This window comes from Raoultella sp., from assembly GCF_039594335.1.
GTDB lineage: Bacteria > Pseudomonadota > Gammaproteobacteria > Enterobacterales > Enterobacteriaceae > Klebsiella.
Genome location: NZ_JBCNNS010000008.1, coordinates 1 through 57,671 on the forward strand (window position 1 = coordinate 1; position 57,671 = coordinate 57,671).

Annotated in this window: 48 protein-coding genes and 1 riboswitch (1 of these 49 running past the window's edge); of the genes, 24 read left to right on the forward strand and 24 right to left on the reverse strand. The window is 57.5% G+C overall.

Annotated elements, in window-relative coordinates; translation table 11 throughout:
• From ACZAHD_RS02360 to ACZAHD_RS02375, 4 genes are all read left to right on the forward strand, one after another.
• A partial coding sequence (locus tag ACZAHD_RS02360; protein ID WP_462455357.1) for a sensor histidine kinase occupies window positions 1-1,611 on the forward strand: 1,611 nt, incomplete at its 5' end.
• Window positions 1,608-2,303, forward strand: coding sequence for a response regulator transcription factor (locus ACZAHD_RS02365; protein WP_462455358.1), 696 nt, complete (start codon window positions 1,608-1,610; stop codon window positions 2,301-2,303). The genes ACZAHD_RS02360 and ACZAHD_RS02365, both read left to right, overlap by 4 nt.
• A gap of 415 nt (window positions 2,304-2,718) precedes the next feature.
• The gene (locus tag ACZAHD_RS02370) at window positions 2,719-2,856 is read left to right on the forward strand and encodes a small membrane protein (protein WP_462455359.1); all 138 of its coding nucleotides are present in this window, start codon (window positions 2,719-2,721) and stop codon (window positions 2,854-2,856) included.
• 152 nt (window positions 2,857-3,008) lie between these two features.
• Complete coding sequence (locus ACZAHD_RS02375; protein ID WP_462455406.1) at window positions 3,009-3,626, forward strand: helix-turn-helix transcriptional regulator; 618 nt, start codon at window positions 3,009-3,011, stop codon at window positions 3,624-3,626.
• Window positions 3,627-3,931: 305 nt separating this feature from the next.
• Here ACZAHD_RS02375 and ACZAHD_RS02380 read toward each other — a convergent pair whose 3' ends face one another.
• The 7 genes from ACZAHD_RS02380 to ACZAHD_RS02410 all read right to left on the reverse strand — a co-directional run bounded on the left by ACZAHD_RS02380 (window position 3,932) and on the right by ACZAHD_RS02410 (window position 11,640).
• Entirely contained in the window at window positions 3,932-5,200 is a 1,269-nt protein-coding gene (locus ACZAHD_RS02380; protein ID WP_462455360.1) for a dicarboxylate/amino acid:cation symporter, read from the reverse strand.
• A gap of 254 nt (window positions 5,201-5,454) precedes the next feature.
• On the reverse strand, window positions 5,455-6,969 hold the full coding sequence (locus tag ACZAHD_RS02385) for an ABC transporter substrate-binding protein (protein WP_462455361.1): 1,515 nt from the start codon (window positions 6,967-6,969) through the stop codon (window positions 5,455-5,457).
• Window positions 6,950-7,984 (reverse strand): ABC transporter ATP-binding protein, encoded by a 1,035-nt coding sequence (locus ACZAHD_RS02390; RefSeq protein ID WP_462455362.1) that lies wholly within the window; start codon window positions 7,982-7,984, stop codon window positions 6,950-6,952. Before ACZAHD_RS02390 ends, ACZAHD_RS02385 begins: the two co-directional genes overlap by 20 nt.
• The gene (locus ACZAHD_RS02395; protein WP_462455363.1) at window positions 7,984-8,964 is read right to left on the reverse strand and encodes an ABC transporter ATP-binding protein; all 981 of its coding nucleotides are present in this window, start codon (window positions 8,962-8,964) and stop codon (window positions 7,984-7,986) included. Before ACZAHD_RS02395 ends, ACZAHD_RS02390 begins: the two co-directional genes overlap by 1 nt.
• Window positions 8,961-9,806: an ABC transporter permease gene (locus ACZAHD_RS02400; RefSeq protein WP_462455364.1), complete on the reverse strand. Its 846-nt coding sequence runs from the start codon at window positions 9,804-9,806 to the stop codon at window positions 8,961-8,963. The genes ACZAHD_RS02395 and ACZAHD_RS02400 overlap by 4 nt, the downstream gene beginning before the upstream one ends.
• Window positions 9,803-10,741 carry an ABC transporter permease gene (locus ACZAHD_RS02405; protein WP_462455365.1) on the reverse strand — a complete coding sequence of 313 codons (939 nt, stop codon included), beginning with the start codon at window positions 10,739-10,741 and terminating at the stop codon, window positions 9,803-9,805. Before ACZAHD_RS02405 ends, ACZAHD_RS02400 begins: the two co-directional genes overlap by 4 nt.
• The gene (locus ACZAHD_RS02410; RefSeq protein ID WP_462455366.1) at window positions 10,741-11,640 is read right to left on the reverse strand and encodes a proline iminopeptidase-family hydrolase; all 900 of its coding nucleotides are present in this window, start codon (window positions 11,638-11,640) and stop codon (window positions 10,741-10,743) included. Before ACZAHD_RS02410 ends, ACZAHD_RS02405 begins: the two co-directional genes overlap by 1 nt.
• A 202-nt stretch (window positions 11,641-11,842) precedes the next feature.
• Here ACZAHD_RS02410 and ACZAHD_RS02415 point away from each other — a divergent pair, with 202 nt between their 5' ends.
• On the forward strand, window positions 11,843-12,598 hold the full coding sequence (locus ACZAHD_RS02415) for a helix-turn-helix transcriptional regulator (RefSeq protein ID WP_462455367.1): 756 nt from the start codon (window positions 11,843-11,845) through the stop codon (window positions 12,596-12,598).
• Between the two features lie 81 nt (window positions 12,599-12,679).
• Window positions 12,680-13,588, forward strand: coding sequence for a proline iminopeptidase-family hydrolase (locus ACZAHD_RS02420; protein ID WP_462455368.1), 909 nt, complete (start codon window positions 12,680-12,682; stop codon window positions 13,586-13,588).
• Between the two features lie 8 nt (window positions 13,589-13,596).
• Here the strand turns inward: ACZAHD_RS02420 and ACZAHD_RS02425 are convergent, their stop codons facing one another.
• A complete protein-coding gene (locus ACZAHD_RS02425) occupies window positions 13,597-14,715 on the reverse strand; it encodes a succinylglutamate desuccinylase/aspartoacylase family protein (protein ID WP_462455369.1) in 1,119 nt (372 codons plus the stop codon).
• A 14-nt stretch (window positions 14,716-14,729) separates the two neighbouring features.
• Between ACZAHD_RS02425 and ACZAHD_RS02430 the strand changes: the two genes are divergently transcribed.
• Entirely contained in the window at window positions 14,730-15,185 is a 456-nt protein-coding gene (locus tag ACZAHD_RS02430; protein ID WP_462455370.1) for an Lrp/AsnC family transcriptional regulator, read from the forward strand.
• Here the strand turns inward: ACZAHD_RS02430 and ACZAHD_RS02435 are convergent, their stop codons facing one another.
• From ACZAHD_RS02435 to ACZAHD_RS02455, 5 genes are all read right to left on the reverse strand, one after another.
• Window positions 15,186-15,911 carry an ABC transporter permease gene (locus ACZAHD_RS02435; protein ID WP_462455371.1) on the reverse strand — a complete coding sequence of 242 codons (726 nt, stop codon included), beginning with the start codon at window positions 15,909-15,911 and terminating at the stop codon, window positions 15,186-15,188.
• The gene (locus tag ACZAHD_RS02440) at window positions 15,908-16,600 is read right to left on the reverse strand and encodes an ABC transporter permease (RefSeq protein WP_462455372.1); all 693 of its coding nucleotides are present in this window, start codon (window positions 16,598-16,600) and stop codon (window positions 15,908-15,910) included. The genes ACZAHD_RS02435 and ACZAHD_RS02440 overlap by 4 nt, the downstream gene beginning before the upstream one ends.
• Before the next feature lie 64 nt (window positions 16,601-16,664).
• The gene (locus tag ACZAHD_RS02445) at window positions 16,665-17,438 is read right to left on the reverse strand and encodes an ABC transporter substrate-binding protein (RefSeq protein ID WP_462455373.1); all 774 of its coding nucleotides are present in this window, start codon (window positions 17,436-17,438) and stop codon (window positions 16,665-16,667) included.
• Between the two features lie 29 nt (window positions 17,439-17,467).
• Window positions 17,468-18,229, reverse strand: coding sequence for a dimethylarginine dimethylaminohydrolase family protein (locus tag ACZAHD_RS02450; RefSeq protein ID WP_462455374.1), 762 nt, complete (start codon window positions 18,227-18,229; stop codon window positions 17,468-17,470).
• A 188-nt stretch (window positions 18,230-18,417) separates the two neighbouring features.
• Complete coding sequence (locus ACZAHD_RS02455) at window positions 18,418-19,956, reverse strand: EAL domain-containing protein (protein ID WP_462455375.1); 1,539 nt, start codon at window positions 19,954-19,956, stop codon at window positions 18,418-18,420.
• 347 nt (window positions 19,957-20,303) lie between these two features.
• On the opposite strand from ACZAHD_RS02455, the gene ACZAHD_RS02460 reads away from it, so the two are divergent.
• The 8 genes from ACZAHD_RS02460 to yegS all read left to right on the forward strand — a co-directional run bounded on the left by ACZAHD_RS02460 (window position 20,304) and on the right by yegS (window position 34,085).
• Window positions 20,304-21,551, forward strand: coding sequence for an MdtA/MuxA family multidrug efflux RND transporter periplasmic adaptor subunit (locus tag ACZAHD_RS02460; protein WP_462455376.1), 1,248 nt, complete (start codon window positions 20,304-20,306; stop codon window positions 21,549-21,551).
• Entirely contained in the window at window positions 21,551-24,673 is a 3,123-nt protein-coding gene (locus ACZAHD_RS02465) for an MdtB/MuxB family multidrug efflux RND transporter permease subunit (RefSeq protein WP_462455377.1), read from the forward strand. Before ACZAHD_RS02460 ends, ACZAHD_RS02465 begins: the two co-directional genes overlap by 1 nt.
• The gene (gene mdtC / locus ACZAHD_RS02470) at window positions 24,674-27,751 is read left to right on the forward strand and encodes a multidrug efflux RND transporter permease subunit MdtC (protein ID WP_462455378.1); all 3,078 of its coding nucleotides are present in this window, start codon (window positions 24,674-24,676) and stop codon (window positions 27,749-27,751) included.
• Between the two features lies 1 nt (window position 27,752).
• Window positions 27,753-29,168, forward strand: coding sequence for a multidrug transporter subunit MdtD (mdtD, locus tag ACZAHD_RS02475; protein ID WP_462455379.1), 1,416 nt, complete (start codon window positions 27,753-27,755; stop codon window positions 29,166-29,168).
• Window positions 29,165-30,655 carry an envelope stress sensor histidine kinase BaeS gene (gene baeS / locus ACZAHD_RS02480; RefSeq protein WP_462455380.1) on the forward strand — a complete coding sequence of 497 codons (1,491 nt, stop codon included), beginning with the start codon at window positions 29,165-29,167 and terminating at the stop codon, window positions 30,653-30,655. The genes mdtD and baeS overlap by 4 nt, the downstream gene beginning before the upstream one ends.
• Window positions 30,652-31,374 carry an envelope stress response regulator BaeR gene (baeR, locus tag ACZAHD_RS02485; RefSeq protein ID WP_462455381.1) on the forward strand — a complete coding sequence of 241 codons (723 nt, stop codon included), beginning with the start codon at window positions 30,652-30,654 and terminating at the stop codon, window positions 31,372-31,374. Before baeS ends, baeR begins: the two co-directional genes overlap by 4 nt.
• A 171-nt stretch (window positions 31,375-31,545) precedes the next feature.
• A complete protein-coding gene (trhP, locus tag ACZAHD_RS02490) occupies window positions 31,546-32,907 on the forward strand; it encodes a prephenate-dependent tRNA uridine(34) hydroxylase TrhP (protein ID WP_462455407.1) in 1,362 nt (453 codons plus the stop codon).
• Between the two features lie 284 nt (window positions 32,908-33,191).
• A complete protein-coding gene (yegS, locus tag ACZAHD_RS02495; RefSeq protein ID WP_462455382.1) occupies window positions 33,192-34,085 on the forward strand; it encodes a lipid kinase YegS in 894 nt (297 codons plus the stop codon).
• An 85-nt stretch (window positions 34,086-34,170) separates the two neighbouring features.
• Here the strand turns inward: yegS and ACZAHD_RS02500 are convergent, their stop codons facing one another.
• The 4 genes from ACZAHD_RS02500 to dalD form a co-directional block, all read right to left on the reverse strand.
• The gene (locus tag ACZAHD_RS02500; protein WP_462455383.1) at window positions 34,171-34,833 is read right to left on the reverse strand and encodes an HAD family hydrolase; all 663 of its coding nucleotides are present in this window, start codon (window positions 34,831-34,833) and stop codon (window positions 34,171-34,173) included.
• 52 nt (window positions 34,834-34,885) lie between these two features.
• Window positions 34,886-36,163: an RbtT/DalT/CsbX family MFS transporter gene (locus tag ACZAHD_RS02505; RefSeq protein ID WP_462455384.1), complete on the reverse strand. Its 1,278-nt coding sequence runs from the start codon at window positions 36,161-36,163 to the stop codon at window positions 34,886-34,888.
• Between the two features lie 68 nt (window positions 36,164-36,231).
• Window positions 36,232-37,695 carry a xylulokinase gene (gene xylB, locus ACZAHD_RS02510; RefSeq protein WP_462455385.1) on the reverse strand — a complete coding sequence of 488 codons (1,464 nt, stop codon included), beginning with the start codon at window positions 37,693-37,695 and terminating at the stop codon, window positions 36,232-36,234.
• 9 nt (window positions 37,696-37,704) lie between these two features.
• Window positions 37,705-39,072 (reverse strand): D-arabinitol 4-dehydrogenase, encoded by a 1,368-nt coding sequence (gene dalD, locus ACZAHD_RS02515; RefSeq protein ID WP_462455386.1) that lies wholly within the window; start codon window positions 39,070-39,072, stop codon window positions 37,705-37,707.
• A 277-nt stretch (window positions 39,073-39,349) separates the two neighbouring features.
• Here dalD and ACZAHD_RS02520 point away from each other — a divergent pair, with 277 nt between their 5' ends.
• A complete protein-coding gene (locus ACZAHD_RS02520; protein ID WP_462455408.1) occupies window positions 39,350-40,291 on the forward strand; it encodes a sugar-binding transcriptional regulator in 942 nt (313 codons plus the stop codon).
• Between the two features lie 32 nt (window positions 40,292-40,323).
• Here the strand turns inward: ACZAHD_RS02520 and ACZAHD_RS02525 are convergent, their stop codons facing one another.
• Window positions 40,324-41,334, reverse strand: a complete 1,011-nt coding sequence (locus ACZAHD_RS02525) for a LacI family DNA-binding transcriptional regulator (RefSeq protein ID WP_462455387.1) — start codon at window positions 41,332-41,334, stop codon at window positions 40,324-40,326.
• 267 nt (window positions 41,335-41,601) lie between these two features.
• Between ACZAHD_RS02525 and ACZAHD_RS02530 the strand changes: the two genes are divergently transcribed.
• Together ACZAHD_RS02530 and ACZAHD_RS02535 are read left to right on the forward strand one after the other, a co-directional pair.
• Entirely contained in the window at window positions 41,602-42,351 is a 750-nt protein-coding gene (locus ACZAHD_RS02530) for an SDR family oxidoreductase (RefSeq protein WP_462455388.1), read from the forward strand.
• Between the two features lie 32 nt (window positions 42,352-42,383).
• The gene (locus tag ACZAHD_RS02535; protein WP_462455389.1) at window positions 42,384-43,991 is read left to right on the forward strand and encodes an FGGY-family carbohydrate kinase; all 1,608 of its coding nucleotides are present in this window, start codon (window positions 42,384-42,386) and stop codon (window positions 43,989-43,991) included.
• A 326-nt stretch (window positions 43,992-44,317) separates the two neighbouring features.
• Here the strand turns inward: ACZAHD_RS02535 and fbaB are convergent, their stop codons facing one another.
• Complete coding sequence (gene fbaB / locus ACZAHD_RS02540) at window positions 44,318-45,370, reverse strand: class I fructose-bisphosphate aldolase (RefSeq protein WP_462455390.1); 1,053 nt, start codon at window positions 45,368-45,370, stop codon at window positions 44,318-44,320.
• 247 nt (window positions 45,371-45,617) lie between these two features.
• Here fbaB and ACZAHD_RS02545 point away from each other — a divergent pair, with 247 nt between their 5' ends.
• Genes ACZAHD_RS02545 through ACZAHD_RS02555 form a run of 3 tightly spaced genes read left to right on the forward strand, consistent with a single transcriptional unit; the run spans window position 45,618 to window position 48,858 of the window.
• Window positions 45,618-46,895: a nucleoside permease gene (locus ACZAHD_RS02545; protein ID WP_462455391.1), complete on the forward strand. Its 1,278-nt coding sequence runs from the start codon at window positions 45,618-45,620 to the stop codon at window positions 46,893-46,895.
• Window positions 46,892-47,896: an ADP-ribosylglycohydrolase family protein gene (locus ACZAHD_RS02550; protein WP_462455392.1), complete on the forward strand. Its 1,005-nt coding sequence runs from the start codon at window positions 46,892-46,894 to the stop codon at window positions 47,894-47,896. Before ACZAHD_RS02545 ends, ACZAHD_RS02550 begins: the two co-directional genes overlap by 4 nt.
• Window positions 47,893-48,858, forward strand: coding sequence for a PfkB family carbohydrate kinase (locus ACZAHD_RS02555; RefSeq protein ID WP_462455393.1), 966 nt, complete (start codon window positions 47,893-47,895; stop codon window positions 48,856-48,858). Before ACZAHD_RS02550 ends, ACZAHD_RS02555 begins: the two co-directional genes overlap by 4 nt.
• On the opposite strand, the gene ACZAHD_RS02560 is transcribed toward ACZAHD_RS02555, so the two are convergent.
• The 4 genes from ACZAHD_RS02560 to ACZAHD_RS02575 all read right to left on the reverse strand — a co-directional run bounded on the left by ACZAHD_RS02560 (window position 48,832) and on the right by ACZAHD_RS02575 (window position 52,880).
• Window positions 48,832-49,578 (reverse strand): GntR family transcriptional regulator, encoded by a 747-nt coding sequence (locus tag ACZAHD_RS02560; protein ID WP_462455394.1) that lies wholly within the window; start codon window positions 49,576-49,578, stop codon window positions 48,832-48,834. The genes ACZAHD_RS02555 and ACZAHD_RS02560 overlap by 27 nt on opposite strands.
• Before the next feature lie 41 nt (window positions 49,579-49,619).
• Window positions 49,620-50,420 (reverse strand): bifunctional hydroxymethylpyrimidine kinase/phosphomethylpyrimidine kinase, encoded by an 801-nt coding sequence (gene thiD / locus ACZAHD_RS02565; RefSeq protein ID WP_462455395.1) that lies wholly within the window; start codon window positions 50,418-50,420, stop codon window positions 49,620-49,622.
• Entirely contained in the window at window positions 50,417-51,193 is a 777-nt protein-coding gene (thiM, locus tag ACZAHD_RS02570; protein ID WP_462455396.1) for a hydroxyethylthiazole kinase, read from the reverse strand. Before thiM ends, thiD begins: the two co-directional genes overlap by 4 nt.
• A gap of 34 nt (window positions 51,194-51,227) precedes the next feature.
• A riboswitch (TPP riboswitch) is annotated at window positions 51,228-51,324 on the reverse strand.
• A gap of 206 nt (window positions 51,325-51,530) precedes the next feature.
• Complete coding sequence (locus ACZAHD_RS02575) at window positions 51,531-52,880, reverse strand: glycoside hydrolase family 28 protein (protein WP_462455397.1); 1,350 nt, start codon at window positions 52,878-52,880, stop codon at window positions 51,531-51,533.
• A 493-nt stretch (window positions 52,881-53,373) separates the two neighbouring features.
• On the opposite strand from ACZAHD_RS02575, the gene ACZAHD_RS02580 reads away from it, so the two are divergent.
• Entirely contained in the window at window positions 53,374-53,796 is a 423-nt protein-coding gene (locus ACZAHD_RS02580; protein WP_462455398.1) for a universal stress protein, read from the forward strand.
• On the opposite strand, the gene ACZAHD_RS02585 is transcribed toward ACZAHD_RS02580, so the two are convergent.
• The gene (locus ACZAHD_RS02585; protein WP_462455399.1) at window positions 53,753-54,721 is read right to left on the reverse strand and encodes a LysR family transcriptional regulator; all 969 of its coding nucleotides are present in this window, start codon (window positions 54,719-54,721) and stop codon (window positions 53,753-53,755) included. The genes ACZAHD_RS02580 and ACZAHD_RS02585 overlap by 44 nt on opposite strands.
• Window positions 54,722-54,845: 124 nt before the next feature.
• Between ACZAHD_RS02585 and ACZAHD_RS02590 the strand changes: the two genes are divergently transcribed.
• Window positions 54,846-56,657 carry an adenine deaminase gene (locus tag ACZAHD_RS02590; protein ID WP_462455400.1) on the forward strand — a complete coding sequence of 604 codons (1,812 nt, stop codon included), beginning with the start codon at window positions 54,846-54,848 and terminating at the stop codon, window positions 56,655-56,657.
• 2 nt (window positions 56,658-56,659) lie between these two features.
• Window positions 56,660-57,671, forward strand: partial view of an NCS2 family permease gene (locus ACZAHD_RS02595; RefSeq protein WP_462455401.1) — the 5' portion only. It continues 332 nt past the right edge of the window; the window shows 1,012 of its 1,344 coding nt (coding positions 1-1,012); the start codon lies at window positions 56,660-56,662; its stop codon lies beyond the right edge, outside the window.

Below are 57,671 nucleotides of genomic sequence, written 5' to 3' on the forward strand. Positions count from 1 at the left end.
GCGACAGGTGGGCCATGGGTGAAAAAAGAGTTTGGCGATCGTTCATCGGCCAGAGAGAGCGATCTCAACTACCGCGAAAGCATCCTGATTTTACCGCCGCCTCCAGTTGCCACAGGTTACGAAGTGGTGTTCCGCATTCAGAGCAGCAGCACCCTGCTCCTGCTGAGCACGCTCTCTTCGCCGCAGGAGTTTACCCAGTCCGCGACCCGGGATAGCGCATTCTGGAGTTTTTACTTTGGCCTGGCGGTGATTGCCAGCGGCGTCGCTCTGTGGCTCGCCGTTTTATTGCGCCGCCGTTTACTGTGGGGGATCTGCTTATTTTCCCTCAACTATCCGCTGGTGGCTGCTCTGCACGGCTACCCGGAATGGTTTTTCGGCAATGCCGCTCTCCCGATCCAGGACGCGATGATCAGTTATCTGTCGCTGCTCAGTTACGCGACAGCGCTGTGGCTGCATAGCGAGGTTTTTGATCTTAAGAACAATATGCCGCGCTTACATCGGCTACTCGTCGCGGCAATCGGTTTGAACATTCTCCTCCTCGCTAGCATTCCACTGGGCTTTTACGGACTGTCCATGCAAATTGAGGCAGGGATATTCTTTGTCGCCGCTCCCGTCCTGCTGGTGACCTCGTGGGCACTCTGGCGACGAAAAGCCATTGACTGGAATACCTTCCTGTTGGGGTTGCTCCCGCCGGCGTATGTTGTTTCCACCGCGCTGGCGCTGTTATCCATTCATGGCATCATTCCCTTTCACAACGCGATTTACTCCATCTGGCAGTACGCACTGATTGTGCATATCATCGCCGTTCTGATCATTGCGGTTCTGCGCATCCGTGCTGAAAACCGCAGACTGGTCCAGAAACAGCAGTTGGCGCGAGAGTTACAAATTGAGCGCGAAGCAAACTTTCAGCAGCGGCAGTTTATGGGGATGGTGGCGCACGAATTCAGAACACCGCTCTCGGTTATCCAGGCGGCGCTGGAGAACCTACGCTTATACTCCCCGGAACCGGCGCAACGCCCACGCCTGGACCGCATGCAGCGCGCCACCACCCGTCTGGTGCAGTTAACCGATAATTGCCTGGCCGATGCTCGTCTCTCCTCCCGAGCGCTACATGTGGATAAGCAAGATTCGGAGCTGCTGTCGGTGATTAATATGGCGGCGACGGTGGTTGAATTCTCGTTTAATCACTATCTCAGCGTGACGTTAGCGGGAAAGCGCGTGACCCCAGAGACCCGCTCTCCCGTCCTCTTTATCGACAGCGGACTGCTCTGTATTGCTTTTGCCAACCTGCTCGATAATGCGGTGAAGTATTCCCCGTCGGGGGAGATTGCTATTGATATTCGCCAGGCGTCGGACCTCTGCGAAATACGCATCCGCGACCAGGGACCAGGCATTGCCGATGACCAGGTTGAGCCCATTTTTGAGCGCTACCAGCGAGGGGCATCCTGCGGCGCAACCCCGGCCGGAACCGGTCTTGGCCTGTTCGTCGCCCGGCAAATCGTCCGCGCGCACGGCGGAGAACTGCGGTTGACGAAAAACAGCACTGCGGGATGCGAATTTGCGCTCACGCTTCCCCTGGACGTCCCACCACAGCAGAAGGGTAAATCATGACATTACGCGTGGCGATCATTGAAGATAGCGCCGATCTCCTCGATGAACTGCTGGCCTTCCTGCGTTTTCGCGGCTTCAGCGCATGGGGCGTACACAGCGCGGAAGCATTCTGGCGGCAGTTGCATCGCGATCCGGTGGACATTGTGCTGGTTGATATTGGCTTGCCCGGCGAAGACGGCTTCAGCGTCCTGGAGTATCTGCATGAGATTGGCGAGTACGGGCTGATCGTCATGACCGCCAGAGGGCATGAGCAGGATAAACTTCAGGCGTTCAATCTGGGCGCTGATTTCTATCTCATCAAGCCGGTGAATTTTTCCGTTCTGGCGGAGACCATTGATTCACTGGGCGCCCGGCTTACGCAGCAAAACTCCAGTTCCCCTGTTGCGGCCCCCGTAACCGAGGAACTCGCCTCTTCCTCCTGGATACTGCAACCGGAAAGCCTGTTGGCGCCTTCCGGCATAACGCTGCCGCTGACGCAGCAAGAGCACCGGCTGATGGCGCGCTTAATGCACAACCCAAGTGAAGTCTGTCGCAAAGTTGATCTGCACGCATATCTTTTCCCCGATGAAGTTGAGGCGGAGTTGCACCGCATTGATGTGGTTATCAGCCGACTGCGCAACAAAGCGCGGCTACACGGTATGACGTTGCCCATCCGGGCCATTTTTGGCAAAGGCCTGGCGTTTATTCCTTGAGGTTCCTCGTTGTCGTCGTGTGAACGGCTGGATGCCTTCTCTACCAGGTTTATTATCTATAAGTTATTCATTTCGCTGTTTTTGTTAATTTTTCTCATTTTTTGAGAGAAATGAGAGAAATGAGACTGACAGTAGATTAAGAATTTTCTTACATTGGCCTCATACCGCAAATGTAGCGACCGAAATTAGCCATGCTATGGGAGGGGAACGCGCCAGCCCTTCTGTACTAGCCACCTTGCGGACAGGCGGGGTTTAACTCTGTCAGGATTTCGTTCAAAGCGACGAGCTGCGCGAATATTCTACGCGCAGACGCCGCGAGGACAGCAGCTTCACGCTGAATAACACCATAATAATATTGGCTTTCACGCTGATGCGTATTTTTCACAGTATAAAACTGAGTTAAGGATTATTCACTATGGCTTTGCAAACGTGGCTGGCTTTATTGCTATGCCTGTTTTTCTTCGGCATTTCCGTTTATAGCTTTATTTCTTACATAAAAGACAGGAAAAAACAGAAACTCCCCTTCGTCGACCGAAAAATGCGAAGGAAATAATTATGGCAGACCTTCTGCCTCTCCCGTCGTGTTGATGAAGGATCATTTTCCGTTCATCAAATACGCTATTCCCGATTCACGGCAATTGCCGTAAACGCCAGAAAGGTTACTCGCAGCATGGTATTATGTTGATGCAGCCGGAAAGTCACGCCATGAGAAAAATAAGCATCGCGATTATCAGCCGAAACACCTTCCTCAGGGCGTCGCTAATGGCAATTGTCAACGATCTCACCCGGACCCGCGACGACCTGACCATCGGGTTTAGCGGTCACTCAAGCGAATTGTCCGCTGCGGACATTATCATCGCTGAGATTCTCCCGGGTGAGATTCATCTTTGTAATACCAGTATAAAAAACCGTAAACAAAACAGTTCGGTTATTATTTTGCATAGCTATGATGAGCTGCCGGAAAAGACGCGGATCGTCAACTGTCTGAAAGACGTCACCTTCGTTCATGTCCGAGCGATCAATATTGACAGTCTGCGTGAAATTATTGATAAGGCGCTAAAGAAGAATGACCAGCCGGAATCAAAACGGGCGATCGATTCGGCATCAATATGCGCCAACTGTCCACACAAAAGTCTGTCGCCTTCGCAGATCGTCGTAGCCCATGGTCTGATGAATGGCTTTGATATTGGTAAAATTTCCGCACTTCACCAGATTAGCCCCAAGACCGTTATTTATCATAAAAACCAGATCATGGAAAAATATGGACTGAATAATCATTATGACTTCTTTCAGTTCATTAGCGTGTTAAAAGAGCGTGGCTAAGATCAATTAGCGTGCCATGGCAACAGCATAAAACCGTGAAAATTAGGAATTCAACGGGTTGCTCAGGTTGTCCGTTCTGAAAAAAAGCTTGCCACCGGGAAATCACTTCTCCTTCACCGCAGTTAACCGGTAAAATTGTCTGACACCCGGGTATAAAGATACTACCGCGCATTTTTGTACCATGAAAATAATACGTTAATCGCGGGTGAGATCACTTCGTCACATTGCCCCTTGCGTGCCTGTTGGGGGCCTCTTTTTCCGCAACACACGGCTAAATACGCCCCCGCGAAGAGGGCGTTGAATTATCAGGCCTGCACCTGCTGAGGTTCCGCTTCCGGCACCTCTTCCTGTAACAGCCCCTCGTTTTTCGACAACATCGCCGTAGCAATCCCATTGCCCAGCACATTGATCGCCGAACGGCCCATATCGAGGAAATGGTCGATTCCCATCAGCAACAAAATTCCGGCGACGGGAATATTGAAACTCGGGATCGTTGCGGCAAGGACCACCAGCGCGGAACGGGGAACCCCGGCAATCCCTTTTGAAGCCAGCATCAGCGTCAGCATCATCACGGTAATTTCGCTAAAACTCAGCTGGATATTGTACGCCTGGGCAATAAACATCGAGGCAAACGAGCAGTAGACCATCGACCCCACCAGGTTAAAGGAGTAGCCAATAGGCAGCACGAAAGAGACGATGTTGCGCGAGCAGCCAAAACTGACCAGCCGCTCCAGCGTCTTCGGATACGCCGCTTCAGAGCTACTGGTGGTGAAGGCCACCAGCACCGGATCTTTGAGCATGTTGAGCAGGCGGAAAACCTCTTTTTTGAGCACCATATAGCCCACCGCCAGCAACACTGCGCTGGTAATCAGCACCGCAACATAGTAGCCGCCGATAAAAGAGGCATAGTTAAGCAAAATGCCCATCCCCTGCGAGGCGATAACCGACGAGATCGCGGCAAAAATAGCCAATGGAGCCACGTACATCACATATCCGGTGACCTTGAGCATGATATGAGAGACAACATTCAGCGCAGCGACCAGCGGCGCGTTGAATTTTTCCCCCAACGAAGCCCCGGCAATCCCAAAGAACATTGAGAACACCACGATTTGCAGAATTTCGTTGTTCGCCATCGCCTCGGTAATACTGATCGGGATGGTGTGAGACAAGAATCCTTTTAAGCTCATTCCGCTGACCGCGAGGCCAGTATCAATCGACTCTTTCGGAATCGCCAGGTTTAAGCCCGCGCCGGGATGTTCAATAGTCACGATCACCAGCCCGACCAGAATAGAGAGGATCGACGAGGTGATGAACCACACCATCGCCTTCCCGCCCACTCGCCCGATCGTCGCGGTTTCTCCCAGACGCATAATCCCTACCGTCAGCGTACTGAAGACCAATGGTGCAATCACCATCTTAATCAGCCGTAAGAACATGTCGGTAAAGAGCGTAATATTTTCTGACCATGACGTGATCGTGCCCGGAGAGGCATACGCATGGATCAGCGCGCCGGAGAGGATCCCCAACAGCATGAAGACAACGATAAACAGCGTGAGTTTGTTTGCACTTGCCACAAGAATGAACCCCTGATTTATTTAATCTATTGATTTAAATGCACATATGTTTTTTTATACGTATGCATTAAAAATTCACCACATAAATTGAATAAAAGAGACAAGGGTTACAATTCTTTTTAGTTATTTATCCCGGTAGTTGAAGCAAACCTTGACACATATCAATCCCGTTCGGGTGGTCAGGTTTTGCGCTGCGGAGCCGTCAGAGGGGGTGAAAAGCGTCGGCGACCGGGGCCGACCGACGCGAAAAAGGATCAGTTTTTAACGGTATCTTCGAGGAAGAAGCGACCCAGCGGATTCTGATAGAAGCCAACAATATTTTTACGACTGACGTTGCGGTACGGACTGTAATACAGATCGATCCAGTTCACGTCTGCCTTCGCCATTTTCTGCAGTTCGATATACATCTGCTCGCGCTTTTTACTGTCCATTTCCACACGGGCGGCAGCCACCAGCGCTTTAACCTGCTCATTATGATAACGGGTCATATAGTTCATATTGGCGTCGTGGCCAAGTACAAACGTGGTTTTCTGATCGGGGTCGAGAATATCGTTAGTCCAGTACATCACCGAGATATCGTAATCTCCGGCCACCAGCATATCCCAGCTCTGGCTCGGGTCCACTTTTTGTAAATTGACCGTCACCCCGGCTTTCGCCAGCTGCTGCTGGAGCAAAATCGCGATTTGCTCATCCACTTCATCCCCGGCGTTGACCACATAGTTCAGCTTCAGGTCGGCAGCCCCCGCCGCTTTCAGCATCTCTTTGGCCTTTTGCGGATCGTATGGCCGGCGAAGATTGTCGGCGTAGTGGTAAAGTGCCCCGGCGGGAATGTAGGAGTTCGCCACCTGACCATAGCCAAAGGTCACGGTCTTGACGATTGCGTCTTTATCAATGGCAAAATCCAGCGCCTGACGCACTTCCACCTTGCCCAGCGCGCCATGAGAATGGTTAATCAGCAGGTGATCTTCACGGGTTGACGGGTCGAGCTCAACCTTCAGACTGGCGTCCTTTTGTAAGGACGCAATCCGCGAGAAAGGCACCGTCAACGCGGCATCCAACTCGCCCGCCTGTACCTTCAGCATGCGGGTATTATCATCCGGAATGGTTAACCACTCGACACCATCGAGGCTGACGTTTTTCGCCTGCCAGAAGTTGGGGTTCTTCACCAGCACGATTTTTTCACCGCGCAGCCACTCCTTGACACTAAACGCGCCGGAACCCACCGGTTTTTCGGCAAAAGCCTCTTCACCCTCCGCTTTCATCGCCTGCTGCGAAATCACCGACGCATTCGGCAGCGCCAGTTGCGATAAGAAAGGCGCTGAAGGTGACTTCAGCGTCACCACCAGGGTTCGCGGATCCGTCGCTTCCGCCTTTGCAATAATGCTGTAGGAGTCGCGCCACAGCGATCCCGCATCATCGCGGATACGCAGCAGGCTAAAAGCCGCATCGCTGGCGGTCAACGGCGTGCCATCTGAGAATTTGGTATCACGAATTTTAAAGGTATAGACTTTGCCATCCGGGGAGATAGTCCAGCTTTCGGCCACGCCTGGTTCCAGCTTCGTCCCCGCTTTATCCACCCGCACCAGCGGGTCGAAGACGTTGGAAAAGACCCAGTTATCGGCATTCTGCGCCGATTTTATCGGGTCAAAGGTGGTGCTGTCCTCACGGCGACCGATAGTCAATACCCCCGCTGCCTGCGCCATTTCGCTGACCACGCTAAGCGCCAGAAAAACGCTCGCCGCCAGTAACTTAACATGTCTGTGCTTCATCAAAAGATCCCCCAGTCAAAGGAAAAAAGGTCTCATTACCCGTGTGGTTGAGTACGCAGGCATATGCGCGATCGGCAATCTGCCGGGTTGGTGGTGGTGCGTCGGTGCGGCATTGCACCTGCGCATAAGGGCAGCGCGGATGAAATGCACAGCCTTGTGGAATAGCAACGGGGCTGGGCGGCTCGCCCCCCAACCCACGCTTCGGTAGTGGCTTATTCGGGTCGATCTCCGGGATCGCCGCGACCAGCGCCGCGGTATAGGGATGCAGCGGGCGGGTGAAAACAGCTTCCACCGGTCCTTCTTCCACGATACGCCCGAGATACATCACCGCGACGCGATCGCAGAGCCGACGCACAATCGCCAGATCGTGCGCGATAAACAGAATCGCCAGTCCCATCTTCTCCTGCAGATCCATCAGTAAATTGACGATCTGTCCCTGAATGGAGACATCCAGCGCCGCGACACACTCATCCGCCACGATCAGCCGAGGCTCAATGGCCAGCGCTCTGGCAATACCGGCGCGCTGACACTGGCCGCCGCTAAGCTGCGCCGGCTTTGCGCTGGCCTGCTGCGGACGCAGGCCGACCTGGGTTAACAGCTCCGCCACCCGCTGCGCGACCGCATCGCCAGGCACCTTTTGATGAACCCGCAGCACCTCGGCGATGCTTTCCCCCACGGTCTGACGCGGGTTCAATGAGGCGAAAGGGTCCTGAAAAATCATCGCACTTTGCTGGCGCAGGCGGGCGATATCGCTGGTCAAACCGTGAGTGATCCGTTGACCATCGAAGCGCACCTCTCCGCCAGCGACCCGCTCAAGTTGTAACAACGCCCGACCCAATGTGCTTTTACCGCTGCCGGATTCGCCGACCAGACCGAGCGTCTCGCCGGGATAAATGTGCAACGAGACCTGATTGACGGCATGCACCGCCCGTTTCGACAACCACCGTCCGCCGGAAACCGGAAAGGTGACGGAAAGATTATCGGCCTCCAGCAGCGGCCAGTGAGTACGTCCCATTATTCCTCCCGCCGCACGAGCGTCGGCAATATGTGATGACAGGCTGCCGCATGACTGTGGCTATCCTGCCCGTAACGCAGTGACGGCTGGTACAGGCAAGCCTCATCAGCCCGGTGGCAGCGTGGGTGAAAACGGCAACCTGCCGGAAAATGGTCGGCGACCGGCGGCTGACCGTCGATAGTCGTCAGCCTCCCCCGTCCGCCTTCGCTGACCGGCTGGCAGTCGATAAGCCCGCGGGTATAAGGATGCAGCGGCTCGGCCAGCACTTCGCGCTTACCACCGACTTCACACAACCGGCCAGCATACATCACCGCAATGCGGTCGCAGGTTTGCGCTACCACGCCGAGATCGTGGGTAATCATAATGACCGCCAGCCCCAGTTCGGCACGCAGGTCGCTGAGCAGGCGCAAAATCTGCATCTGCACGGTCACATCCAGCGCGGTCGTTGGCTCATCGGCAATCAGCAGCGCGGGCTCCGGTGCGAGAGCGACGGCAATCATCGCCCGCTGGCGCATACCACCGGAAAATTCATGCGGATAGTTATTGAGCCGGTTTTGCGGATCGGGGATCCCGACCTGCCGCAGCAACGCCAGCGCATCCTCCCGTGCCTGACGGCGGCTGGCGCCAAAATGAAGACGACGGCTTTCGGCAATCTGTTCGCCGATGGTCATGACCGGATTAAGGTGGCTGGTTGGATTCTGAAAAATCATGCCGATCTCCCGCCCGCGCACCGCCGACATCTGCCCGTCGCTCAAGGACAAAAGATCCCGTCCGTTCAGCAGAACCTCACCGCCGCTAATCCGCAATCCGGCCCCCGGCAGCAGACGCATCAGCGCCCGACAGGTCACGGTTTTACCCGATCCACTCTCGCCGACCAGCCCGAGCATCTCTCCGGCGTCGAGACTCAACGAGACGTTGTCCACCAGCGCAAGATCTGCGCCGCGTGTTACCGTCAGGTTATTCACCTTCAGCAGACTCATCCGCGCGCTCCTAATTTGTCGCCTAACCCGTCGGCCAGCAGGCTAAACCCCATGGCCAGCAGCACGATGGCGAGGCCGGGAAAGGTGGTTATCCACCATGCGGTGGTGATAAAACTCTGCCCCTCCGCAATCATGACACCCCACTCGGCGGTGGGTGGCTGCACGCCAAGCCCCAGATAGCTCACCGAAGCCCCGTTAAGCAACACCAGCACGCAGTCGGACATCGAAAAAACAATCGCCCCGGTCAGCGCATTCGGCAGCAGATGACGAAATAAAATCCGCGGGTGGCCATAGCCCAGGCTGCGGGCCGCCAGAATAAAATCGCGCTGCTTTAGCGTCAGTACCTGAGCGCGTATCAGTCGGGCGTAGGAAACCCAGCCCACCATCGCCATGGCAATATAAAAACTGCCCAGTCCCGGCCCGAGGACGGCGATGATCGCCAGCATCAGTACCAGAAACGGAAAGGCCAGCACGATATCAATGATGCGCATGATCAGCGCATCGACGACACCGCCGGCATAGCCAGAGAGCGCCCCCAGCGTGATGCCAAGCATAAAAGGAAACAGCACCCCCAGCAGGCAGATCTGCAGATCCACCCTCGCCCCCCACAGCACGCGGGAAAAAATATCGCGGCCAAAGTTATCCGTGCCGAACAGATGCGCGCCGCCGGGCGGCAGCAGGCTGGAGGAGGCGTCCTGAGCTATCGGATCGAACGGCGCTATCCACGGCGCCAGACAGGCGACGAGGAACCATAAACCGACAATCGCCAGCCCGGAATATAACGCCTGCTGGCGCGGGATGACCCGTTGACGCAGACGGGAAAAGGTCGCGATCGCTTTCATAGCTTTATCCTCGGGTCGAGAGCCACGGTCAGAATATCCGCCAGCAGGCTAACCGCCACGGTGGCCAGGGCAAAGACCATCACCACACCCTGAACCACCATATAGTCGCGGCTAAAAATCGCCTTGATCAGCAGTTGTCCGAGGCCGGGGATGGCAAACACGCTTTCGATAACCACCGTACTGCCGATTAGCCAGCCAATGTTCACCGCCAGCAGGTTGATGGTCGGTACCAGCGAATTGGGTAGCACGTGCCGCCAGAAGATGCGTCTTTCCCGCTGCCCGCGCGCCCGCGCCGCCACCACATAGTCGCTACTCATCTCCATCAGCAGGCTGGCGCGCAGGTTACGAATCAATACCGCCGAGAGGGCCAGCGCCACGGTCAGACACGGCAGCGCCATATGACGCAACTGGTCTAAAAAATCGCTGCCATAGCCAGAGACCGGAAACCAACCAAGCGCAATGCTGAACAGCAGAATCAGCATGATCCCGAGCCAGAACGCCGGAAAACCCAGCCCGGCCGTGGTAAAGAGACGGATCAGCCGATCGGCGAGGCGTCCACGCTGGCGGGCGGCAATCGCGGCCAGCGGCACCGTCAAAACGATAGCCAACAGCACGCTGCCCAGCACCAACCACAGCGTTGGCTCCAGACGAGAAGCTATTAGCCTGAGGGTGTCGACCCGATAGACAATGGATTTTCCCAACTCCCCTTGCAGCAGGTTGCGCAGGAAGTAGCCGTACTGCACCCATAGCGGTTCATCGAGACCAAACTGCGCGCGGATACGGGCCAACGCCGCCGGGGTGCTACGCGTGCCCAGCAGAATACGCGCCGGATCGCCGGGAATCGCGCGCACCATCATGAAGGTAATCAGGCTGATGCCGAACAGAACCGGTATCAGTTGTAGAGGACGAAACAGCAGAAAGCGATAGCGATGCATCAACAGTCTCCCGTCTCGCGCTGACGTGCCAAAAAGTCGAGCAGCACCGGATAGTAAGCCTGCGGCTCTTCATAAAATGGCATATGGCTACTGTTGGCAAAAATCGCGATTTCGGCATTCGCCAGTCCCTGCTTCATTTTCAGGGCGCAGGCGGGGGTAAGTTCATCATGCAGGCCGCTGGTTATCAGGCACGGTGCCCGGATTAAGCTCAGTTCGGCGCTGCGATCCCATGCTTTTAAATTGCCGGTATAAAGAAATTCGTTCGGCCCCTGCATGGTGATATACGGCCCCATATTCCAGTCCTCCAGCGAGCGCTTAAGCGGTTCGGGCCAGACGTCGAGACGGCACACATGGCGATAATTCAGTAAGGTAATCGCCGCCTGATAGGCCGGATGATCCAACCAGCCCAGCGCTTCATAGCGCTGCATCATGGCAACCGTTTCTGCCCCCAGCGCTCCGCGCAGACGGTTGAGCTCTTGCACCAGATGCGGCATATCGGCGACGGTGTTTTCCAGAATAAGCGAGCGAATTGCGCCAGGATGGTGCAACGCCACTTCAATTGCCAACCATCCGCCCCAGGAGTGACCAAGCAGATGCACCTTGCCGAGCCCCAGCGCCCGACGAACGGTTTCAACTTCCCGCACGTAGCGCGCCATGGTCCATAAGCTGGCGTCATCCGGCCGGTCCGATTTTCCGGTCCCCAGTTGGTCGAAGGCGATCACCCGATAGCCATGCTGTTTCAAGCAGGAGTGGGCCTCGCGCAGATAGTCACAGGGCAGCCCCGGTCCGCCGTTGAGGCAGAGAACGGTCTCATCGCCGTCGCCAAATTCCCAGGCCACGACGTTGTAACCCTCTACCGCAATGTTGTGGCATCGATCGGGCGCTATTTCACTCCACATAATGTGTTCCTCGTCGTAAACAGGACTGGTTACTGGCGTTGCTTTAACGCTAACGGCATCGCCGGAAGCTGAACAGTTAGCAAAAATACTAGTTTTGCGCCGCGCCGGTACGGCACCGGAATTGCATGCCTCAGAGCGGGAGAGTGACGGATTTGCACAAATCATGCCCGTAGCAGGTATCGTTTTTATGTGAGGGGGTTATATGCGACTGGAGTTTGAACGCCCCGGTAGCACGCAGGCTACCAGCCTGGATGAAGCATTCGGCGGGCTATTTCAGCAAACACGAAAGCTGGGGTTTGACGCGGTCATTTATGACTACACCCCGGTCCCGCGTTCTCTGGAAGGGGAGCTGATTACGCCATCGCTGCTCAAAACGTGCAATGTGCCGGAGGATATGCGTCAGCTATGGTGCGAACGCGGCTATTACCAGCTTGACCCGGTGCAGCACTGCGCGCTGGAGAGCTGCGCGCCCTTTATCTGGTCCTATCAGCGCCCGGACAGCAACATGTTGCGCGGCAGACTGGACCATCATACGACCGCCGTCACCCACTATATGCGTGAACACAATATGCCCTGCGGCGCAACGGTTCCCCTGCATCTGCCTAACGGCGGCTTCGTCACCCTGACCGGCATTCACACCGATCAGCGTCAGGAACCGGAAATCAGCGCTACGCTGGCGCAGTTGATGCTCATTGCCCACCAGTTTCAGGAGACGGCGTTTCCCCTGTTCGACAGCACCATGCTGACCTGCCGCCACGTGAAATTAAGCAACCGCGAGCGCGAATGCCTGGCATGGTCCGCAGAAGGGCTCACCGCCAAAGAGATCGCCCGCAAGCTACATCGTTCGGTAGCGACGGTGACGTTGCACCTGAATACGGCTGCTAAAAAACTGGGCGCCAGCAACCGCGTACAGGCAGTGGTTCGCGCCCTGCATTACCGCCTGCTCGACAGCCAATAACTAGCATTTTTACTAGTGTTCAGCCTCGCTGATGACCCTTTACCCTGAAAGCCGGTCCATTTAGCAGGGTAAAGATCACTCATGTATACCATTCGCGAAGGTTATGCCCCGTTTCGGCAGTATCAAACCTGGTTTCGTATTTGCGGCAATATCGATAGCGGGCTGACGCCGCTGGTCATTGCTCACGGCGGGCCGGGGTGTACGCACGATTATGTCGATGCGTTCCGCGACATCGCGCTTACCGGACGAGCGGTGATCCATTACGATCAGTTAGGTAACGGGCGCTCAACCCATCTCCCGCAGCAGCCTGCCGACTTCTGGCAACCGGCGCTGTTTCTCGACGAACTGGATAACCTGCTGCGGCATCTCAATATCGCCGGGAACTATGCCCTGCTGGGTCAATCGTGGGGAGGAATGCTGGGAGCGGAGCACGCGGTGACGCAGCCAAAGGGTTTAAAAGCACTGGTTATCGCCAATTCACCGGCCTCAATGGCGCTGTGGCTGCAGGGAGCGGCAGAGCTCCGGGCGCAGTTGCCTGCCGATATCCAGCAGACGCTGCTGCAGCACGAGGCTGCCGGGACGCTGGACAGCGCGGAATATAAGGCGGCAAGTCAGGTCTTTTATCAACGCCACGTCTGCCGACTCGACCCCTGGCCGCCGGAGGTACAACGCACTTTTGCTGCCATGGATGCCGACCCGACGGTCTATCACGCGATGAACGGTCCCACCGAATTCCACGTCATCGGCAGCATGAAAGCGTGGACCATTATCGACCGCCTGCCACAAATTAAGGTTCCGGTGCTGCTGATTTCCGGGCGCTACGATGAAGCCACACCAGAAGTGGTGCAACCCTTTATGGATCATATTCCCGGCGCGCAGTGGGTGATTTTCGAAGCCTCAAGCCATATGCCGCACGTGGAAGAGCGCGAGCTGTGCATGAAGACGGTGAACGACTTTTTGGCCCATTCGACATCAATGCCACCGGTGTGACCAGAGGGTCACATTGCCAGAGCGCCACCTCCGGCAAACTCGCGCTCGCCGGCAATTTTCATCACCTCGGCGCCAAAGGTGACAAAAGGCGTCCGACGGCTGGCGTAGATCAACCCGCCGGCCTGCGGGCGGACCGATTGAATCATATCGGTGAGCGGATCGATAATCTCGGCCACGACCTCATCGGCACTGACCCACTCACCGGGCTGTTTCAACGGTACGAAAATCCCGCTCGCGGGCGCAGTGACAATCTCTCCCGCCGCGAACGGCAGCATCAGCGTCTCCTGCTGCGGGACAGGCTGGCATTCGCCCGCCAGCACGCCGCGATATTGCAGATACCGGTACAGACGCTCAGCGTCCTCGCGGGCCAGCGCATGATTCACATCCTGCTGACCACGCAGCTCCACGGTCACCGCCATACAACCAGGCTGGTTTTGCTGCCATTGTGGAAAGCGCGCCGCCAGGCGATGCCAGGGCAGCCCGCAGGCCTCGTCAAACGAGTTGCCGCCGCTCTCCTGTGACAGCAATACCGTTCCAATACCTAAAAAGGCGGCCACAACTCCGGCCTCCGCCTGCCAGGCCGGATCGGCGTACAGGTGCAAAATGGCCTGGTCATCACAGTGCAAATCCAGCACCACATCGGCATCACAGGCCAGACTCAGCAAATGGTGGCGTAACGCCTGAACTTCACTGCGCAACGGTTCGGCGGCCAGCGCATCGCGCATCGCCTCGCGGACCTGCTGCAGATACGCTTCGCGGGTCTGCGGGGCATCGGCGCAGAGATAGCGCTGCGCAAGGTGGGCCAGGTCGGGAAAATCGCGGTTGAAGTTGCGACCGCTCGCCAGATCAAATCGCCCGACCCCGCCGTGGAGCACAACCTGAGCCAGCCCCGGCGGGTTAGCCACCGGAACAAGAATAATTTCACCACGCAGCTCGGCGCGCCGTTCCGCCTGGTTAAGTAATCTTTTAAGATAATGCAGCACCAGCATGCCCGGGATTTCATCGGCGTGCAGTCCCGCCTGCAGATAGATTTTCTCTCCGCGGCCGGGTTCGCCAAAGTGAAAATGGGTTAATTGCCGCTGCCCACTGAGCGCATGTTCGGGTAAGGTATAGTGTTTAATTTTCATTGGACGTCCTATCTGTGGAAAAGAAAACCCGGCTCGACCGTATCGATCATAAGATCCTTGAAATCCTGCGCCGGGATGGCCGCATTTCTTATCAAAAGCTCTCGGAGCAGGTAAATCTCACCGCCCGTCCCTGCCTGGAACGCGTACGTGGCCTTGAGCGCGACGGAATTATCCGCGGCTACAGCGCGGTGATTGAGCTCCCCGAACCGGAGCATGCCTTCGTCGTACAGGCGCAAATTGCGCTGGCTGACCATGGCCGCTCACAGCCGGTTTTTGAGCAGGAGATGCGCCAAACACCGGAAGTGCTCGACTGCTGGCTGGTCAGCGGCAGCTTTGACTTTCTGGTACGTATCGGCTGTCGCAGCATGGCGCACTACTGCCAGCTGGCCGACAGCTGGCTGACCAGCAAAAAATTTCGCGTCGATAAAATTGTGACCCTGACGGAACTGCAGTCCATCAAACGCTCCTGATCAGGGACGCTTGATAAACGCCAGCCAGCGTCGTTCCGCGCGCGAAAAGGCGAAAATCAGCAAAAAGGTGCACATTAAATAGAGCGCGGCGGCCATCAGGAACGGGATAAACGGCGAGTAGGTGATGGCATAGAAAGCCCGCGCTACGCCGGTGATATCCAGCAACGTCACGGTGCTGGCGAGCGAGGTGGCATGGAGTAAAAACACCATCTCATTGTTCAGTGCCGGAATCCCCCGCCGCAGCGTAGCGGGCAACACCAGTCGGCGAATAATCTGCCACTTTGTCATACCATAGGCTTCCCCGGCCACCCACTCCTGGCGCGGAAACGTCGCCATCATCCCCGCCAGCAATTCCGCGACGTAGGCTGCGGTATTCAGTACCAGCGCCAGGGTGGCACAGAAGGTTGCGTCGCGGAACAGCAGCCAGAACGGCCGATCGTTTTGCCAGCCCAGTTGGACAATGTCGAACTGAGACAGCCCGTAATAGATCAACATCAGTTGCAGATAAAGCGGCGTACTGCGGAAAAACCAGGTGAAGCCGCGGACGGGCCAGGCAAGCAGGCGCGGACCGTAGACCTGGCCAATCGCCAGCAGCACTGCCAGCACCATTCCGGGCACCAGGGAGAGCAAAAACAGCTCCGCCGTCATCGCCAGCCCGCTCGTAGAACCGTTGCCGTCACTCCACAGATAGCCCGGCACCGCCTCGATAAAGGTTTGCAGATTCATTGCGTCGCCCCCGCCGTTGATGAACGCAGCGCATAGCGCTTCGCCAGACGGCTAAACAGCCAGCTGGACAAGGCGGTGATGACCATATAAATCAGCGAAACCAGGAAGTAGAACAGAAAGGGTTTTTGCGTGGCGCGCCCGGCCTGTTCCGCCAGCCATACCATATCTTCTAAACCGAGAATGGAGACCAGCGCCGATGCTTTCATCAGCCCCAGCCAGTTATTATTGATGCCCGGAATGGCAAAGCTCAGCATCTGCGGCAGCATGATACGCCGGAACACCAGCCACGGCCGCATACCGTAGGCTTCAGCCGCTTCGGTTTGCCCGCGATCGACCGTGAGAAACGCGCCACGAAACGTCTCGGTGTAATAGGCGCCAAAAACGAAACCAATCGCCAGCACACCGGAAATAAAGGTATTAAAACGCACCGGCCCCAGTCCTGCCAGCGACAGCAGGGCGTTGACCAGCATCTCGCCGCCAAAAAACAGCAACAGCATAATCACCAGCTCCGGAATGCCGCGCACCAGCGTGGTATAGCCGGTGGAAAACCAACGCAGCCAGCGCGGTCCGAACAGCTTAATCAGCGCATTCACCAGCCCCAGCAGCAGCGCCACCAGCAGTGAGACCAGCATCACACACAGCGACACCCCCGCGCCGCGTAACAGTAGCGGTAAATAATCTGCAACCATATTCTGTCTTCCACCCGTGGCATAAAGGGGCGCCGGTCGCCGACCGCGCCCTCCCCTTTACGGCTTAATTACCGTAGATATCGAAGCTAAAGTACTTTTTCTGAATCGCGGCGTAGGTTCCGTCGGCGCGGATTTGCTTAATGGCTCCGTTGAGGGCATCGCGCAATGCCGGATTGTCTTTATTCACCGCAATGCCGACATCAGACGAAATGCTGCCGTCACTGATCACCGGTCCGGCGAAGGCGAATTTTTGTCCGCGCGGCGTGTCAACAAAACTGGTCGCCGCCTGGATATTGTCCTGCAAGGAGGCATCGAGACGCCCGGAGAGCAGATCCAGATAGACGTTGTCCTGGTTGGCGTACCCGACGATCTTCACGCCGTGACTGGCCCAGTGGGTTCTGGCGTAGGCTTCATGCGTCGAACCGGTTTGTACGCCGACGGTCTTGCCCTTAAGACTGGCGGCATCCGGCAGCAGCGGACTCCCCTTGCGCGCCACCAGTTGCGCCGCGCTGCGATAGTAGCGGTCGGTGAAATCCACTTCCTTCTTACGCTCGTCAGTAATATTCAGCGAAGCAATGATGGCATCAAATTTATGTGCATTCAGCGCGGCGATCATGCTCTCAAACGGCTGCTTCACGAAGACGCACTTCGCTTTCAGCTGCGTACAGAGCGCGTTGGCAATATCGATATCAAAGCCGGTTATTTCGCCGCTGGGCGCCAGCACGTCAAAGGGCGGATAGCCGCCGTCAACGCCGAAGCTGATGGTGTCAAACTGCTGAGCGGCCAACGGCGCGCTCAGCGCCATACAAGCCAATAACGCGGCAATACGTGTTTTCATATCTGTTACCCCTGATGTCAACGACGTGGCTAAAAACGCAGTGAAAGGCAGGTCAGGCCGCCATCCATTTTCTTAAATTCGCTGGTGTCGAGCTGTACAACCGGCATCCCCAGCTTGCTGATTTCGCCCAGGGTATAGGGGTACCCCTGAGGCGTAATTAAGGTGTCGTTGATCCATAACGTATTCCCGGCATACGACTCCTCTTCCGGGATCACAATGGTATTGAACCCGCTAAACGCCGGGTGATTGACGTAACCTTCCGTTAGCAGCAACGTATTGCGTCCAACATAGTTGACGATCGACTTCAGGTGCAGCCCGGCGCTCACTTCAATGGAGGTGACCTGATAGCCATGCGGTTCAACGGCGGCCGCAAACTCGCGGATCCCCTGCTCGTCGGTACGCGCCGTTTGACCAACAAAAAACTGCTTACCGACCAGCAGCACGTCGCCGCCATCCATATGACCCTGCTCGCTCATATGCACCAGCGAACGAAAACCGGCCAGTACCGGCGCTATCGACGCCACTTCCCCCTGACGACTCGGCGCGCCGGGATGGGTAATGACCGCCAGTTCGGGCATGACGACTGCGGTATCTTCCACAAAATGGGCATCCGGATAGTCCGCAGCCGCGGGCAATACGGTCACTTTCAGACCGAGCTGCAGCAAGGTTTCCACGTAGGCAAGAAACTGACGTGTCGTGCCGGCAATATCCGGCGTACCGAGCCGGGCAGTGGTTTGACCGGCGGCACAGGTTGCGGCCGGCAGGCGGGCGATAGCCTGGTTAAAATGCATAGAGAACCCTCAGGTGACTAATGATCGTTGTTGTTCCCGACATGCCGGTAAAGCATCGGGTTTTCTTGATTATCAAACAGATGTTGTCACCAGTCCGGCTGAATAGCCGGCCACGGAGGTCAATTTACGCTGTATATTGCCGGGAAAACGACGCATTCCGCTGTCGGATAAAGGTCGCTTGCCGGAGGCTAATCTTGTGCGCCTGGCGCAGGGTGAGAGGGCGAGACGGGAAGGAGCAACGCAGTGAGTTTGTCGATTGGCATCGCCCGGTAAAAATACCATCCCTGAATTAAAGCATGTTCATCGAAGGATTTGACGAACTCAAAATCAATTTTACTTTCCACACCCTCAAAGACAATTTGCTTATTCAGTTTGCAGACCACAGCAAGAATCGATGTCAGGATAGTGCGTTTATACTCATTCTTAAGCCCGTTGACGAAAAATTTATCCAGCTTTATCTCATCGTAAAACACTTCAGTTAACCATTGCAGATTTGAAGAGCCGGTACCGAAATCATCAAGGGCGATGCGCAATCCGCGATTCATCGCCTGTAATGAAAAGGCCGCGATTTTTTTATAGTATTCGCCGCTCCTTTCGGTGATCTCAATTTTAATCTGCCGGGGACGAATGCCATTATGTTGCAAAACCTGCATAAGATTATCTAAAAACAGCGGGTCATTAATTTCACATTTGCCAATATTCATCGCGAGGGTAAACTGCGCATCGGCGAGCAAAATCGTTTTCAACTCGCTGATGGCCTTCTCCATCACCAGCTTAGAAATATCGGAGTAAACATTCAGCTGTTCAGCCATTGAAATAAACAGCTCCGGGGAAACCTGGCCAAAGACCGGATCATACCAGCGAACCAGCGCCTCGACGCCGACCACCCGTTCGCTTTTGGCACACACCAACGGCTGATACTCCATGTAAATACGCTGATTAACAATCGCTTTTTTTAAGCGAAACTCCAGCGATCGCCGTTCGCTGAGATAGCTCAGAATAGAATAAAGGAACGCCGCGCCGAGAATAAAAGCGGCGCCCACAATGAGAGCGATAAGTAGCGGAGAGAGTGAGAAAAACCCCTGTTTTCGCTCCGTCAGATGGCTGCAAATGTCGTATTTACTGCTGCACAGGCTAACGCTTATCGACGACCCGGTCGCGGCCACGGATTTCATATTATTAAGAAAAACGTGATTGCCGTTTAAACTGGTTAAAGAAAAATTAAAGCCCTGGTAGCGCCGGGAAAATGCACTAAAGGCAAATGACGACGTAAAGGCCACAATATTGTCTTGCTGGCTCATATCCAGAACCACTCCGTACGGGAGATAATTCTTTTGGCCTTTGTAAATGCTATATCCACTCGGTACGACATATTTCCCGGCGGGTAGCGGCAGCGGTTTATCCAGCATGCCCCAGTTGGCGGTGCAGACCAGTTTACCGTTCTCCACGATGCCAATGTCTTCCACGCTTGCATACTTCCAGATGACCTCCCGCAAGGCCGCGATCGCCTGCTTGTTACAGCCATCAATATGCCTAATCTGCGCATGATGAATAGAGGAAATGATTTGCGTGGTCACCTCTTCACCGTAGCTGAGAAGTTCATGACTCAGCGAATCAAGCTGAACACGCTGATTATTTAACATGACAACATTGGTCAGCAAAACGGAAACGAGCACGGCCACCCCGCCGCCCGCCAGCATCCATTTCGTCTTCTGGATAAATTTCATTGTCTCTGCGTAACTCCTGATGGATACCGGCATTCGTGTTACAAAACCAGACACCCGACGTACCCGTCCCTGCAGTACAGACTTATAGTCTTGATAATAATGGCGTCAGGACGGTTATACCAGGCATGAAAAATCGCCCCGCCCTGCCAGATCCAGGAGGAAACGCGCGGGCAACAATGAGCATCAGACCCGATACCCCATCTTTTTTTAGCCTAACCGGCTCATCGAAAAGCGTTTTATCCAGACATATCTCAACAGTCTTTTCATAATTCCTCCATTTTTGCGGGGCGTTTGGTCACTAAACTAGTATCATTTCGCGAAACGTTTCAGGATGAGATAGCAAATTAATGAAAGGCAGTCATACACTCCGTTGGGGTACCGCGCTGGCGGTCATCGTCATTGCCGGTGCCGGGTACTGGTTCTGGCAGAGTCGTGAAGCGACAAACGCGGCGCCTGCTGCGGCGAATGGCTCACAGCAGCCAGCGCCTGGCGGCGGTCGCCATGGTCGCTTCGGCGCGGTGCTGGCGCCGGTTCAAGCGGCGACGGCCACCAGCGAGTCGGTGCCTCGCTATCTCAGCGGCCTCGGTACGGTGACGGCGGCCAATACGGTAACCGTTCGCAGCCGGGTAGAGGGTCAGCTGCTGGCGATCCATTTCCAGGAAGGCCAGCAGGTCAAAGCCGGCGATCTGCTCGCCGAAATCGACCCCAGCCAGTTTAAAGTCGCGCTGGCCCAGGCCCAGGGCCAACTGGCGAAAGACAAAGCCACGCTCGCCAACGCCCGACGCGATCTCGCCCGCTATCAACAGCTGGTGAAGAGCAACCTTGTTTCACGCCAGGAGCTAGATACCCAGCAGTCGCTGGTTAGCGAAACGGAAGGCACTATCAAAGCCGACGAAGCCGCCGTGGCCAGCGCCCAGCTACAGCTAAACTGGAGCCGCATCACCGCGCCGATTGACGGCCGCGTGGGCTTAAAACAGGTGGATATCGGCAATCAGATTTCAAGCGGCGATACCACCGGTATCGTGGTGTTAACCCAAACCCACCCAATCGATTTGGTCTTCACACTCCCGGAAAATGATATCGCCACGGTAGTCCAGGCGCAGAAAGCCGGGAAAACGCTGCTGGTTGAGGCCTGGGACCGGACCAATAAACAAAAAATCAGCGAAGGGTCCCTGCTGAGTCTGGATAACCAGATTGACGCCACCACCGGGACCATCAAACTGAAAGCGCGCTTTAACAACCAGGACGACGCCCTGTTCCCGAATCAGTTCGTTAACGCCCGTATGCTGGTGGACACAGAACAGAACGCCATCGTCATCCCGACTGCCGCGCTGCAAATGGGCAATGAAGGCCACTTCGTCTGGGTACTGAACGATGAGAATAAAGTCAGCAAGCACAGCGTCACGCCGGGTATTCAGGACAGTCTGAAAGTGGTGATTACCGCCGGGCTGTCGGCGGGTGACCGGGTGGTCACTGACGGTATCGATCGTCTGACCGAAGGAGCGAAAGTGGAAGTGGTGGACCCGCACAGCGCACCGGCCGCACCGGAAAAAGCCACCAGCCGTGAATACGGCCAAAAAGGAGCGCGCTCCTGATGCAGGTCTTACCCCCGAGCAGTACGGGCGGCCCTTCCCGACTGTTTATTCTGCGCCCGGTCGCCACTACCCTGCTGATGGTGGCGATAATGCTGGCGGGGATCATCGGCTATCGATTCCTGCCAGTTTCCGCCTTGCCGGAAGTCGATTATCCGACCATCCAGGTGGTCACCCTCTATCCCGGCGCCAGCCCGGAGGTCATCACCTCGGCGATTACCGCGCCGCTGGAACGCCAGTTTGGCCAGATGTCCGGCCTGAAACAGATGTCGTCGCAAAGTTCCGGCGGCGCCTCGGTGGTCACGCTCCAGTTCCAGCTGACCCTGTCGCTGGACGTGGCCGAACAGGAGGTCCAGGCCGCGATCAACGCCGCCACCAACCTGCTGCCGTCTGACCTGCCGAACCCGCCGGTGTACAGTAAAGTCAACCCGGCCGATCCGCCAATCATGACCCTCTCGGTCACCTCTTCCGCCATTCCGATGACCCAGGTGGAAGATATGGTGGAGACCCGCGTGGCGCAGAAAATTTCCCAGATTTCCGGCGTCGGGCTGGTGACTCTCGCGGGCGGCCAACGCCCGGCGGTACGCGTGAAGCTCAATGCGCAGGCCATCGCCGCGCTGGGGTTGACCAGCGAAACCATTCGCACCGCCATCACCAGCGCCAACGTCAACTCGGCAAAAGGCAGCCTTGACGGTCCTTCCCGCGCCGTGACCCTCTCCGCTAACGACCAGATGCAGTCGGCGGAAGATTATCGCCGCCTGATCGTCGCCTGGCAGAACGGCGCGCCGATTCGTCTCGGCGATGTCGCCACCATCGAGCAAGGGGCGGAAAACAGCTGGCTCGGCGCGTGGGCGAACAACCAGCAGGCGATCGTCATGAACGTCCAACGCCAGCCGGGAGCAAACATCATCGCCACCGCCGACAGCGTGCGTCAGATGCTCCCGCAGTTGACGGAAAGCCTGCCGAAATCGGTCAAGGTGCAGGTCCTTTCCGACCGTACCACCAACATCCGCGCGTCGGTGAGCGACACCCAGTTTGAGCTGATGCTGGCGATTGCGCTGGTGGTGATGATCATTTACCTGTTCCTGCGCAACGTACCGGCGACCATTATCCCCGGCGTCGCCGTGCCGCTGTCGCTGGTGGGCACCTTCGCGGTAATGGTGTTCCTCGACTTTTCGATCAACAACCTGACGCTGATGGCGCTCACCATCGCCACCGGTTTCGTCGTCGATGATGCCATCGTGGTGATCGAAAACATCTCGCGCTATATCGAAAAAGGCGAAAAGCCGCTCGCCGCCGCGCTGAAGGGCGCCGGAGAAATCGGCTTTACCATTATCTCATTAACCTTCTCGCTGATTGCGGTGCTGATCCCGCTGCTGTTTATGGGCGATATCGTCGGTCGGCTGTTCCGTGAATTCGCCGTCACCCTGGCGGTGGCGATATTGATTTCCGCCGTCGTCTCGCTGACGCTGACGCCAATGATGTGCGCGCGGATGCTCAGCCACGAGTCGCTGCGTAAGCAAAACCGCTTCTCCCGGGCCAGCGAACGCTTCTTCGAGCGGGTGATCGCCGCCTATGGTCGGATGCTCAGCCGGGTGCTGAATCACCCGTGGCTGACCCTGAGCGTAGCCTTAGGCACGCTGGCGCTGTCAATCATGCTGTGGGTCTTCATTCCGAAAGGCTTCTTCCCGATTCAGGACAACGGCATTATTCAGGGGACGTTACAGGCTCCGCAATCCGCTTCGTTTGCTAATATGGCGCAGCGCCAGGAGCAGGTTTCCGCCGCGATCCTCAAAGACCCGGCCGTCGAGAGCCTGACCTCCTTCGTCGGGGTGGACGGCACCAATCCAGCGCTGAACAGCGCCCGCCTGCAGATTAACCTCAAACCGCTGAATCAACGCGACGACCGTGTGCAGACCGTGATTACCCGCCTGCAGAAAGCGGTGGACGGGATCCCCGGCGTCGAGCTCTACCTCCAGCCGACGCAGGATCTGACTATCGATACCACCGTCAGCCGGACCCAGTATCAGTTCACCTTGCAGGCGAACTCACTGGATGCGCTCAGTCTCTGGGTGCCGCAGCTTTTGGCGCGTCTCCAGGCACTGCCTCAGCTCTCTGACGTCAGCAGCGACTGGCAGGATAAGGGCCTCGCCGCCTATATCAAAGTCGATCGCGACAGCGCCAGTCGTCTTGGCATCAGCATGGCCGACGTCGATAATGCGCTGTATAACGCCTTCGGCCAGCGGCTGATCTCGACCATCTACACCCAGGCCAATCAGTATCGCGTGGTGCTGGAACATGACACCCGCACAACACCTGGGCTGGCGGCGCTGGACAACATTCGCCTGACCAGCAGTGAGGGCGGCATCGTGCCGCTGAAATCCATCGCCAGCGTCGAGCAACGCTTCGCGCCGCTGTCGATTAACCATCTCGATCAGTTCCCGGTGACCACCATTTCGTTTAACGTCCCGGATAACTACTCGCTGGGCGATGCGGTCGACGCCATCCTCGCCGCCGAACAGGCGCTGGATTTGCCGACCGATATCCGTACCCAGTTCCAGGGCAGCACCCTCGCCTTCCAGTCGGCGCTCAACAATACCGTCTGGCTGGTGGTGGCGGCGGTTGTGGCGATGTATATCGTGCTCGGCGTACTGTATGAAAGCTTTATTCACCCGATTACCATCCTGTCGACCTTACCGACCGCCGGCGTCGGGGCGCTGCTGGCGCTGTGGCTGGCGGGCAGCGAGCTGGACGTTATCGCCATTATCGGGATTATCCTGCTGATTGGCATCGTCAAGAAGAACGCCATCATGATGATCGACTTTGCGCTGGCCGCCGAACGCGAACAGGGCATGCCGCCACGTGAGGCGATTTATCAGGCCTGTCTGCTGCGTTTTCGCCCGATTCTGATGACCACGCTCGCCGCCCTGCTCGGCGCACTGCCGCTGATGCTGAGCACCGGCGTCGGCGCCGAGCTACGACGTCCTCTCGGTATCGGTATGGTCGGCGGTCTGATGCTAAGCCAGGTGCTGACGCTGTTCACCACCCCGGTTATCTATCTGCTCTTCGACCGTCTGTCGCTGTACATCAAAAGCCGCTTCCCGCGGCATGAGGAGGAGGCGTAAATGAAGTTTTTCGCCCTCTTCATTTACCGCCCGGTGGCGACGATTCTGATTTCGCTCGCCATCACCCTGTGTGGGGTGCTCGGTTTCCGCCTGCTGCCGGTGGCCCCGCTGCCACAGGTGGATTTCCCGGTGATCATGATCAGCGCCTCGCTGCCCGGCGCGTCGCCGGAAACCATGGCCTCGTCGGTGGCGACGCCGCTTGAGCGCTCTCTCGGCCGGATCGCCGGCGTGTCGGAAATGACCTCCACCAGCTCGCTGGGCAGCACGCGCATTATTATGGAGTTCAATTTCGACCGCGATATCAACGGCGCCGCCCGCGATGTGCAGGCGGCGATCAACGCCGCGCAAAGCCTGCTGCCGAGCGGCATGCCAGGCCGTCCGACCTATCGCAAGGCCAACCCCTCCGATGCGCCGATAATGATCCTGACGCTCACCTCGGATACCTACTCCCAGGGCAAACTGTATGATTTTGCCTCGACTCAGTTGGCGCAAACCCTCTCCCAGATTGACGGCGTCGGCGACGTCGACGTGGGCGGCAGCTCGCTGCCCGCAGTGCGCGTCGACCTCAACCCACAGGCGCTGTTTAACCAGGGCGTTTCGCTGGACGCCGTGCGCACCGCTATCAATAACGCCAACGTGCGTAAACCGCAGGGCGCGCTGGAGGATCACAGCTCGCGCTGGCAGGTACAAACTAACGATGAGCTCAAAACCGCCGCGGAATACCAGCCGTTGATCGTGCACTACCGCAACGGCGCGGCGGTACGCCTTGGCGACGTCGCGCGGATCAGCGATTCGGTGCAGGATGTACGCAACGCCGGGATGACCAACGCCAAACCGGCTATTTTGCTGATGATCCGCAAGCTGCCGGAAGCCAATATCATCCAGACGGTAGACAGTATTCGCGCCCGCCTACCGGAACTGCAAAAAACCATTCCGGCGGCTATCGACCTGCAAATCGCCCAGGACCGTTCGCCGACCATCCGCGCCTCGCTGGAGGAAGTCGAGCAGACGCTGGTGATCTCGGTGGCATTGGTTATCCTCGTGGTGTTCCTGTTTCTGCGCTCCGGGCGGGCAACGCTGATCCCGGCGGTGGCCGTTCCGGTCTCGCTGATTGGCACCTTTGCGGCGATGTATCTCTGCGATTTCAGCCTCAACAACCTGTCGCTGATGGCCCTGACCATCGCCACCGGCTTCGTGGTCGACGATGCTATCGTGGTGCTGGAAAATATCTCCCGCCATCTTGAGGCCGGAATGAAGCCGCTGCAGGCGGCGCTGCAGGGGAGCCGTGAAGTCGGTTTCACCGTGCTGTCGATGAGTCTCTCGCTGGTGGCGGTTTTTTTACCGCTGCTGCTGATGGGCGGACTGCCAGGGCGGTTGTTACGCGAATTTGCTGTCACCTTATCGGTGGCGATCGGCATCTCGCTGGCGGTCTCCCTTACCCTGACGCCGATGATGTGCGGCTGGCTGCTGAAGCGCGGAAAACCCTCGGAACCAACGCGCAACCGCGGTTTCGGCCGCCTGCTGGTCGCCGTGCAGGGCGGCTACGGTAAATCGCTGAAGTGGGTCCTCCGGCACAGCCGTATTACCGGTCTGGTGCTGCTGGGAACCATGGCGCTCAGCATCTGGCTCTATATCTCAATACCAAAAACCCTCTTCCCGGAGCAGGATACCGGCGTGCTGATAGGCGGCATTCAGGCTGACCAGAGTATCTCCTTCCAGGCGATGCGCGGCAAGCTGCAGGACTTTATGAAGATCATTCGTGAAGATCCGGCGGTGGACAATGTCACCGGCTTTACCGGCGGTTCACGGGTGAACAGCGGGATGATGTTTATCTCCCTCAAACCTCGCGATCAGCGGCATGAAACGGCGCAGCAGATTATCGACCGGCTGCGTAAAAAACTGGCCAAAGAACCGGGCGCCAACCTGTTCTTAATGGCGGTGCAGGATATTCGCGTCGGCGGCCGCCAGGCCAACGCCAGCTATCAGTACACTCTGTTATCAGACGATCTCTCGGCGCTGCGCGAATGGGAACCGAAGATTCGCAAAGCGCTGGCCGCGCTGCCTGAACTGGCGGACGTCAACTCTGATCAGCAGGATAACGGCGCCGAAATGGATCTCATCTACGATCGCGATACCATGTCGCGCCTCGGGATTAGCGTCCATGATGCCAACAGTCTGCTGAATAACGCTTTCGGCCAGCGGCAGATCTCGACGATTTACCAGCCGCTGAACCAGTATAAAGTGGTGATGGAGGTCGATCCGGCTTATACCCAGGACGTCAGTGCGCTGGATAAGATGTTTGTGATCAACAGCGAAGACAAACCGATCCCGCTCGCCTATTTTGCTAAATGGCAGCCAGCCAACGCACCGCTGTCGGTCAACCACCAGGGACTGTCGGCGGCGTCGACGATCTCTTTTAACCTGCCGACCGGTCAATCGCTATCGGAAGCCAGCGATGCCATTAATCGCGCGATGACTCAGCTTGGAGTGCCTTCCAGCGTACGGGGCACCTATGCCGGTACCGCGCAGGTCTTCCAGCAGACCATGCATTCGCAGGTCATTTTGATTCTGGCCGCCATTGCAACGGTCTATATCGTGCTGGGAATCCTCTACGAAAGCTATGTGCATCCGTTAACGATTCTCTCCACCCTCCCCTCGGCAGGTGTGGGAGCCCTGCTGGCGCTGGAACTCTTTGGCGCGCCGTTCAGCCTGATTGCGCTTATCGGCATCATGCTATTAATTGGGATAGTGAAGAAAAACGCCATCATGATGGTCGACTTTGCCCTCGAAGCGCAGCGTAACGGCAATCTGCCGCCGGAAGAGGCGATCTTCCAGGCCTGCCTGCTGCGTTTCCGCCCGATAATGATGACCACTCTCGCGGCGCTGTTTGGTGCACTGCCACTGGTGCTTTCGGGCGGCGACGGCTCGGAACTGCGTCAGCCACTGGGGATCACCATTGTCGGCGGGCTGGTCATGAGCCAGTTGTTGACCCTCTACACCACACCGGTGGTCTATCTGTTCTTTGACCGTCTGCGGGTGCGTTTTTCGCGAAAAGTTAGCCAACCGGTAAGCGAATAACATGACAGAACTGCCCTCCAGCGTCCGCTGGCAATTATGGATAGTGGCTTTCGGCTTCTTTATGCAATCGCTGGACACCACCATCGTCAATACCGCCCTCCCTTCAATGGCCAAAAGCCTTGGGGAGAGCCCCTTGCATATGCATATGGTCATCGTCTCCTACGTGTTGACGGTGGCGATTATGCTACCCGCCAGCGGCTGGCTGGCGGACCGGGTGGGCGTGCGCAATATCTTTTTTAGCGCCATTATTCTGTTTACGCTCGGGTCGCTGCTTTGTGCCCAGGCCGCAACCCTCAATCAGTTGGTGCTGGCCCGCGTACTGCAGGGTGTCGGTGGCGCCATGATGGTCCCTGTCGGTCGTCTGACGGTGATGAAAATCGTTCCGCGCGCCCAGTATATGGCGGCGATGACCTTTGTTACGCTCCCCGGCCAGGTCGGGCCGCTGCTTGGCCCGGCCCTCGGCGGCCTGCTGGTGGAATACGCCTCCTGGCACTGGATTTTCTTAATCAATATTCCGGTGGGCATTATCGGCGCCATCGCCACCCTGTTGCTGATGCCAAACTACACTCTTCAGACCCGGCGCTTCGATATTGTTGGCTTTATCCTGCTGGCGCTGGGGATGGCGACCTTAACCCTCGCGCTCGACGGTAAAAAAGGGCTGGGAATTTCTCCGCTGCTGCTCAGCGCGCTGGTGGTGACCGGCGTGGCCGCCATTGTGCTCTATTTATGCTACGCCCGGGGCAATGACAACGCCCTGTTCAGTCTGAACCTGTTTCGCAATCGCACTTTCTCCCTCGGGCTCGGCGGCAGCTTTTCCGGACGTATTGGCAGCGGTATGCTGCCCTTTATGACGCCGGTATTCCTGCAAATTGGCCTCGGCTTTACACCGTTTCACGCCGGGATGATGATGATTCCGATGGTGCTTGGCAGCATGGGGATGAAACGTATTGTGGTACAGGTGGTCAACCGCTTTGGCTACCGCCGCGTCTTAATGGTGGCGACTCTTGGTCTGGCGTTGGTGAGCCTGCTGTTTATGGCCGTCGCCCTGGCGGGCTGGTACTGGCTATTGCCGGTGGTGCTGTTTATGCAAGGGATGATCAACTCCAGCCGCTTCTCGTCGATGAACACCCTGACACTGAAAGATCTGCCGGATGACCACGCCAGCAGCGGCAACAGCCTGCTGTCGATGGTGATGCAACTGTCGATGAGTATTGGCGTAACCCTCGCCGGGATGCTGCTCGGCCTGTTCGGTCAGCAGCATATCAGCGCCGATGGCGCCGCCACCCATCAGGTCTTTCTTTATACCTACCTGTGCATGGCGGTCATTATTGCGCTACCGGCCTGCATTTTTTCCCGCGTTCCCGATGATACCGAAAGCAATACCGCTATCGCCCGACATAAAAGGAGTGAGCCGTGAAGCTATGGCGTCCCGGTATTACCGGCAAGCTATTTCTGGCTATTCTGGCCACCTGCATCGTGCTGCTCATCAGCATGCACTGGGCGGTGCGCATCAGTTTTGAACGCGGATTTATCGATTATATCAAGCGCGGCAATGAACAGCGGCTGATGATGCTGGGCGATGCGCTGAGCGAGCAGTATGCCCTGCACGGCAACTGGAAATTTCTGCGCAATAACGATCGCTTTATTTTCCAGCTATTAAAGTCGTTCGATCGCGATAACGACGATCGCTTCCCAGGCGGGCGCAAAACAAATTCCGCTGGCGCGCCTGGCGCCGAGGGCCCCCCACCCGATACCCCTCCGCCGGACGGCTCGCACGGCCCCGGCCCGGATATGCCTCCGCACGGCTGGCGCACGCTTTTCTGGGTCGTTGACCAGCAAGGGCACGTCCTGGTTGGCCCCCGCGAGCGGGTGCCTGAAGACGGCAGCCGGCGCAATATTATGGTTAACGGCGTATCGGTGGGCGAGGTTATCGCCTCACCGGTCGAGCGTCTGACGCGCAATACCGACATTAATTTCGACCGTCAGCAAAAGCGCGCCAGCTGGCTGATTGTTGCCCTGTCGACGATCCTTGCTGCGCTGGCAACTTTCCCGCTGGCGCGCGGCCTGCTGGCGCCGGTAAAGCGTCTGGTCGAAGGGACCCACCGCCTGGCGGCGGGAGATTTCACCACCCGCGTGGCGGTCAGCAGCAGCGATGAGCTCGGCCGCCTGGCGCAGGATTTTAACCAGCTCGCCAGCACCCTGGAACGCAACCAGCAAATGCGTCGCGACCTGATGGCAGATATTTCTCATGAACTGCGGACCCCGCTGGCGGTGCTGCGCGGCGAACTGGAAGCCATTCAGGACGGCGTACGCAAATTCACCCCGGATTCCGTCACTTCGCTACAGGCGGAGGTCACCACCCTGACCAAACTGGTTGACGATCTGCACCAGCTATCGATGTCCGATGAAGGCGCATTGGCCTATCAAAAAACCGCCGTGGATATCATTACGCTGCTGGAAGTCGCGGCGGGCGCCTTCCGTGAACGCTTCGCCAGCCGGGGGCTGGCCATCGCCGTTTCGCTTCCGGAAAACGCGACGGTATTTGGCGACGCCGATCGCCTGATGCAGCTTTTCAACAATCTCCTGGAAAACAGCCTCCGCTATACCGATAGCGGCGGACGTCTGCTGATCAGCGCCAGCCAGACGGGCCGGCGCATCCTTCTTGATTTTGCCGATAGCGGTCCCGGCGTCAGCGACCAACAGCTGGAACGGCTGTGCGAGCGCTTCTATCGTGCCGAAGGTTCACGTAACCGCGCCAGTGGCGGCTCCGGGTTGGGGCTGGCCATTTGTGTCAACATCGTCGCTGCCCATGGCGGCACCTTACGAGCCGACCATTCGCCATTTGGCGGGGTTAGCATTAAAGTAGAGTTACCTCTGGAACGTGATACACCGAGAGACGTATGAGCGAATTACCTGTTGATGAAAATACCCCGCGCATTCTTGTCGTGGAAGATGAACCCAAATTGGGTCAGTTGCTGCTCGACTATCTGTTCGCGGCAGGTTATGTGCCAACGCTGATTAATCACGGCGATCGGGTCCTGCCTTACGTGCGCCAGACCCCACCACACTTGATCTTGTTAGATCTGATGCTGCCGGGAACCGATGGCCTGACGCTGTGTCGGGAGATCCGTCGCTTTTCCGATGTGCCGGTAGTGATGGTGACGGCGAAAATTGAGGAAATCGATCGGCTGCTTGGACTGGAGATCGGCGCCGACGATTACATCTGTAAGCCCTACAGCCCGCGCGAAGTCGTCGCCAGGGTGAAAACGATCCTCCGCCGCTGCCAGCCGCGCCGGGATCTGCTGGCGCTGGATGCGGAAAGCCCGCTGATTGTAGATGAGAGCCGTTTTCAGGCTTCATGGCGCAATAAGCTGCTGGATCTGACCCCCGCCGAGTTTCGTCTGCTGAAAACCCTGTCGCAGGAGCCGGGCAAAGTTTTCTCGCGCGAGCAGCTGCTCAATCACCTGTACGATGACTATCGCGTGGTGACCGACAGAACCATCGACAGCCATATCAAAAATCTGCGGCGTAAGCTGGAGTCGCTGGACGCCGAGCAGTCCTTTATCCGCGCGGTCTACGGCGTTGGCTACCGCTGGGAGGCCGACGCCTGTCGTCTGGCGTAAGCCCCCTCCTCGTTGCGCAAGGCAAGATTGGGGTAAGGGGAAAGGTTTACTCTCCTTAGCCGCAGCGCTACAATGCCCGCCCTTAATGTGTGGGCACTGTTCATGAAAGTGCTTCCCCAAGTCGCCACATCAGGTGTGGCGAATCTGACCTGTCATCAGAACGAGAACATCATGTTTAAACCGGAACTCCTTTCCCCGGCGGGAACGCTGAAAAATATGCGTTACGCCTTCGCTTATGGCGCTGACGCCGTGTATGCTGGCCAGCCGCGTTATTCTCTGCGCGTGCGCAACAACGAATTCAACCATGAAAACCTACAGTTGGGCATCAATGAAGCTCATCAGCTCGGGAAAAAATTCTACGTGGTCGTCAACATTGCGCCGCACAACGCCAAGCTGAAAACCTTCATTCGCGATCTGAAGCCGGTGGTGGATATGGGGCCGGACGCGCTGATTATGTCCGATCCGGGTTTGATCATGCTGGTGCGGGAAAACTTCCCCGATATGCAGATTCATCTGTCGGTTCAGGCCAACGCCGTCAACTGGGCGACCGTTAAATTCTGGCAGCAGATGGGGCTGAGCCGGGTGATTCTTTCCCGCGAACTGTCGCTGGACGAAATTGCCGAAATCCGCAGCCAGGTCCCGGAGATGGAACTCGAGATTTTCGTCCACGGCGCGCTGTGCATGGCCTATTCTGGCCGCTGCCTGCTCTCGGGCTATATCAACAAACGCGACCCGAACCAGGGCACCTGCACCAACGCCTGCCGCTGGGAATACAACGTTCAGGAAGGCAAAGAAGATGACGTCGGCAATATCGTCCACCAGCATGAGCCGATTCCGGTCAAGACCGTCGAACCCACGTTGGGGATCGGCGCGCCAACCGACCGAGTGTTTATGATTGAAGAAGCCAAACGGCCTGGCGAATACATGACCGCTTTCGAAGATGAACACGGCACCTACATCATGAACTCCAAAGACCTGCGCGCCATTGCGCATGTCGAGCGTCTGACGCAGATGGGCGTGCACTCGTTGAAAATCGAAGGCCGCACCAAATCGTTCTATTACTGCGCACGCACCGCCCAGGTTTATCGCAAGGCTATTGATGACGCCGCGGCGGGCAAACCGTTTGACGAAAGCCTGCTGGAAACGCTGGAAGGACTAGCCCACCGTGGCTACACCGAAGGCTTCCTGCGCCGTCATACCCATGACGATTACCAGAATTATGAGTACGGTTACTCCCTTTCCGAACGCCAGCAGTTTGTCGGTGAATTTACCGGTGAGCGCAATGGTCAGTTGGCCGCCGTAGCGGTGAAAAATAAGTTTTCCGTCGGCGACAGCCTTGAGCTGATGACCCCGCAGGGCAACGTGAACTTCACCCTGGAACACATGGTGAATGCCAAAGGTGAGGCGATGCCGGTCGCCCCCGGCGATGGCTATACAGTATGGTTGCCTGTACCGGAAGAGATGGAGCTGCAGTATGCTCTGCTGATGCGCAACTTTACTGGCCAGACGACCAGAAATCCGCACAGTAACTAGTTTATCAGGGTTATTTTTTCAGGATGCACGGATATTAGAAACGGATCACACACCGTTGCGTTTGAAGTGGGTATTATCCATCTTGCTGAAAAACATAACCCATAAATGCTAGCTGTACCAGGAACCACCTCCTTAGCCTGCGTAATCTCCCTTACGCGGGCTTATTTTTTATCACGCCGCTGTGCGCTCCTTCCTTTCTCGCCGTCGCCCGGCGTTACAAAATGTCCATCCTCGCTATCATAGGGTACACTTTCTGCATCTTGCACAAAAAGGAAGCCATAACTATGCCTGTGTTTCCAGCCAGCTTACTGATTCTCAATGGCAAAAGAGCTAACGAGCCGCAGTTGCGCGAAGCGATCGCACTGTTGCGCGAGGAAGGTATCGACATCCATGTTCGGGTGACCTGGGAAAAAGGCGATGCCGTCCGTTTTGTCGATGAAGCGCTGCAGCTTAAGGTGGGGACAGTGATTGCCGGCGGCGGCGATGGCACCATCAATGAGGTCGCCACGGCGCTGGTCCAGCGTAAAAGCCAGGTCGCGCTCGGCATCCTGCCGCTGGGTACCGCCAATGATTTCGCCACCAGCGTCGGGATCCCACAAGATCTCGCCAGCGCCCTGAAACTGGCGATTGTCGGCCGCGATATCGCCATAGACGTGGCGCGGGTGAATGATAAAACCGGCTTTATTAACATGGCGACCGGTGGCTTCGGGACCCGGATTACTACCGAAACGCCGGAGAAACTCAAAGCCGCGCTGGGCGGCGTCTCCTATCTGATTCATGGCCTGATGCGTATGGACACCCTGAAACCCGACCGCTGCGAAATTCACGGCGAAAACTTTAGCTGGCGCGGAAACGCGCTGGTTATTGGTATCGGCAACGGTCGTCAGGCTGGCGGCGGTCAGCAGCTTTGCCCGCAAGCCCTGATTAACGACGGCCTGCTGCATTTGCGGGTTTTTACCGGCGAAGAGCTGCTGCCCGCGCTGTTTACTACCCTGGCGGATCCCGACAACTCCCCTAACCTGGTGGACGGCGTGTCGTCGTGGTTTGAAATCACCGCGCCGCACGAGATGACCTTTAACCTTGATGGCGAACCGCTGAGCGGTAAACATTTCCGTATGGAAATTCTCCCGGGCGCACTACGCTGTCGCCTGCCGCCGGACTGCGCGTTGCTGAAATAATACGCCAGGTAGAAGGCGAGCGCAGAACGAAGAGATAAAAAGACCGTTTACATCTCCAGAGCTTCTGCGCTCACCGATAAGGTCGTCACCCGAGCGCCAGGTCAGGTTCAGAGCGCCTCTGCAGCAGTTCCGGTAACGAGCGATGACGGGCGATAGCGGCGGCAAAACGCGGATGCTGACAATCTGGCGCAATAACGACCGTGGCAATACCCGCCGCCTGCGCCGCGCAAAAGCCGTGAAAACTGTCCTCGATAACCAGACACTCTCCGGCGCTCAGCGCCAGCTTGCGCAGTGTCGAGAGGTAGACCGCCGGATGCGGTTTGCCCCACGCCTCATCATCGGCGCTGGAAATCACATCAAAGCAGGGCCGTAGGGAGAGTTTATCGAGTACCGCGGAAATCACCTGATGAGAAGAAGACGTCGCCAGCGCAATCCGGCAACCCAGACGCCGAAAATGCGCCAATGCCTCGTTGACGCCCCCCATCGCCTCCCCGTTGGCGGTAATCAATCCGACGATGCGTTGTAAAATGAGTGCTTCCAGCTGCTGTGGTGCAATCGCCAGCCGGCAGTGCCGACACCACACGCGGGCAATATCGTCCAGTCGCTTACCTTTCGTCAGCGTTTCACACTCCTCCTCGCTGACCGTCGCGCCCCAACAGGCCAGCTCCTCCCGTTGCGCCTGCCGCCACAGGGCTTCTGAATCAATAATCACGCCATCCATGTCAAAAATGACCGCTTTGATGCTCATCTTCTACCTCAAACCGGGCTGACGGAGCTCGCCTGTCAGCCCGCTAACTGTGTCAGGAAAACTCAACGCTTTTGCGGGTTGGCGCAGGCTTCAGGGTAAAACCCGGCTGCTCGACGCGAATAAAAGCACAGAGGAAAAAGGCCAGCACGTACAGCGCGGTGTACGCCACCACCACCCCAATCGTACTGAAGTACGGCAGCAGCACCACCGCAATCGCCGGAGCCAGGAAGTTGGACAGCCCTGCCGACAGGTTGTAGACCGAAATCGCCGCCCCTTTATGCTGCGGCTCCAGCGCCGGGAAGACCGCCGCCATCGGCACAAACGCCGCCACAAAAATCCCCAGCGCAATCGCCGGTACCAGTGCCATGGCAAAGTTATGCCCGAAATGATGCGGGATGTAGTAAAACGCCAGGCTCGACAGCGCCATGCCAATGCAACCAAACCAGCGCACCACCTTCATCCAGCCCAGTTTTTCCCCAAGGATCCCCCACAGCACGTTGGAGAAAATGGTGGTGAAGAAGAAAGCCGCCCACACCTGGAGCCATTCGGAGGTGGTAAAGCCCAGCTCATCGACAAACATCAGCGGCATGATCACCGCAAAGCCGAACAGCGACAGGGTGTTGATGATGCGCACCATGCTGGAGAGCAGGATATTGCGGTTGGTGTAGAGCAACGTGGCGGCGCGCCCCAATTCGGCAAACTTCTCGCGGGTGGTGAGGTTCTGCATATGGCGCGGCGTCTGAATATGGCGCAGCGATACCAGCGCGATAATGCCGCCGGTGACGCAGAACACCAGCGCCAGCCACAAGGTGCCCAACTCACCGATATGCGGGATGGTAAAGCTCGGGATATAGCTGCCAAACACACCAATACCAATTGAGTAGACCGCCCAGAACCAGCCCAGCGCCGAGCTGGCGCCGTCGCTTTTCACGTTGTGCACGATAGCGACGATAAAGGCGTAGAGGAACAGCGGGTAGGCAAAGCCGCGAATGCCATAGAACAGCAGGATCAGCGGGTAGTTGGCGTGGCCGAGGCCGAAGACCAGGAACAGCACGTGGAACACGCACCACAGCACAAAGCCGATCAGCATGGTTTTCTGCGGGGTGATGATCTCGGCGACCACGCCGGAGATCCACGCCGACAGGGCGGCGGCGAGGCCGTAGAGGGTAAAGGCGAAAGAAGCCTGGGCCGGAGTGAAGCCCAGCTCCTTGATGTAGTGCGAGAGAAACGCCAGCTCAAAGCCGTCACCGGTCATAAACACGGCGATGGCGATGTATCCCCAGATCAGATTCAGCGGCAGACCGAACCACTGTTTGCTATTCACGGACATAATGACCTCGTTTTCAGGGTGCAGGAAGACGCTCCGGTGCAGCCACCGGAGGGTTGTTATTATTAAAATCAGTGATGTCGGTAATTCAGGTCGTTGAGATAGAGCGCTTGAAATTGCGCATAGCGTTGCATCAGGGTGTGATGGCGTTCAGGCGCGGCGCGCCAGGTCTGGTAGACCTCTGGTTTTTCGCAGACGACAGCCAGCGGTTTCCCTGCCGCCAGACAGGCCAGCCGCGCCGCCCCCAGCGCGCCGCCGGTTTCACCGCCTTTATGGGTCACCACCGGCATATCAAGAATATCCGCCAGCAGCTGTGCCCAGAACGGGCTGCGGGCGCCGCCGCCGACCAGCGAACACTGTTCAATCCGCGTGCCGCTCTCTTTCAGGACCTGCAAACCATCGTTGATCCCGAAGCTCACCCCCTCCAGCACCGCGTAACCCAGTTGGGCGCGCAGGCTGGAATGGGTCATCCCCCAGAACATTCCGCGCGCGTCCGGATCATTATGCGGCGTACGTTCCCCGGAAAGATAAGGCAGAAAGAACGGCGCGTTGGCCTTCTCTTCCTCGCTCAACTGGGCAATCTCCTCCAGCAACGCCACTTCGGTGGTGCTGGTTAAACGGCAGAACCATTGCAGGCAGCTGGCGGCGCTGAGCATCACGCTCATCTGATGCCACAGGTTCGGTAAGACGTGGCAGAAGGCGTGCACCGCCGACTGCGGCGCCGGGCGATAAGTATCGGTCACCACGAACAACACCCCGGAGGTGCCCAGTGAAATAAACGCATCGCCCGGTGAGACTGCGCCGACGCCGATGGCGCTGACCGCGTTATCCCCGCCGCCGCCGGCCACCACCACCGAGGGATTCAATCCCCAGCGCGTGGCAACCTGAGGGGCCAGCGTGGCGGACACCTCGCAACCTTCAACCAGCGTCGGCATCTGACGGCGCGACAGGCCACACTTATCCAGCAGCGCATCGGACCAGTCGCGTTTCGCCACGTCCAGCCATAGCGTCCCGGCGGCATCCGACATATCGGAGATTTTTTTGCCGGTCATTTTGTAGCGCAGATAATCCTTCGGCAGCATTACCGTTGCCGTGCGCTGAAAGTTTGCCGGCTCGTGGCGCCTCACCCACAACAGTTTTGGCGCGGTAAAGCCCGGCATCGCCAGGTTTCCGGCGACCTGGTGCAGTTCAGGCGCCCTCTCCTCCAGCTCACGACATTCCTGCGCACAGCGCGTGTCATTCCACAAAATGGCCGGACGGATCACCTCCCCACCGCTGTCCAGCAGTACCGCGCCATGCATCTGCCCGGAGAGGCCGACGGCCTTAATCGCGGACCAGTGATGGCCACATTTTTCCCGCAGGGTGATGACCAGATATTCTGTGGCTTCCCACCACGCCTGCGGTGCCTGTTCTGACCAGTGCGGATGAGGCCGCTGGATAGTCAACGGCGCGCTATGGCTGGCGACCACCGCATTATTCTCATCAATAACCAGTGCTTTCACTTCCGAGGTGCCAAGATCGATGCCCAGGTACATAGCCAGCTCCTATTGAATCAGTGAATAGACGGCGGCAATCTTCTCACGCATCAGCGCCAGGAAATCATCCCGTTCGGCCAGGGAACCAAACAGCGCCCGGTCTTTGGCATAAAGGGCAATCGGGTCGCTGGATTCAAACATTTCATGGACCGCCTGAGCATCGAGAATGCCATCCTGGTATTCATAAGGCAGCGTGCCTTTATGCCACTGCGCCATAAAGACAAAGAACAGCGCGGGCAGCATGGCCGCCGCCTCCGGGCGGGCACCGCGTTGGTAGCACTCCTGCAGCGTTGGGGCGATCATCGCCGGAATTTTTGACAACCCGTCCGCCGCGACCCGCTGGTTGGTATCCTGGATATAGGGGTTGGTGAAACGCTTAAGGACCACATCGCGGTAGGTCGCCAGATCGATCCCGTTGTCGCCCAGGCACGGAATCACATCTTCGCTGACGTAGCGGTCGGCAATAGCATAGATAAAATCGGTCAACGTACTTTCGTGAATATAGCGTTGACCCATTAACGTACCGGCCCACGCGATGCCACTGTGCGAGGCGTTCAGAATACGGATTTTGGCCTCTTCGTAAGGGATAACCGAATCAACCATCTCCACGCCGACGGCCTCCAGGTTCGGACGCTCAGCGCGGAAATTATCTTCGACTACCCACTGAATAAAAGTCTCGCCCATTACCGGGGCTTTATCGTCAATACCGGTTTGCGCTTTGATGCGCGCCGACAGATCGGCCGCCGGTCGCGGCGTGATGCGATCCACCATGGTGTTCGGACAGGTCGCATTCGCCGCCAGCCACGCTATCACCGCCCGCCTGCCAGTTAACTGGAGAAACTCCACCAGCCCGTCGTGAAAGCGCTCGCCATTGTGGCGAACGTTATCGCAGTTGAGCAGCGTCAGCGGCCCGGCGTTATCTGCCATGCGTTTTTCCAGAATGCGTGCGAGGGTGCCGTAGAGGGTTTTGCAGCCCCCTTGCAGATCGTTGGTTAAGTCCGGATTGCGGGTCTCCAGCTTATGGTTGGTATTCAGGTAGTACCCCCCTTCCGTCACGGTAAAGGCGATAACTTTGGTCTGCGGGTTTGCCCCTTCGTCAATCAGCGGCTGCAGCCCATTCTGCCACGGCAGCAGTTTTTGAATTGAGGTGATCTCTTCATATTCGCGCTCCCCTTCCGGGCTGACGGTTTCCAGAACGTAGCGCCCGTTCTGGGCGCTAAGCGCCGCAACCACCTGCTCGGCATCCTGACGAATATTGCCCGCCGCGATATGCCAACGCTTATCGCCGGAGGCGATCAGACGATGCAGATACCACGCCTGGTGAGCACGATGAAACGAACCCAGACCGATGTGAAGCCATGTGAATTGCTGATTCATATTCTGATCTCCTTGAGTGATGGGACTCACTGTATCTGATCATTTGCTCTTAATAAGAGTTATAGATCACAAAAGATCAATTACTCATTAAAAATACAAATGACCAAAAAAGAGCAAAAGCTTGCCTGATTTAAAAACCGCGGCGAGAATGCGCCTATCGCCTGAATCATTCGCCACGCAGACTACTGGCGCCACAGACCGCAAGATATTGTGCGCAGCCCCTACGGATCGAATGATGCCGGGCCTGTTTATGACCGCACGCTTAAGGCAGGGAATCATGGGTAAAGAAGAGGATATCAGGCTGGATCAGAAGGTCCGCGCCGCATGGATGTACTATATTGCCGGTCTGAATCAAAGCGAGATCGCCAGCCAGCTGGGGACTTCGAGGCCGGTGGTGCAGCGAATGATCGCCGCCGCTAAAGAAGAGGGAATCGTCTCGATCGGCCTTCACCATCCGGTGGCCAACTGCCTCGACTATGGGCAACTGTTACAGGAGAAATACCAGCTGGTCGACTGCAATATCGTTCCCGCGTGGAGCGAAGAGAGCACGTTGGACAGCGTTTCTTTCGGCTGTTACCAGTTGATGGCCCGCTATCTGCAGGATGATAAAGCGAAGATTATCGGCATTGGTTCCGGGCTGACGCTGAAAAAAACCATGCAGCGAATCGACTTCGCCAGTCTGAATACGCGCTGCGTGGCGCTGATTAGCGCCATGGACGCCGACGGCCAGTGCAACTATTACGACGATGTTCCTCTGCTGCTGGCGCGAAAAATTCAGGCCAAATATTATCAGTGGCCAGCGCCGCGCTACGCGCAAACCGTGGATGAACATGAAATGTGGTGCACCAGTCGCCTGTTCCGCAACGTCTCAGACGTGGCGCAGCAGGCGGACGTGATTTTCGTCGGCATCGGCCCGCTGGGCACCAACAGCCCCATCTTTAAAGACGGTTTTATCAACCAGGCGCAGTTGGATGAGCTGACGGCCCAGGGCGGGATTGGCGAGATCCTCGGCCGCTTCATTGATGCCGACGGCGGCGTGGTAGAGAGCGATATCAACCGGATGATCACCAGCTACGATATTCGCCACAATCAGTGCCCGCGTATTGCGGTGGCCTGCGGAGAATATAAACGCCCGGCGATTCTGGCGGCGCTGAAAGGGGGCTGGATCAATGGCCTGGTCACAGATGAGCATACCGCCCGCTGGCTGCTGACGCGCTAGCGGCAGTTCTCACTGCCGCCGCGCTAAGCGACTCAGACATGATCGCGACTAGCAATCAGCAGTGGTGGGATCTCGACCAGCTGTTGGCGGGCTTCGCCGGCATCAATAATGTTGAATACCGCCTCCAGCATCACCGGGACATTCTGCTGCACCATATCGATGTCGTGGCCGAGGAGATAGACAAACGGGTCCCAGTCGAAGCAGCCCATTGGCGGCTGCCCGCTGCCGGTTAATCCCAACTGCGCCAGCCATCTGACCACCCCTTCCAGCGAAATCGTCGAGTTAACGAAGAGCCCCTGCAGATGTTCTTCCGGGGTACTGAACCTGGCCTGCATACAGGCCTCGACTTTGCCCTTTGAATAGCCGGGCGCCAGTACGTTCTCATCGGGAACGCTCAGGCCCCGGGCCTGGTGCGCGTCGCGAAAGCCGCGCAGACGTTCGAGGGTATTGTGGTCGCTGCTACGCCCGCCGACGAAGGTCAGCGGCGCCAGCCTGCCGTGACGCCTGGCGCTGTTGTCGAGGATCTTATCCGTCAGCGCTCTGGCGCCAGCGTAGTTGTCCGAGATGACCGACGGCGCAAGCGTACCCGGCAGATCGAGATTCACGGTTGGCACACCCGCCTGCTGACAGAGCTCGGTAATTTTATCCGGGTTCGTCGCCCCGGTCGCCACGACCCAATCCACCTGCCATGAGAGCATCGCCTTCACCGCTTCGATTTCCAGCTCAGGGCGACGGCGGGTACAGGTGATAATCGGCAGCAGACCGCGCTCGCGCGCCATCTCTTCAAAGTTTTCCACAACGGAGCCGAAGTAACGGTTGTCGTATTTGGGAACAATCATGCCGATCACATGCGATTTTTTACTGCGCAACATGCTGGCCTGACGGTTTATCGCATAGCCCTGCTCTTCAGCAATCCGCGTCACCTTTTCCGCAAGTCTGGCGCTGATGCGCCGCTTTTTCCAGTTGCCATTGAGGATTGCACTGACCGCGCTGGCCGAAACGCCGGACAATTCCGCCAGATCGTAGATAGTGATTTTTTTCATTTTCCCAACTTGCGTCACAAATTCATTTCGCTGTTATTTTCCCCACTTGCTCAATCGATGAAGCTGGCGCAACATTAGCTTCATCGATTGAGCAACCATTATGCTCCATGGCGGATGACGTTATTCATCGCTCAATTTTCAGCGTATATCTATAAATAATGCTTTTATTCAAAACCTTAACAATTTTTCATGCATAACATCAACGCTGGCCCATGCTTATCGAGGACCAGATCGACTGACCAAACAGACTCAATGAAGGATTATAAAATGAACCACTCTGTATCCTCTATGAATACTTCACTCAATGGTAAAGTCGCCGCCGTCACCGGTGCGGCATCCGGTATCGGCCTCGAATGCGCCAGAACCCTGCTGGCGGCGGGAGCCAAAGTGGTGCTGATCGACCGGGAAGGCGAAAAACTCACTAAGATTGTGGCTGAACTCGGCGAAAACGCCTTCGCTCTGCAGGTGGATTTAATGCAGGGCGATCAGGTCGATAATATTCTGACCGGTATTCTCAATCTCGCCGGAAGACTGGATATTTTCCACGCTAACGCCGGCGCCTACATCGGCGGACCGGTGGCCGAAGGCGACCCGGACGTCTGGGATCGCGTACTGCATCTCAACACCAACGCCGCCTTCCGCTGCGTGCGTAGCGTACTCCCGCACATGATTGCGCAAAAATCCGGCGACATCATCTTTACCAGCTCCATCGCTGGCGTCGTCCCGGTCATCTGGGAACCAATTTACACTGCCTCAAAATTCGCCGTGCAGGCGTTTGTACACACCACCCGTCGCCAGGTTTCGCAACACGGCGTGCGCGTCGGTGCCGTCTTACCGGGCCCGGTGGTGACCGCCCTGCTTGACGACTGGCCGAAAGAAAAAATGGAAGAGGCGCTGGCTAACGGCAGCCTGATGCAGCCGATTGAAGTTGCGGAGTCGGTCCTGTTTATGGTGACGCGCTCGAAAAACGTCACCGTACGCGATCTGGTTATCCTGCCTAACAGCGTCGATCTGTGACTCTTCAACCCGGCTGGCTTAAGGACGGCTTTATGAATGACGATACTCAAACCATTATTGGCGTCGATGTCGGCTCCGGCAGCGTACGCGCCGGCATCTTCAACCTTCAGGGCAAGCTGCTTGCTCATGCCACACGGGAAATCACCCTGTTCCGCAACGCGGGAAACCAGGTAGAACAATCCAGCCGCGAGATTTGGCAGGCGGTCTGCGCCTGCATAAAAACCGCCGTAGCGCACTCCGGCATGCCGCCGGAGTCGGTCGCCGGGATGGGTTTCGACGCTACCTGCTCGTTAGTCGTGGTCGGCGAAAGCGGAGAACCGCTGGCGGTCGGGCCTTCCGACGATCCGGACCGCAACATCATCGTCTGGATGGATCACCGCGCCATCGGCCAGGCGGAGCAGATTAACGCCACCGGACATGCGGTATTGCAGTACGTCGGCGGCAGGATTTCGCCGGAGATGGAAACGCCGAAAATCCTCTGGCTCAAGGAAAACCGCCCGCATATCTATCGGCAAGCGCGCCACTTTTTCGATCTTGCCGATTACCTGACCTGGCGCGCCACCGGCGATCTGGCCCGTTCAATGTGTACCGTCACCTGCAAATGGACTTATCTGGCCCATGAGCAACGCTGGGATGCCGACTACTTCCAGCAAATTGGTCTGGGAGATCTGGCCGAGGATGATTTTGCGCGTATTGGCCAGCGTATTGTCGAGCCGGGGACGCCGTGCGGTGAGGGCCTTTGCGCGGAAGCGGCTCACGAGATGGGCCTGCCGGTCGGAACGCCCGTGGCGGTGGGCATGATTGACGCTCATGCTGGCGGCATCGGTACCGTCGGGGTTCTCAATGGCGCGGTCAGCAATATGGCCTGTGTTTTCGGCACCTCCTCCTGCACCATGACCAGCACGCAAAACGCCGCCTTCGTGCCCGGCGTCTGGGGGCCTTACTATTCCGCTATGGTACCGGGCCTGTGGCTGAGCGAAGGCGGGCAAAGCGCGGCAGGCGCCGCCATCGACCAGCTGTTAAGTTTCCATCCTGCGGCCGAGCAGGCACGCGCGCTGGCGCAGGAAGCGGGCGTACCGCTGCCGGTCTATCTCGCCGACCGGGTACTGGCTCAGGTAGCGACCCCGTCCGAGGCCGCCGGACTCGCCGCCGGGCTGCACGTGGTGCCGGAGTTCTTAGGTAACCGTGCGCCGCTGGCGGACCCGCATGCCAAAGCAGTCATTGCCGGATTAGGTATGGAGCGAGATCTGGACAACCTGCTTGCGCTCTACGTTGCGGGATTATGCGGTATCGGCTACGGCCTGCGGCAGATTGTTGACGCGCAGAAGTCCTGCGGGATTAACAGCGAGAATATCGTCATCAGCGGCGGCGCAGGACAGCATCCGCTGGTTCGTCAGCTGCTGGCCGATGCCTGCGGGATAACGATTGTCAGCACCGAATGCAGCGAGCCGGTACTGTTAGGTTCGGCCATTCTTGGCGCCGTAGCTGGCCAGGTTTCCGCCTCGCTGCAGGAGGCTATGCAACAATTTACCCGGGTGGACAAAACCTATCGCAGTACGACGCAATATCAGCCGCTTCATCAGCGTCGCTATGAGGCTTATCTGGCGTTGCAACAGGTCGCCCGTCTGATTCGGCAATAGCATCCCACAGCGCTACCCACTCTTGCAATAATCAAAAACCTCCGGTGACGACACCGGAGCATCTTTCTGTACCCTGAAAATAAGATCATCATGTCCGTAGCAAACAGTCGTTCGGCGTGGTTGCCGGGATTATCCCCCCGCAGAAAACCATGCTGTTCGGTTTTATGCTGTGGCGGCGCACACCGCGCTGTACGTGCTGGCCTTTTTCCTCTGCGCTTTTATTCACGTCGAGCAGCCCGTCCGTTGCCGTTGTGATGAAAGCGAGCCTCTCCTGATAATAAAAAACCCCTCGCGGCAGAGAGGGGTTTTCGTCACAGCATTCAGGATCAGGCAATCGTCACTTTGCCGTCGAGGTACACATCCTGAACGGCGTTGATCAACTTCACGCCATCGCTCATCGATTTTTTAAACGCTTTACGACCGAGAATCAGCCCCATCCCGCCCGCACGCTTATTGATAACTGCCGTACGTACAGCATCAGACAGGTCCGTTTCCCCCCCAGCAGCGCCACCGGAGTTAATCAACCCGGCGCGTCCCATATAGCAGTTCGCCAGCTGATAACGGACCAGATCGATAGGGTTCTCCGAGGTCAGCTTGCTATAGACGCGATCGTCAGTGTAACCAAAGTTCACCGCCTTATAGCCGCCGTTATTTTCCGCCATTTTCTGCTTCACGATATCGGCGCCAATGGTGGCCGCCAGATGGTTAGCCTGGCCGGTTAAATCGGCCGACACATGATAATCGACGCCATCTTTCTTAAATGCCGGGTTGCGCAGATAGGCCCACAGCACGGTCACCAGCCCCAGCTCATGCGCGCGTTCGAACGCCGCGGAGATCTCTTCAATCTGCCGACGCGACTCTTCTGAACCGAAATAGATCGTCGCCCCCACCGCCACCGCGCCCATGTTAAAGGCCTGCTCAACGCTGGCGTACAGCGTCTGGTCGAAGGTGTTCGGGTAACTCAGGGTTTCGTTATGATTTAGCTTCACGAGGAAGGGAATGCGGTGCGCATAACGACGCGATACCGAGGCCAGCACGCCGTAGGTGGACGCTACGCAGTTACAACCGGCTTCGATAGCCAGTTCGACGATATTTTTCGGATCAAAGTAGAGTGGGTTGGCGGCAAAAGAGGCCCCCGCCGAGTGTTCCACACCCTGGTCTACCGGCAGGATGGAGAGGTATCCGGTTCCGGCCAGGCGCCCTGTATTATACAGGGTCTGCATATTACGCAGCACCGCCGGCGGACGATTGTTATCCACCATAACCCGGTCAACGTAATCCGTCCCCGGCAGATAAAGCTGGTCGGCTGGAATGGTCATACAACGGTGCTGTAAAAGGCTGTCGGCATCTTTGCCAAGCAACTGCGTAATATCAGTCATAGCTATGCTCCCGTAAGTGCCAGCCGCAGCCGGCATGTATTATCCTGACCCACTTATTTGGGCAGCTTAAGCCTGGTACCGTCTTAGCATATTTTCCAGCCTGAACCGCATTTTTCAGCCATTTAAGCTGGCACGATTCAGGGACAAAAAGTGTTAATTTGCTCAAACAATTCGCCCAAAGGTATTTAAAAGGTATTATTAATTGGTATTTTAAAGGCGTACCCTACCTGTCATGAAGGATCTCAAGATGAAAACTACAGTAAAGCTGTCGTTCATGATGTTCGTCGAATGGTTTATCTGGGGCGCCTGGTTTGTCCCCCTCTGGCTGTGGCTGAGCAAAAGCGGCTTCAGCGCCGGTGAAATCGGCTGGTCCTATGCCTGTACCGCCATCGCAGCGATTCTTTCGCCGATCCTGGTGGGCTCGCTGACTGACCGTTTCTTTTCCGCGCAGAGAGTGCTGGCGGTACTGATGTTCGCCGGGGCGATATTGATGTATTTCGCCGCGCAGCAGACGACCTTCGGCGGCTTCTTCCCGCTCCTGCTCGCCTACTCGTTAACCTACATGCCGACCATTGCGCTGACCAACAGTATCGCCTTTTCAAACGTGGCGGACGTGGAGCGCGATTTCCCGCGGATTCGGGTGATGGGGACCATCGGCTGGATCGGCTCCGGCCTGGTATGCGGATTTTTACCGCAGATGCTCGGTCTGAGCGATATTTCGCCCACCAATGTCCCGCTGCTGATTGCCGCCGGCAGTTCTGCCCTGCTCGGCGTCTTTGCCCTGTTCCTGCCGAACACTCCGCCGAAAAGCCATGGAAAACTGGACCTGAAAGTCATGCTGGGGCTGGATGCGTTAATCCTGCTACGCGACAAAAACTTCCTCGTCTTTTTCTTCTGCTCCTTTCTGTTTGCCATGCCCCTGGCCTTCTATTACATCTTCGCCAACGGCTACCTCACCGAAGCCGGTATGAAGAACGCCACCGGATGGATGACCCTCGGCCAGTTCTCTGAAATCTTCTTTATGCTGGCTCTGCCGTTCTTTACTCAACGCTTTGGTATTAAAAAGGTTCTGTTGCTTGGTCTGATTACCGCCGCAATTCGCTATGGCTTTTTTGTCTTCGGCGGCGCGGAGAACTATTTCACTTATACACTGATGTTCCTCGGCATTCTGCTGCACGGCGTCAGCTACGATTTTTACTACGTTACCGCCTATATCTACGTCGATAAGAAGGCGCCGGTATCGATGCGCAATGCAGCCCAGGGGTTAATTACGCTCTGCTGCCAGGGCTTTGGCAGTCTGCTCGGTTACCGCCTCGGCGGCGTGATGATGGAGAAAATGTTCGCCTACTCGCACCCCGTCAATGGCCTCACCTTCAACTGGGCGGGCATGTGGACGTTCGGCGCCATCATGATTGCGATTATCGCCGTGCTGTTCGTGGTGTTTTTCCGGGAATCGGACAAAGAGATTACGACCATCGACGTCGATACACAAAATGCTGAGCTTAAACAAGGGGAAGTGAAATGAAAGCAGAACGTATTCTCGGTGCTCTTTACGGGCAGGCGTTAGGGGATGCGATGGGCATGCCGTCGGAGCTATGGCCAAGATCGCGGGTGAAAGCCAATTTTGGCTGGATCGACCGCTTCCTGCCGGGCCCGGCGGAGAATAACGCCGCCTGCTACTTTGCCGAGGCGGAATTTACCGATGACACCTCGATGGCGCTATGCCTCGCCGACGCCATTATCGAATGCGACGGACAGATCGTCCCGGATGTCATCGGCCAACATATTCTGCGTTGGGCTGAAGGCTTCGATGCATTTAATAAAAACGTCTTAGGGCCGACATCGAAAATTGCCCTCAACGCGATTCGCAATGGCAAACCGGTGAGCGAATTGGATAATAATGGCGTGACCAACGGCGCGGCAATGCGCGCCTCCCCGCTGGGCTGTCTGCTGCCGGGCGGCAATCTTGACGCGTTTATCTGCGACGTGGCTGCGGCCTCCAGCCCGACGCATAAATCGGATTTAGCCATCGCCGGCGCGACGGTCATCGCGTGGGCTATCTCCCGCGCTGTTGACGGCATCGGCTGGTCAGCAATTGTGGATGCCCTGCCAGCCGTGGCGCGCCACGCGCAGGAAAGGAAGATCACCACCTTCAGCGCCTCGCTGGCGCTGCGTATTGAGCTGGCGTTACGGACCGTACGCGAGGCCGATGGTCCGGAGTCCGCCAGCGAGCAGCTTTATCAACTGATTGGCGCCGGTACCAGCACCATTGAATCCGTCCCGTGCGCGATAGCGATGGTGGAATTGGCCGGTACCGACCCTAACCGCTGCGCCATTCTCTGCGCCAACCTGGGTGGCGATACCGACACCATCGGAGCCATGGCGACAGCAATTTGCGGCGCTGTACAAGGGGTTTCCGCCATCGATGGCGCTTCTAAAGCGCGCCTGGACGAGGTCAACAAACTGGACTTCACGCGCTACGCCGATGCTCTGATGCACTATCGCCAGCAGCGGGAGGCCAAATGAATGCCCAACAGTTAACGGCTAAACTGACCACGCTGAAAGCACAGCGTCCGGTCACCGTCCTCGGCGCCGCGGTGATTGATGTGATTGCCGACGCCTATGCCCTGCCCTGGCGCGGGTGTGATATCGAACTACAGCAACAGAGCGTTAATGTCGGCGGCTGCGCGCTGAACATCGCCGTGGCGTTAAAAAGGCTGGGGATCGACGCGCAAAATGCCCTGCCGATTGGCCAGGGGGTGTGGGCGGAAATTATCCGCCAGCGCCTGGCCAAGGAGGGATTAACGAGCGTCATCAGCCAGGTGGACGGCGACAATGGCTGGTGTCTGGCGCTGGTTGAGCCGGATGGCGAGCGGACCTTTATGTCCTTCAGCGGCGTGGAAAATCAGTGGTGCGACGCGTGGCTCGAACGGTTGCATTCACCCTCCGGCGGCCTGGTCTATCTTTCCGGCTATCAGCTGGCATCCGCCAGCGGCGAACGGCTGGTTTGCTGGCTGGAAAGGCAGCCACAGGTTAGCGCCTTTATCGACTTTGGTCCGCGGATTGCCGATATTCCCATGACGCTGATGGCGCGCCTGATGGCTCTTAAGCCGCTGGTTTCCGTTAATCGCCAGGAGGCCGCCATCGCAGCCGAAGCCCACGGATTTTCGCCCGGGGTCAGCGAATTTGGCGCCGCCTGGCTGAACAAATATGCCGCCCCGTTGATTGTGCGTCTGGATAAAGAAGGCGCCTGGTATTTCAGTCCGCAGGAGAGCGGCCTCGCCGCCCCTTTCCCGACCGAGATCGTCGATACGATCGGTGCCGGAGACAGCCATGCCGGCGGTACGCTTGCCGGGCTGGCCGCTGGCTGGAGCCTGGGGGAAGCGGTTACGCTGGGTAATGCCGTCGCAGCCTGGGTCGTGGGCCATCGGGGCGGAGATTGCGCCCCGGACCGCGAAGCGCTACTCTTCGCACACAAAAACATATAGGTCGCTGCGGCAGTAGCTGATGCTGTATTCGATGGGGTGCTGGTGCTGATCGAGGGCAACCTGCTTGATCACCAGCACCGGGATGGCGCTGTCCATTTTAATATGCGCCTGAAATTCGGCGTCCGGCATCCGGGCGCTGACGCGCGAGCGGGTTCGCTGCGGCAGAATCTGCTGGCTGCGGAAGTAGTCGTACAGCGAGACACTGATCGCATCGACGTCATGGATCAGGTGCGCAGGCACCCAGGACTCTTCCAGCGAAACCGCGTCCTCGTCAACATAGCGAATGCGTTTGAGCATAAACACATCGCTGCCTGCCACGATGGCCAGTTGCCGGGCAACCTCCTCCGGACATTTGACAACGCGTTTGTGCACCCACAGCGTATCCGGCTTCTTACCGCGTAAAACCACCTGCTGAGTAAAACCGCGCGCTTCTTTCAGCGAATATTCAAAGATATTGTTGATCTGTGTCCCGTAACCCCGCGAACGGGTCACCACGCCTTCGTCTTCCAGCAGCTGGAGCGCTTTGCGTACGGTAATACGCGACACGCCGGTCAGTTGGCTGAGATCGCGTTCACCGGGAAGAATATTGCCGTTTTCCAGCCAGCCGCTGCGCACGGCATCCTTGATCGTGTCGGCAAACTTCAGATAGAGCGGCGCGTTATTCGGCGCCGCAATTCGTTCAACAAGCTGGGTAATTAACCGGGTATGCGCCTGTTCCATTTATCTTTTCCTGGCAGAATCCTCACGCCAGTATATCAGGCTTACCACCACGCGTGGAAATGGTGAACCGGCCCGATACCGTGGCCTACCTCCAGCGAATCCGCCTGTGACAGCGCCGCAGAAAGCCAGCTTTTCGCCTCGGCAACCGTCTCTCCCCAGTCGCGATAGCGTGGGCGCAGCGCCGCCAGCGCCGCGGAGAGCGTACAGCCGGTTCCGTGGGTATTTTTAGTCTGGATCCGCGGCGTGGTGAAGCGCTGCTCGCCATCGCGGGTGAACAGCCAGTCCGGGCTTTCCGCGTTGTCGAGATGACCGCCTTTCATCAGCACCGCGCCGCAGCCCATCGCCAGCAGCGCCCGCCCCTGCTCCAGCATCTCTTTTTCATTTTTCGCGTGCGGTGCATCCAGTAGCGCCGCTGCTTCCGGCAGATTCGGCGTGATCAGCGAAACCTGCGGCAGCAGGCGGGTGCGTAACGTCGCCACCGCTGAAGCCGAGAGCAGCGGATCGCCGCTTTTCGCCAGCATCACCGTATCGAGGACAACGTTCTCAATCTGATAGCGTGTTAAACGCTCCGCCACGGCTTCCACGATATCCGTTTCCGCCAGCATGCCAATTTTCGTGGTATCGATGCGAACGTCGCTGAATACCGAATCCAGTTGCGCGGCAACAAAATCCGGGTCGATGCGATAGACCGACTGCACGCCGCGGGTGTTTTGCGCCACCAGCGCGGTGATAACCGAACAACCATAGGCTCCCAGGGCAGAGAAGGTTTTCAGATCGGCCTGGATCCCCGCGCCGCCGCTGGGGTCGGTACCGGCGATAGTCAGCGCATTAATGCGTTTCATCCTTTGTTCTCCCCGTACAGCGCGTCAAGAAATGCCGGGGTAAAACTGCCCGGTCCTCTGCCGCGCGCCGCCACGCCGCCCGCCTGTTTCATCAGGCCGCAGGCGGCGGCGACGTTTTCGAGGCGATCGCCGGGCATGGCGGTACTGGCTGCCACCACCGCCGAAAGCGCGCAACCGGTTCCCACGACCCGGGTCATTAACAGATTACCGCCGGTGACCGCGCGCGTACGCTGGCCGTCGGTGACGTAATCCACTTCGCCGGTCACGGCAACAATGGTACTGATCTGCCGTGCCAGTGCCTGTGCAGCGGGCAGAGCTGCCACCGCAGTATCAGTGGTATCGACCCCGCGCCCGCCGGCACTCATTCCGGCCAGCGCCATAATCTCGGACGCGTTGCCGCGAATGGCGGCCGGCTGCAGGCTCAGCAATTCATGACAAAACGTGCTGCGCAGGGTTAACGCCCCGACCGCCACAGGATCCAGCGCCCACGGTTTGCCCGCATTTTGCGCGCTGAGTGCCGCGGCGCGCATCGCCTGCGCACGGTCGACGGTTAAGGTTCCGACGTTAATCAGCAGCGCATCCGCGAGCGCCGCAAACTGGCTCGCTTCCTGCGGATCGATCACCATCGCGGGCGAGGCGCCGACCGCCAGTAGGACGTTGGCAGTAAAGGTCTGTACCACATCGTTAGTCATGCAGTGAACAAGGGGGGAATGACGGCGAAAAAGATGTTGCAGGTGCGCAATATGCGCGGCATTGAGAGGCTCAGCTTGCATCGTTTGCTCCAGCCAGGCGATGAAGAAGCAACGACCCTTTGGTCTCTGACTTCCCTACGCTGGCATTATCCAGATCAGGTGGTACGGGTTTTTCTCAGCCTTCACGAAGAAGGGCACCCCGAGTCATTTAAATCAAAATCAAATACTTGCGATTAATGCTCCTCATTAATCCCTGCTGAGGATAATGCCAGCGGGAAGTCCAACAAACAAGCGTTAAAACCTGCATGTGTCCCGGGTTGTGTCCCAGGCGATTCTTTAAACCGGGATCATCAATATCCTCCGCTATCGCCGGAGGTTTATCAGATGCGCCTGCCCGCTGAGTGAGAAGGCAATACCACTATGCCGGAAAAGGAACCCATTGCTCAGAGCAGTCAATCGGTGAGTAATGCGCGGCTACAGGGTTAATGGTTGCTGGTGGCGAGGGCTGTATACCGTTTGCGCCAGATGTTAAGCGGGCAAATTCTGTTACCCATTGGGTGCCGGGGCTGAATGTTACGCCATCCATCCGGACCATAAGAGGATGTGAAGCGTCATACCCCCGCAGAATGACCGTGGCAGGCCGGTCGCCGCTGGCATTGACATCCCGCAGTATAATATTCCGGTATTCCGGGAGAGATGTACCGGAAGCTGTAGGTGAATAGTGGGTATCAAACGAAACGGGCCAGCGCGTGTTGCGCATACAGATGTGCGAATACAGAATATCGCTGACCAACCCTCCACGACTGGCATCACTTTTAATACGCAATCCTGATGTGGTCCCGTCAAGCGTAAGGTTACGTACCAGTACGTCGCTGACGCCCGCATTCACCTCACTTCCGATAGACATGCCGTGCCCTGAATAGAAGTGATTGTCCGTGATGGACAGGTGTCGTGAAGGCCCGCTTCCGGCTTTGATGGCAATATTGTCATCACCGGTACGAATGAAACTGTGAGTAATGGTGACATCCTGCGAGGCGCCGGGGTCTATTCCGTCCGTATTTCTTGCCGTCGCAGGCGTATCAATAATAACGCCCCACAGAGTTGCCCCCTGGACATGGTTGAGAACGATATGAAAGTTTGGAGCATGACGCAGGCGCACGCCATAAATGACAATATCATGCGCATCATCTATCTGAATTAACCTCGGGGCGTTCTGCCTGCCGCCGGTAACAGATTGGGCACGGCGCGCCATTTCCCACCATGTTTCATTCTGACCGGCTATTCGCTCTCCTCCCTGCCCGTCAATCGTCCCTTCCCCTTCAATCCCGCCGCCGACGCTGTTTACCATAGAAATAAAAGCCCTGCAGCCGCCCCCTTTCTGGTCGATGGTTCCACAATGTCCCTGTCCTGTGTCATAGCGTCGGGGGTCATTATCTGCGAGCAACACACTCCCTGCATCAAGTCGCAGAAATACGCCAGAGGGTATTTGTAACGGACCACTTTTGAACGTATTGCCCTGCGGACCAGAGGTCAGGCGTACGGCCTGACCTGCGGGACATTGGTTCAGGGCCTGCTGCAGACGGTGCTGTACGCTGGTGCTGCTCTGATGCGCTTCCGGTGAGAGGGTCGTACAAACAGGTTGCGACAGCTGTGGCGGTTGAACAACGCGGCGGTCGCCGAAAGCCTGCGCGCTAGTAGCGAAAAGTAATATTATTCCGCTCAAGGAAACGACGACGGACTGACATATTCTGATACGTTTAATCATCATATGATCGCCTTAGGGTAAATATCCAGAATGGATGCAGGTCTGTTTTCATTGCGTAGTTTATATGACTTTCACCCGGATTGGATCCGCCGCGGGTAACAGGACCTCAGAGTCATTTAAGGCGACGTCAAAATGAGGCCCCATCAGCGCTATACGTTATCCCGGTGAGTTCAAAGATTGGTTACGTGTCAAGATGATAATATCCATCACTGGTGTTGCTTTATTATTTATGCTGTTAGTAGTTTTATATTTTCCGCCGTTAATTGAAAGGGGAAATAAAAACCACAGGGCATACACCTGGCTATTTTTTAAAAAATTTGCCACTCGCAATGGTTTCCATTAATCACATAAGAAAGTGAAGATAAAGGGAATAAATGTAAATAATGCTGAGTGGTTCTGCCATTAGCCATTTATCCGTTTGCTTTCAGGCCCAGGCGGGCACAAAATTAACCTCAGGGGCCCGTGTTTTCAGTTACTCATATCTCGAGGTACGGCTATGCCCATTTATCATCATGCCCTGGTGCTGATTAACAGCAGCCAGGACGGCGTTCCGCTGCTCCAGCATGCGGCCAGAATGGTGGAAGAGAACGCCATGCGCATCACGCTTGCCCATATCCGCGCCGACTATCGGGCGCTGAATTACGTTTCCGACAGCCTGCTGAATGATGACGTGTCTCAGGAGGTGCTGCAGGCGAAAGTGCTGCTCAATGAGCTGGCGGCCAGCGTCTCACTGCCGGTACAAACCCTGTCGCTGGTCACCCCCCGCCGTTTTGAGGATGTCGAAGCCTGCGTAAATCAGCGGGGGATCGACCTGATTATCGCCGGGCACCGCAACCGCCTGCTGGCAGTGATGGCATCGCACTCGCTGGAGTACATTAATCATCTGACGATAGACGTGCTGATCGGGCATCTGCCCTGAACCGCGCAGACGACTCTCGTAGCGAATTGAGCAGCAGCGTAAAACACAGCTCAATCAGCGGCGGTAGCGGCTGTGGCCCGCGCATTAGCGCCACGGTCCGCGCCAGCGCCGGCTGCTGAAGCTGGGCGATTTTCAGCACCGGATCCTGCAGATGGGTGGTATACAGCTCGGGCAGGATGGCAATCGCCAGACGCGAGCGCACCAGACCATACAACGTTTCAATATAGTCCACCTGAAAACGCGTGTTCAGCGTCAGGCGATGGCTTTCCGCCAGCGCGCCAACCAGCCGCTGAATGTTCCCTTTCGAGAATACCGCAATATCGCGCCCGGCCAGAAGTTTCCACGGCAGGTGCGGTTGGTCTGCCAGCGGATCGTCACCGTGCAGCACCGCCACAAACGGGTCTTCACGCAATGGGAAGACTTGTAATGCGGCGGGTAACGAGCTGTCGATGGCACCGATGCCGAAATCAATCTTCCCGCTTTGCAGCTCATGTACCAGCGCATCATTCGTCTGATCGTGGAACTCGACCCGCAGCCGGGGAAAAGTTTGCGCCAGTACCTGCGGCAGGAGCGGAAAGAGCAGCGAGCTCACCGAAGGCACCAGACCAATGCGCACGGTACCATCGCCACCGGCCGCCACGATCTGTTCCATATCATGAAATGCCAGCTGAGCCACGCTCAGCACGCGCCGGGCGTGCGGCAGAATGGCGGCGCCCAGTTCGGTTAGCGTGACCGACGAAGCGGTGCGGTTCACCAGCTTGCCGCCCAGCACCGTTTCGATTTGCCGCAGCGCGCTGCTCAGCGCCGGTTGGCTGATGGCCAGACGACTGGCGGTATCGGTAAAATGACGCAGCTCCGCCAGGGTAACAAAGTACTGTAGCTGTTTAAGAGAAAGCGCAGGCAGGCGCTGCCACGGTTCGGTCATCTTATTCTTCGCTAAGGGTAATCGGGCAGAATAACCCGAGCTTATCGGGTGATAAATTTATTCATCTGGGCAAACGTTTGCCATGCCCCTAGAGTAGCCCCATTATCCTTGTGCCGGAGTTGTTATGTCCAGCAATGCTGAAAACCGCCGCCGCGCCGTCATGGCCGCCCGGGAAGAAACGCCTTTTGACCTGCTACTGACCGGGGCGCAGATAGTCGACATGGTCACTGGCGAAATCCGCGAAGCCGATGTCGGCATCATCGGCGAGATGATCGCCAGCGTGCACCCGCGCGGTAGCCGCGCCGACGCCCACCAACGCCATGCGCTGGATGGGGCTTACCTGTCACCGGGGCTGATGGATACCCACGTCCATCTCGAAAGTTCCCACCTCCCTCCCGAGCGCTACGCGGAAATTGTCCTCGCCCAGGGCACCACGGCGGTCTTCTGGGACCCACATGAGCTGGCCAACGTCCTCGGGGTCGAAGGCGTGCGTTATGCCGTCGCGGCCAGCCGCCACCTGCCACTACAGGTAATGGTCGCCGCCCCCTCCAGCGTGCCATCGACCCCTGGGCTGGAAATGTCCGGCGCCGATTTTGCCGGGGCGGAGATGGCGACCATGCTGGCATGGCCGGAAGTACGCGGCGTAGCGGAAGTGATGGACATGCACGGCGTACTTAACGGCAGCGCCCGGATGCAGGAGATTGTTCAGGCCGGTCTCGACAGCGGCAAGCTGATTGAAGGCCACGCCCGCGGGCTGAGCGGCGCCGATCTTCAGGCCTACCTCGCGGCAGGCGTCACCTCCGATCATGAACTGACCTCTGCGGAAGATGCGCTGGAAAAGCTGCGCGCCGGTTTGACACTCGAAATTCGCGGCTCGCACCCCTATCTGCTGCCGGATATCGTCAAGGCTCTGAAAAGCCTGCCGCACCTCTCCTCGCAGATCACGGTTTGTACCGACGATGTGCCGCCGGATATGCTGCTGGAAAAAGGCGGCATTATCGCCCTGCTCAACCTGCTGATTGAACACGGTCTCGCTGCCACCGACGCCCTGCGCTTCGCCACCCTCAACGCCGCCATTCGCCTACAGCGTCACGATTCAGGGCTGATTGCCGCTGGCCGCCGCGCCGACCTGGTGGTGTTTGATTCACTGGAGAAACTCGAGGCCCGGAAAGTGTACGTTGCCGGGAAACTGATCGCCCGCGATGGCGTACTGCTCCGGCCGATTCCTGCCGCCGAGGGGGTTACCCCGCCGCGCAATACGCTACCGCTGTCACCGCTGAGTGCGGATGATTTTGTGCTGCGGGTACCCGGTATTGTCCACGGCGTTGCCCGCCTGCGGCATATTCGCGGTGCGCGCTTTACGCAGTGGGGAGAGGTTGAAGTACAGGTACGCCACAGCGAGGTTCAGTTGCCCGATGGATTTAGCCTGATTTGGGTAAAGCACCGCCACGGCCGCCACCAGGCGACGCCGCAAATCGCCCTGCTTGAAGGCTGGGGAGAGTTGCGCGGCGCTATCGCCACCAGCTACTCGCACGATTCACACAATCTGGTGGTGCTGGGACGCAACGCTGAGGATATGGCGCTGGCCGCTAACCGACTGATCACCTCCGGCGGCGGTATGGCGCTCTCCCGCCAGGGCGCTATTCTCGCCGACGTGGCGATGCCGATTGCCGGTATGCTTTCCGATCTGCCGGCGGCAGAGCTTGCGCGGCAGTTCCGCGAATTACGCGACCTGAGCGCAGAGATTGCCGACTGGGAGCCGCCCTATCGGGTATTTAAGGCCATCGAGGGAACCTGCCTCGCCTGCAATGCCGGCCCCCATTTGACCGATTTAGGTTTGACCGATGGCACCACCCGTCAGATTGTCGAACCGCTGATAGACTGCCGGGAAACCCCGGTCGCCGAGCCTCACAACAATAATCAACGGGGAGCCTGAGCATGGCCGACAACACACTGCATACCACAACACAAGGAAGCTGGCTGGAGCGCCGTTTTGCCCTGCGCTCCCGCGGCAGCACGCTACGTACTGAATGCCTCGCGGGAATCACCGGATTTCTCGCAGCCGCCTATCTGCTGGTGGTCATCCCCGGCCTGCTGGCGGTGGGCGGCATGGACAAAGGCGCAGTCACCACGGGGACGATTCTGGTTTTCGTCGCCAGTACGCTGCTGATGGCGTTTTACGCTAATTTGCCGTTTATCGTCGGCCCGGGCATCGGCGGCTCAGTACTGGTGGGCGTCACGCTGGCCGGTAGCGAGGGGATCGGCTGGCAAACTGGCCTCGGCATCGCCTGCTGGTCGGGCATTCTGTTCTTTGTGTTAACCACATTCGGCCTGCGTGAAGTGGTCACCCGTTCGGTCCCTCAGTCGATCAAGCTGGGACTGACGGCCTCTATCGGCCTGTTTGTGGCGGTGCTCGGTTTTCGCAACGCGGGCCTGGTGCTGGCGAATGCCAAAACCAATGCCCTGATGCTGGGTGATTTCTTGTCTCCCGGCGCGCTGGTCGCGCTGTGCGGCCTGTTTCTGGCGATGGCGCTGCAGGCGCGGCGCGTTCCGGGCGCTATTTTATGGGCGATTCTGTTTGCCACCCTGGTGGGGATTCCGGCGGGGGTCACCCGTCTGCCGGACAGCTTTATCGCCATGCCGCACTCACTGGCGCCGGTCTTCGGCCACGTCGATATGCTGGGCGCGCTGAATATTGCTTTCCTGCCGTTCCTGTTTGTCTTTTTCGCCTCGGAGTTTTTCTCCACCATGGGAACCACGCTGGCGGTGGGCGGCGAAGCGGGACTGCTGGATGACGAAGGCAATATGCCACACATCAACAGGCCGTTTATGGTCGATTCGATTGCGGCAGCCATCGGCCCGTGGCTGGGGATCCCGGCGGCGACCGCGCTGATCGAGTCTTCCGCCGCCGCCGAAGCAGGCGGCAAAACCGGGCTCACGGCGCTGGCCG

Bases quoted from the DNA above. Each gene is read 5' to 3' on its own strand.
- ACZAHD_RS02365 (WP_462455358.1), top strand. From the start codon at position 1,608: ATGACATTACGCGTGGCGATCATTGAAGATAGCGCCGATCTCCTCGAT.
- ACZAHD_RS02370 (WP_462455359.1), top strand. From the start codon at position 2,719: ATGGCTTTGCAAACGTGGCTGGCTTTATTGCTATGCCTGTTTTTCTTC.
- ACZAHD_RS02375 (WP_462455406.1), top strand. From the start codon at position 3,009: ATGAGAAAAATAAGCATCGCGATTATCAGCCGAAACACCTTCCTCAGG.
- ACZAHD_RS02385 (WP_462455361.1), bottom strand. From the start codon at position 6,969: ATGAAGCACAGACATGTTAAGTTACTGGCGGCGAGCGTTTTTCTGGCG.
- ACZAHD_RS02390 (WP_462455362.1), bottom strand. From the start codon at position 7,984: ATGGGACGTACTCACTGGCCGCTGCTGGAGGCCGATAATCTTTCCGTC.
- ACZAHD_RS02395 (WP_462455363.1), bottom strand. From the start codon at position 8,964: ATGAGTCTGCTGAAGGTGAATAACCTGACGGTAACACGCGGCGCAGAT.
- ACZAHD_RS02400 (WP_462455364.1), bottom strand. From the start codon at position 9,806: ATGAAAGCGATCGCGACCTTTTCCCGTCTGCGTCAACGGGTCATCCCG.
- ACZAHD_RS02405 (WP_462455365.1), bottom strand. From the start codon at position 10,741: ATGCATCGCTATCGCTTTCTGCTGTTTCGTCCTCTACAACTGATACCG.
- ACZAHD_RS02410 (WP_462455366.1), bottom strand. From the start codon at position 11,640: ATGTGGAGTGAAATAGCGCCCGATCGATGCCACAACATTGCGGTAGAG.
- ACZAHD_RS02415 (WP_462455367.1), top strand. From the start codon at position 11,843: ATGCGACTGGAGTTTGAACGCCCCGGTAGCACGCAGGCTACCAGCCTG.
- ACZAHD_RS02420 (WP_462455368.1), top strand. From the start codon at position 12,680: ATGTATACCATTCGCGAAGGTTATGCCCCGTTTCGGCAGTATCAAACC.
- ACZAHD_RS02425 (WP_462455369.1), bottom strand. From the start codon at position 14,715: ATGAAAATTAAACACTATACCTTACCCGAACATGCGCTCAGTGGGCAG.
- ACZAHD_RS02435 (WP_462455371.1), bottom strand. From the start codon at position 15,911: ATGAATCTGCAAACCTTTATCGAGGCGGTGCCGGGCTATCTGTGGAGT.
- ACZAHD_RS02440 (WP_462455372.1), bottom strand. From the start codon at position 16,600: ATGGTTGCAGATTATTTACCGCTACTGTTACGCGGCGCGGGGGTGTCG.
- ACZAHD_RS02445 (WP_462455373.1), bottom strand. From the start codon at position 17,438: ATGAAAACACGTATTGCCGCGTTATTGGCTTGTATGGCGCTGAGCGCG.
- ACZAHD_RS02450 (WP_462455374.1), bottom strand. From the start codon at position 18,229: ATGCATTTTAACCAGGCTATCGCCCGCCTGCCGGCCGCAACCTGTGCC.
- ACZAHD_RS02455 (WP_462455375.1), bottom strand. From the start codon at position 19,956: ATGAAATTTATCCAGAAGACGAAATGGATGCTGGCGGGCGGCGGGGTG.
- ACZAHD_RS02460 (WP_462455376.1), top strand. From the start codon at position 20,304: ATGAAAGGCAGTCATACACTCCGTTGGGGTACCGCGCTGGCGGTCATC.
- ACZAHD_RS02465 (WP_462455377.1), top strand. From the start codon at position 21,551: ATGCAGGTCTTACCCCCGAGCAGTACGGGCGGCCCTTCCCGACTGTTT.
- mdtC (WP_462455378.1), top strand. From the start codon at position 24,674: ATGAAGTTTTTCGCCCTCTTCATTTACCGCCCGGTGGCGACGATTCTG.
- mdtD (WP_462455379.1), top strand. From the start codon at position 27,753: ATGACAGAACTGCCCTCCAGCGTCCGCTGGCAATTATGGATAGTGGCT.
- baeR (WP_462455381.1), top strand. From the start codon at position 30,652: ATGAGCGAATTACCTGTTGATGAAAATACCCCGCGCATTCTTGTCGTG.
- trhP (WP_462455407.1), top strand. From the start codon at position 31,546: ATGTTTAAACCGGAACTCCTTTCCCCGGCGGGAACGCTGAAAAATATG.
- yegS (WP_462455382.1), top strand. From the start codon at position 33,192: ATGCCTGTGTTTCCAGCCAGCTTACTGATTCTCAATGGCAAAAGAGCT.
- ACZAHD_RS02500 (WP_462455383.1), bottom strand. From the start codon at position 34,833: ATGAGCATCAAAGCGGTCATTTTTGACATGGATGGCGTGATTATTGAT.
- ACZAHD_RS02505 (WP_462455384.1), bottom strand. From the start codon at position 36,163: ATGTCCGTGAATAGCAAACAGTGGTTCGGTCTGCCGCTGAATCTGATC.
- xylB (WP_462455385.1), bottom strand. From the start codon at position 37,695: ATGTACCTGGGCATCGATCTTGGCACCTCGGAAGTGAAAGCACTGGTT.
- dalD (WP_462455386.1), bottom strand. From the start codon at position 39,072: ATGAATCAGCAATTCACATGGCTTCACATCGGTCTGGGTTCGTTTCAT.
- ACZAHD_RS02520 (WP_462455408.1), top strand. From the start codon at position 39,350: ATGGGTAAAGAAGAGGATATCAGGCTGGATCAGAAGGTCCGCGCCGCA.
- ACZAHD_RS02525 (WP_462455387.1), bottom strand. From the start codon at position 41,334: ATGAAAAAAATCACTATCTACGATCTGGCGGAATTGTCCGGCGTTTCG.
- ACZAHD_RS02530 (WP_462455388.1), top strand. From the start codon at position 41,602: ATGAACCACTCTGTATCCTCTATGAATACTTCACTCAATGGTAAAGTC.
- ACZAHD_RS02535 (WP_462455389.1), top strand. From the start codon at position 42,384: ATGAATGACGATACTCAAACCATTATTGGCGTCGATGTCGGCTCCGGC.
- fbaB (WP_462455390.1), bottom strand. From the start codon at position 45,370: ATGACTGATATTACGCAGTTGCTTGGCAAAGATGCCGACAGCCTTTTA.
- ACZAHD_RS02545 (WP_462455391.1), top strand. From the start codon at position 45,618: ATGAAAACTACAGTAAAGCTGTCGTTCATGATGTTCGTCGAATGGTTT.
- ACZAHD_RS02550 (WP_462455392.1), top strand. From the start codon at position 46,892: ATGAAAGCAGAACGTATTCTCGGTGCTCTTTACGGGCAGGCGTTAGGG.
- ACZAHD_RS02555 (WP_462455393.1), top strand. From the start codon at position 47,893: ATGAATGCCCAACAGTTAACGGCTAAACTGACCACGCTGAAAGCACAG.
- ACZAHD_RS02560 (WP_462455394.1), bottom strand. From the start codon at position 49,578: ATGGAACAGGCGCATACCCGGTTAATTACCCAGCTTGTTGAACGAATT.
- thiD (WP_462455395.1), bottom strand. From the start codon at position 50,420: ATGAAACGCATTAATGCGCTGACTATCGCCGGTACCGACCCCAGCGGC.
- thiM (WP_462455396.1), bottom strand. From the start codon at position 51,193: ATGCAAGCTGAGCCTCTCAATGCCGCGCATATTGCGCACCTGCAACAT.
- ACZAHD_RS02575 (WP_462455397.1), bottom strand. From the start codon at position 52,880: ATGATGATTAAACGTATCAGAATATGTCAGTCCGTCGTCGTTTCCTTG.
- ACZAHD_RS02580 (WP_462455398.1), top strand. From the start codon at position 53,374: ATGCCCATTTATCATCATGCCCTGGTGCTGATTAACAGCAGCCAGGAC.
- ACZAHD_RS02585 (WP_462455399.1), bottom strand. From the start codon at position 54,721: ATGACCGAACCGTGGCAGCGCCTGCCTGCGCTTTCTCTTAAACAGCTA.
- ACZAHD_RS02590 (WP_462455400.1), top strand. From the start codon at position 54,846: ATGTCCAGCAATGCTGAAAACCGCCGCCGCGCCGTCATGGCCGCCCGG.